Annotated in this window: 53 protein-coding genes (1 of these 53 only partly in view); 20 read left to right on the top strand and 33 right to left on the bottom strand. The window is 66.8% G+C overall.

Annotated features, from left to right (window positions below):
* Together NLI89_RS07315 and NLI89_RS07310 are read right to left on the bottom strand one after the other, a co-directional pair.
* Positions 1–798: the 5' portion of a putative DNA modification/repair radical SAM protein gene (locus NLI89_RS07315; protein ID WP_254686426.1), read on the bottom strand. 447 nt of this gene lie to the left of the window's left edge; the window shows 798 of its 1245 coding nt (coding positions 1–798); its start codon is at positions 796–798; the stop codon falls past the left edge of the window.
* Between the two features lie 67 nt (positions 799–865).
* Positions 866–1042: a hypothetical protein gene (locus NLI89_RS07310; protein ID WP_254686425.1), complete on the bottom strand. Its 177-nt coding sequence runs from the start codon at positions 1040–1042 to the stop codon at positions 866–868.
* A gap of 257 nt (positions 1043–1299) precedes the next feature.
* On the opposite strand from NLI89_RS07310, the gene NLI89_RS07305 reads away from it, so the two are divergent.
* The 5 genes from NLI89_RS07305 (at position 1300) to NLI89_RS07285 (ending at position 5878) form a co-directional block, all read left to right on the top strand.
* Complete coding sequence (locus NLI89_RS07305; RefSeq protein ID WP_254686424.1) at positions 1300–3108, top strand: DUF885 domain-containing protein; 1809 nt, start codon at positions 1300–1302, stop codon at positions 3106–3108.
* A 125-nt stretch (positions 3109–3233) separates the two neighbouring features.
* Positions 3234–3722 carry a hypothetical protein gene (locus NLI89_RS07300; protein ID WP_254686423.1) on the top strand — a complete coding sequence of 163 codons (489 nt, stop codon included), beginning with the start codon at positions 3234–3236 and terminating at the stop codon, positions 3720–3722.
* 4 nt (positions 3723–3726) lie between these two features.
* Complete coding sequence (locus NLI89_RS07295; protein WP_254686422.1) at positions 3727–4047, top strand: HPr-rel-A system PqqD family peptide chaperone; 321 nt, start codon at positions 3727–3729, stop codon at positions 4045–4047.
* Positions 4044–4904 (top strand): HprK-related kinase A, encoded by an 861-nt coding sequence (locus NLI89_RS07290; protein ID WP_254686421.1) that lies wholly within the window; start codon positions 4044–4046, stop codon positions 4902–4904. The genes NLI89_RS07295 and NLI89_RS07290 overlap by 4 nt, the downstream gene beginning before the upstream one ends.
* Positions 4889–5878 carry a nucleotidyltransferase domain-containing protein gene (locus tag NLI89_RS07285; protein WP_254686420.1) on the top strand — a complete coding sequence of 330 codons (990 nt, stop codon included), beginning with the start codon at positions 4889–4891 and terminating at the stop codon, positions 5876–5878. Before NLI89_RS07290 ends, NLI89_RS07285 begins: the two co-directional genes overlap by 16 nt.
* Positions 5879–6059: 181 nt before the next feature.
* Here NLI89_RS07285 and NLI89_RS07280 read toward each other — a convergent pair whose 3' ends face one another.
* Together NLI89_RS07280 and NLI89_RS07275 are read right to left on the bottom strand one after the other, a co-directional pair.
* On the bottom strand, positions 6060–6419 hold the full coding sequence (locus NLI89_RS07280; protein ID WP_254686419.1) for a hypothetical protein: 360 nt from the start codon (positions 6417–6419) through the stop codon (positions 6060–6062).
* On the bottom strand, positions 6416–7105 hold the full coding sequence (locus tag NLI89_RS07275; protein WP_254686418.1) for an HAD family hydrolase: 690 nt from the start codon (positions 7103–7105) through the stop codon (positions 6416–6418). Before NLI89_RS07275 ends, NLI89_RS07280 begins: the two co-directional genes overlap by 4 nt.
* A 62-nt stretch (positions 7106–7167) precedes the next feature.
* Between NLI89_RS07275 and glmU the strand changes: the two genes are divergently transcribed.
* Genes glmU through glmS form a run of 3 tightly spaced genes read left to right on the top strand, consistent with a single transcriptional unit; the run spans position 7168 to position 10858 of the window.
* Positions 7168–8586 carry a bifunctional UDP-N-acetylglucosamine diphosphorylase/glucosamine-1-phosphate N-acetyltransferase GlmU gene (gene glmU / locus NLI89_RS07270; RefSeq protein ID WP_302675656.1) on the top strand — a complete coding sequence of 473 codons (1419 nt, stop codon included), beginning with the start codon at positions 7168–7170 and terminating at the stop codon, positions 8584–8586.
* Entirely contained in the window at positions 8583–9017 is a 435-nt protein-coding gene (locus NLI89_RS07265) for a hypothetical protein (RefSeq protein WP_254686417.1), read from the top strand. Before glmU ends, NLI89_RS07265 begins: the two co-directional genes overlap by 4 nt.
* A gap of 17 nt (positions 9018–9034) precedes the next feature.
* Entirely contained in the window at positions 9035–10858 is a 1824-nt protein-coding gene (glmS, locus tag NLI89_RS07260) for a glutamine--fructose-6-phosphate transaminase (isomerizing) (protein WP_254686416.1), read from the top strand.
* A 256-nt stretch (positions 10859–11114) separates the two neighbouring features.
* On the opposite strand, the gene NLI89_RS07255 is transcribed toward glmS, so the two are convergent.
* Positions 11115–13862, bottom strand: coding sequence for a [protein-PII] uridylyltransferase (locus NLI89_RS07255; protein ID WP_254686415.1), 2748 nt, complete (start codon positions 13860–13862; stop codon positions 11115–11117).
* Positions 13863–13953: 91 nt separating this feature from the next.
* Here NLI89_RS07255 and NLI89_RS07250 point away from each other — a divergent pair, with 91 nt between their 5' ends.
* The gene (locus NLI89_RS07250; protein WP_254686414.1) at positions 13954–15243 is read left to right on the top strand and encodes a homoserine dehydrogenase; all 1290 of its coding nucleotides are present in this window, start codon (positions 13954–13956) and stop codon (positions 15241–15243) included.
* 442 nt (positions 15244–15685) lie between these two features.
* Here the strand turns inward: NLI89_RS07250 and NLI89_RS07245 are convergent, their stop codons facing one another.
* The 5 genes from NLI89_RS07245 to NLI89_RS07225 form a co-directional block, all read right to left on the bottom strand.
* Positions 15686–16147 carry a hypothetical protein gene (locus NLI89_RS07245; protein ID WP_254686413.1) on the bottom strand — a complete coding sequence of 154 codons (462 nt, stop codon included), beginning with the start codon at positions 16145–16147 and terminating at the stop codon, positions 15686–15688.
* 15 nt (positions 16148–16162) lie between these two features.
* Positions 16163–16579: a hypothetical protein gene (locus NLI89_RS07240; protein ID WP_254686412.1), complete on the bottom strand. Its 417-nt coding sequence runs from the start codon at positions 16577–16579 to the stop codon at positions 16163–16165.
* A gap of 13 nt (positions 16580–16592) precedes the next feature.
* Positions 16593–16949: a hypothetical protein gene (locus NLI89_RS07235; protein ID WP_254686411.1), complete on the bottom strand. Its 357-nt coding sequence runs from the start codon at positions 16947–16949 to the stop codon at positions 16593–16595.
* Positions 16950–16983: 34 nt separating this feature from the next.
* Positions 16984–17415, bottom strand: coding sequence for a CoA-binding protein (locus NLI89_RS07230; protein ID WP_254686410.1), 432 nt, complete (start codon positions 17413–17415; stop codon positions 16984–16986).
* Positions 17416–17513: 98 nt separating this feature from the next.
* On the bottom strand, positions 17514–18464 hold the full coding sequence (locus NLI89_RS07225; RefSeq protein ID WP_254686409.1) for an Mrp/NBP35 family ATP-binding protein: 951 nt from the start codon (positions 18462–18464) through the stop codon (positions 17514–17516).
* A gap of 70 nt (positions 18465–18534) precedes the next feature.
* On the opposite strand from NLI89_RS07225, the gene hflK reads away from it, so the two are divergent.
* From hflK to NLI89_RS07200, 5 genes are all read left to right on the top strand, one after another.
* A complete protein-coding gene (gene hflK, locus NLI89_RS07220) occupies positions 18535–19662 on the top strand; it encodes a protease modulator HflK (protein WP_254686408.1) in 1128 nt (375 codons plus the stop codon).
* Complete coding sequence (gene hflC, locus NLI89_RS07215; protein ID WP_254686407.1) at positions 19659–20525, top strand: protease modulator HflC; 867 nt, start codon at positions 19659–19661, stop codon at positions 20523–20525. The genes hflK and hflC overlap by 4 nt, the downstream gene beginning before the upstream one ends.
* Positions 20526–20627: 102 nt before the next feature.
* Positions 20628–22187 carry a Do family serine endopeptidase gene (locus tag NLI89_RS07210; RefSeq protein ID WP_254686406.1) on the top strand — a complete coding sequence of 520 codons (1560 nt, stop codon included), beginning with the start codon at positions 20628–20630 and terminating at the stop codon, positions 22185–22187.
* A gap of 112 nt (positions 22188–22299) precedes the next feature.
* Complete coding sequence (locus NLI89_RS07205) at positions 22300–23943, top strand: helicase HerA-like domain-containing protein (protein WP_254686405.1); 1644 nt, start codon at positions 22300–22302, stop codon at positions 23941–23943.
* Positions 23944–24116: 173 nt separating this feature from the next.
* Entirely contained in the window at positions 24117–25361 is a 1245-nt protein-coding gene (locus tag NLI89_RS07200) for a M20 metallopeptidase family protein (RefSeq protein ID WP_254686404.1), read from the top strand.
* A gap of 136 nt (positions 25362–25497) precedes the next feature.
* On the opposite strand, the gene NLI89_RS07195 is transcribed toward NLI89_RS07200, so the two are convergent.
* From NLI89_RS07195 to NLI89_RS07185, 3 genes are all read right to left on the bottom strand, one after another.
* Positions 25498–26610 carry a serine hydrolase gene (locus tag NLI89_RS07195; protein WP_254686403.1) on the bottom strand — a complete coding sequence of 371 codons (1113 nt, stop codon included), beginning with the start codon at positions 26608–26610 and terminating at the stop codon, positions 25498–25500.
* 118 nt (positions 26611–26728) lie between these two features.
* Positions 26729–28306, bottom strand: a complete 1578-nt coding sequence (gene nadB / locus NLI89_RS07190) for an L-aspartate oxidase (RefSeq protein WP_254686402.1) — start codon at positions 28304–28306, stop codon at positions 26729–26731.
* Entirely contained in the window at positions 28303–29226 is a 924-nt protein-coding gene (locus NLI89_RS07185; RefSeq protein ID WP_254686401.1) for an ABC transporter ATP-binding protein, read from the bottom strand. Before NLI89_RS07185 ends, nadB begins: the two co-directional genes overlap by 4 nt.
* Before the next feature lie 274 nt (positions 29227–29500).
* Here NLI89_RS07185 and NLI89_RS07180 point away from each other — a divergent pair, with 274 nt between their 5' ends.
* Together NLI89_RS07180 and tldD are read left to right on the top strand one after the other, a co-directional pair.
* Positions 29501–29734 (top strand): zinc-finger domain-containing protein, encoded by a 234-nt coding sequence (locus NLI89_RS07180; protein WP_031393477.1) that lies wholly within the window; start codon positions 29501–29503, stop codon positions 29732–29734.
* Between the two features lie 18 nt (positions 29735–29752).
* A complete protein-coding gene (tldD, locus tag NLI89_RS07175) occupies positions 29753–31180 on the top strand; it encodes a metalloprotease TldD (RefSeq protein WP_254686400.1) in 1428 nt (475 codons plus the stop codon).
* A 3-nt stretch (positions 31181–31183) separates the two neighbouring features.
* Here the strand turns inward: tldD and NLI89_RS07170 are convergent, their stop codons facing one another.
* Positions 31184–31480, bottom strand: coding sequence for a CcdB family protein (locus NLI89_RS07170; RefSeq protein ID WP_254686399.1), 297 nt, complete (start codon positions 31478–31480; stop codon positions 31184–31186).
* Positions 31480–31686, bottom strand: coding sequence for a type II toxin-antitoxin system CcdA family antitoxin (locus NLI89_RS07165; protein WP_254686398.1), 207 nt, complete (start codon positions 31684–31686; stop codon positions 31480–31482). Before NLI89_RS07165 ends, NLI89_RS07170 begins: the two co-directional genes overlap by 1 nt.
* Before the next feature lie 88 nt (positions 31687–31774).
* On the opposite strand from NLI89_RS07165, the gene NLI89_RS07160 reads away from it, so the two are divergent.
* Both NLI89_RS07160 and NLI89_RS07155 read left to right on the top strand, forming a co-directional pair.
* On the top strand, positions 31775–32335 hold the full coding sequence (locus tag NLI89_RS07160; protein ID WP_254686397.1) for a pyridoxamine 5'-phosphate oxidase family protein: 561 nt from the start codon (positions 31775–31777) through the stop codon (positions 32333–32335).
* A complete protein-coding gene (locus NLI89_RS07155) occupies positions 32332–32529 on the top strand; it encodes a putative signal transducing protein (RefSeq protein ID WP_254686396.1) in 198 nt (65 codons plus the stop codon). The genes NLI89_RS07160 and NLI89_RS07155 overlap by 4 nt, the downstream gene beginning before the upstream one ends.
* Before the next feature lie 224 nt (positions 32530–32753).
* On the opposite strand, the gene NLI89_RS07150 is transcribed toward NLI89_RS07155, so the two are convergent.
* The 15 genes from NLI89_RS07150 to NLI89_RS07080 all read right to left on the bottom strand — a co-directional run bounded on the left by NLI89_RS07150 (position 32754) and on the right by NLI89_RS07080 (position 46764).
* Entirely contained in the window at positions 32754–34082 is a 1329-nt protein-coding gene (locus NLI89_RS07150) for a PQQ-dependent sugar dehydrogenase (protein WP_254686395.1), read from the bottom strand.
* A 305-nt stretch (positions 34083–34387) separates the two neighbouring features.
* Positions 34388–36661, bottom strand: a complete 2274-nt coding sequence (gene katG, locus NLI89_RS07145; RefSeq protein WP_439144488.1) for a catalase/peroxidase HPI — start codon at positions 36659–36661, stop codon at positions 34388–34390.
* Between the two features lie 310 nt (positions 36662–36971).
* Positions 36972–37871 carry a hemolysin family protein gene (locus NLI89_RS07140; protein WP_254686394.1) on the bottom strand — a complete coding sequence of 300 codons (900 nt, stop codon included), beginning with the start codon at positions 37869–37871 and terminating at the stop codon, positions 36972–36974.
* 27 nt (positions 37872–37898) lie between these two features.
* Complete coding sequence (gene ybeY / locus NLI89_RS07135; RefSeq protein WP_254686393.1) at positions 37899–38405, bottom strand: rRNA maturation RNase YbeY; 507 nt, start codon at positions 38403–38405, stop codon at positions 37899–37901.
* A 19-nt stretch (positions 38406–38424) separates the two neighbouring features.
* The gene (locus NLI89_RS07130) at positions 38425–38820 is read right to left on the bottom strand and encodes a type II toxin-antitoxin system VapC family toxin (protein ID WP_302675654.1); all 396 of its coding nucleotides are present in this window, start codon (positions 38818–38820) and stop codon (positions 38425–38427) included.
* Entirely contained in the window at positions 38817–39071 is a 255-nt protein-coding gene (locus NLI89_RS07125) for a type II toxin-antitoxin system VapB family antitoxin (protein ID WP_254686391.1), read from the bottom strand. The genes NLI89_RS07130 and NLI89_RS07125 overlap by 4 nt, the downstream gene beginning before the upstream one ends.
* Positions 39072–39117: 46 nt before the next feature.
* Complete coding sequence (locus NLI89_RS07120; RefSeq protein ID WP_254686390.1) at positions 39118–40122, bottom strand: PhoH family protein; 1005 nt, start codon at positions 40120–40122, stop codon at positions 39118–39120.
* Between the two features lie 427 nt (positions 40123–40549).
* Complete coding sequence (gene miaB / locus NLI89_RS07115) at positions 40550–41881, bottom strand: tRNA (N6-isopentenyl adenosine(37)-C2)-methylthiotransferase MiaB (protein WP_254686389.1); 1332 nt, start codon at positions 41879–41881, stop codon at positions 40550–40552.
* 336 nt (positions 41882–42217) lie between these two features.
* Entirely contained in the window at positions 42218–42895 is a 678-nt protein-coding gene (locus NLI89_RS07110) for a lysophospholipid acyltransferase family protein (RefSeq protein ID WP_254686388.1), read from the bottom strand.
* A 40-nt stretch (positions 42896–42935) separates the two neighbouring features.
* Positions 42936–43358 (bottom strand): Fur family transcriptional regulator, encoded by a 423-nt coding sequence (locus tag NLI89_RS07105; RefSeq protein WP_056047123.1) that lies wholly within the window; start codon positions 43356–43358, stop codon positions 42936–42938.
* 74 nt (positions 43359–43432) lie between these two features.
* Positions 43433–43921, bottom strand: a complete 489-nt coding sequence (locus tag NLI89_RS07100) for a GNAT family N-acetyltransferase (protein WP_254686387.1) — start codon at positions 43919–43921, stop codon at positions 43433–43435.
* A complete protein-coding gene (gene tsaB, locus NLI89_RS07095; protein ID WP_254686386.1) occupies positions 43921–44538 on the bottom strand; it encodes a tRNA (adenosine(37)-N6)-threonylcarbamoyltransferase complex dimerization subunit type 1 TsaB in 618 nt (205 codons plus the stop codon). Before tsaB ends, NLI89_RS07100 begins: the two co-directional genes overlap by 1 nt.
* A gap of 119 nt (positions 44539–44657) precedes the next feature.
* Positions 44658–45251 (bottom strand): malonic semialdehyde reductase, encoded by a 594-nt coding sequence (locus NLI89_RS07090; RefSeq protein ID WP_254686385.1) that lies wholly within the window; start codon positions 45249–45251, stop codon positions 44658–44660.
* On the bottom strand, positions 45251–45823 hold the full coding sequence (locus NLI89_RS07085) for a NifU family protein (RefSeq protein ID WP_187504735.1): 573 nt from the start codon (positions 45821–45823) through the stop codon (positions 45251–45253). Before NLI89_RS07085 ends, NLI89_RS07090 begins: the two co-directional genes overlap by 1 nt.
* Before the next feature lie 203 nt (positions 45824–46026).
* A complete protein-coding gene (locus tag NLI89_RS07080; RefSeq protein WP_439144491.1) occupies positions 46027–46764 on the bottom strand; it encodes an aspartyl/asparaginyl beta-hydroxylase domain-containing protein in 738 nt (245 codons plus the stop codon).
* A 286-nt stretch (positions 46765–47050) separates the two neighbouring features.
* On the opposite strand from NLI89_RS07080, the gene NLI89_RS07075 reads away from it, so the two are divergent.
* Entirely contained in the window at positions 47051–49969 is a 2919-nt protein-coding gene (locus NLI89_RS07075; protein WP_254686503.1) for a M16 family metallopeptidase, read from the top strand.
* 513 nt (positions 49970–50482) lie between these two features.
* On the opposite strand, the gene NLI89_RS07070 is transcribed toward NLI89_RS07075, so the two are convergent.
* The 3 genes from NLI89_RS07070 to NLI89_RS07060 form a co-directional block, all read right to left on the bottom strand.
* Positions 50483–52270, bottom strand: coding sequence for an AMP-dependent synthetase/ligase (locus NLI89_RS07070; protein WP_254686383.1), 1788 nt, complete (start codon positions 52268–52270; stop codon positions 50483–50485).
* Positions 52271–52437: 167 nt separating this feature from the next.
* Positions 52438–54171, bottom strand: coding sequence for a gamma-glutamyltransferase (gene ggt / locus NLI89_RS07065; protein WP_254686382.1), 1734 nt, complete (start codon positions 54169–54171; stop codon positions 52438–52440).
* Positions 54172–54353: 182 nt separating this feature from the next.
* Positions 54354–55379: a quinone-dependent dihydroorotate dehydrogenase gene (locus tag NLI89_RS07060; protein ID WP_254686381.1), complete on the bottom strand. Its 1026-nt coding sequence runs from the start codon at positions 55377–55379 to the stop codon at positions 54354–54356.
* Between the two features lie 265 nt (positions 55380–55644).
* On the opposite strand from NLI89_RS07060, the gene NLI89_RS07055 reads away from it, so the two are divergent.
* A complete protein-coding gene (locus tag NLI89_RS07055; protein WP_254686380.1) occupies positions 55645–56073 on the top strand; it encodes an SUF system Fe-S cluster assembly regulator in 429 nt (142 codons plus the stop codon).
* Positions 56074–56094: the final 21 nt, after the last annotated feature.

Raw genomic sequence — 56094 nt, 5'->3', positions numbered from 1 at the left:
CGCATCCGGGATCGGGCTGAACGCCGAATAGTAGACGCGCCGCAGGCCGAACCGATCGTACAGAGTCGACGCCTTCCGGACGATATCGCAGTCCGTCGCCGCGTCCGCGCCGACGATCATCTGCGTCGACTGGCCGGCGGGGGCGAACTTGGGCGCCGACTTGTACTTGGCCTTGGCGTCCTTGCCATCGATGATCGACGCCTTCACCTCCGCCATCGCGGTTTCGATCCGGACCCCGTCCTTCTCGGGCGCAAGCCGCTTCAGCCCGTTGGCCGTCGGCAGCTCGACATTGATCGACACGCGATCCGCATACAGTCCGGCCTGATGGACCAGTTCGGGGTCCGCATCGGGAATCGTCTTGAGGTGGATATACCCCCGGAAATGATGATCCTCGCGCAGCGACCGCGCGACCTCGACCATCTGCTCCATCGTGTAGTTCGACGACGCGATGATCCCCGACGACAGGAACAGGCCCTCGATATAATTGCGCTTGTAGAAGGCGATGGTGAGGTCGACGACCTCCTTCGCCGTGAAGCGCGCGCGGCGAACGTTCGAGCTCTTGCGGTTGATGCAGTAATGGCAGTCGAAGATGCAGCTGTTCGTCAGCAGGATCTTCAGCAACGAGATGCAGCGACCGTCCGGCGCATAGGCGTGGCAGATCCCCATCCCCTCGGTCGAGCCGAGCCCCTTGCCGTCCTTCGAGTTGCGCTTGGTCGTACCCGACGACGCACACGACGCATCGTATTTGGCCGCATCGGCGAGAATCTCGAGCTTTTCACGGGTATCGAGCTGGGCCATTCGTTCGTCTTACGTTCCGCTACCGCCAGTGTCGATTGATCGACATCAACGATTCCCGCGATAGGCTTCAGTCGAAGACATACCGGAACAGATCGACGAATCCCCCAAGGCTGACGGGCAGGAGCAGCAGCACCAGCGCGTAGAACAGCAGGATCCGGCTCAGCGCCTTTTCATGTTTGAAGACGGGCCGGCGTGGTGGCAGCTCTTCCCTGCGGGGCCAGTTATGGGTCTCGTCGAGGAACATCTCGGTCTCCAGGCGATCATCGGCACCGCATGCCTCCAACCGAACGCGGTATCCGCGATACCGGTGGCAAGCGGCAGCACATGCTGCGAAACGTAACGATCATAGTGCGATACTACTACCACCCCGGCGAATAAAATCGGTCCGAGCGGCCGGCAATCACGATATCGGCAAGACATCGGGCGCCCCGCCGGGCGGAATGGATCGCCATGCGCGGCGCGAGACGATAGGCTCGGCAAAACTTGACCGGGGGAGTAAGCATGCATCGTCGTAATTTTCTTGCGAGCGCAGCGGCGGCATCGGCCGTCGGAGTGCTGCCGGCCCAAGCCATCGCGGCAGGGGGGAATCGCGATACGGCGCTCAGGACGATGCTCGATCGGTTCTTCTACGCGCGGCTCGATGCGTCGCCCGAACAGGCGACCCGGCTCGGTCTCGACACCGGTGCCCGCGTTGCGCTGAAGGGCAAGCTCGACGACGAGTCCGCCACTGGAAAGGCCGACGATCTTGCGCGGGCCAAGGCGGAGCTGGCGGACTTGCGGGCATTCGGCACCAGCGGCCTCTCGCCGGCCGCCGCGCTCGACTATGAAGTCGTGGCCTATCAGCTGACGCGCGCCATCGCCGGTGCCGAGCGGTTCACCTATGGCGACAGCCTCGGCCGGTTCGCGCCCTATGTCCTCAGCCAGTTGACCGGCCCCTATCGCGACGTACCCGACTTCCTCGAATCGCAGACGCGCGTGCGCGATGCGGCCGAGGCGGATGCGTATCTCGAACGGCTCGCGGCCTTTCCGAAGGCGATCGACGACAGCAGCGCCCGGCAACGCAGCGATGCCGCCCGCGGCGTCTTCGCCCCGGACTATATCCTCGACACGACCCTCAAACAGCTCGGCAGCGCGATGGAGCGGCCAGCGGACCAGACCGTGATGGTCGCAAGCTTCGCCGCCAAGCTGAAGGCGGCCAATCTCCCGGCGGACCGCGTGGCCAAGGCGACGGCGATCGTCCAGCGCGACGTTTTCCCAGCGCTGGAACGGCAACGCGCGCTCGTGGCGGACTTGCGGACGAAGGCGGTCCACGACGCCGGCTGCTGGCGGCTTCCCGACGGCGCGGCCTATTATGCCGCGGCCGCCGAGGCTGCGACGACGGTGGCGATGAGCGGCGACGAGATCCACCGTCTCGGCCTCGCCCAGGTTGCCGAGATCGGCGCGCGGATCGACACGATCCTGAAGGCGCAAGGGATGACCAAGGGCAGTGTCGGCGAGCGGCTGGTGGCGCTCAACCAGCGTCCCGATCAGCTCTATCCGAACACCGACGCCGGCCGGGACGCGTTGCTGGCGCAGCTCAATCGCCAGATCGTCGCGATGCAAAAGCGACTGCCCGAAGCGTTCGCGACCCTGCCCAAGGCTCCGGTCGAAGTGCGTCGCGTACCGCCGACGATCCAGGCCGGTGCGCCCGGTGGCTATTACCAGAACGCCTCGCTCGATGGCTCGCGTCCGGCGATCTACTACATCAACCTGCGCGACACGTTCGACCGTCCGAAATTCGGGCTGGCGACCCTTACGCATCACGAGGCGGTGCCCGGTCATCATCTCCAGGTCGGCCTCGCGCTGGAAAGCACCGAGATTCCGCTGATCCGCCGTCGCGGGTTCTTCAGCGGGTATTCGGAAGGGTGGGCGCTCTATGCCGAGCAACTCGCCGACGAGATGGGCATGTACGAAGGCGATCCGCTGGGACAGGTCGGCTATCTCCAGTCGCTGCTGTTCCGCGCGACGCGTCTGGTGGTCGACAGCGGCATGCATGCGAAGCGCTGGACCCGCGAGCAGGCGACCGACTATCTGATCGCCACGACGGGGATCGCGCGCGGTCGCAGCCAGGGCGAGATCGATCGCTACACCGTCTGGCCGGGGCAGGCGTGCAGCTACAAGATCGGCCACACCGTCTGGAACCGCCTCCGTGCCGAGGCCCAGAAGCGCCCCGGTTTCGACCTGAAGCAGTTCCATGCGGTGCTGCTCAAGGGGGCGATGCCGCTCGCCATCCTGGAACGCGTCGTTCGGCGCGAAAAATCGACAACGTAAAGGCGATGTAGGGGTGGCGTCGCCCGGTGGATAGAATCGCGTGCCGTCCTGCTTCGGCACGGTCTGCCGCGCGATATTGTCAGCGCTTCAGGATTGTGAAAGGGCTGGGGTGTAGCAGGGGCACCATGAGCGACGATACTCGATCCCATCACGATCTGGCCCATCACGATCCGGCCGATCACGATCCGGCCGATCACGGCTCTGCCGCTCCGTCCGCGGATGGGGCGGGGACCGGAGCCGAGGCCGTGTCGACCCGACGTCGCGTGCTGGCGCTGGGCGCGGTGACGGCCGGTGCGGTCGTGTCGATCCGGCCCGCGCTCGCCCAGACCGTCGGTTCGGTGCTGAATTGCCAGATCCCGGTACCCGATCCCGGTCGTGCGGGTAGCTATATCGATGCCGACGGCAGGGTCGTGCCGGCGCGCACCAAGGGCGCGTTCCCGCCGTCGACCCGCCCGTTCAAGGGCGAAGAGGTCAAGCGCGCGATGGCCAATGGCAGCACGTTGCCCGGCGTCGATTCCGAGCGCAGCCGCGCCTATGTCAAATACATCCGCCGGTTGCAGCGCGGACAGGGCGGCTTCACCTGTTTCGCATCGTTGCAGATGCCGCGCGGCTGAGGCCGTGCACGACGGCCCCTATCGCGCTCCGCCCGAGGGGGGGCTGCTAATCGCTCCGCTCGACGAGTTTACCGCGGTCTATCACCGCGCATCGGGAATCACGCACCTGCTGACCGAGCCGGCGCCGCAGATCCTGGCGATCCTGGGGGAGGGCGCGCTGTCGCTCGGCGCGCTGCTCGATCGGCTCGCGCGCGACTATGAACTCACGGACGGCGATCTCACGGACGGCGATCTCCCGGACGGCGATCTCACGGACGGGACGCGCGAGGCTTTGGCGGCGCGGCTTGCGGAACTGGTGGAATCCGGACTGGTCGAGCGGGCATGAGACACGCCTTCGCCGTCCGCATCGGCCCGGTCGGCTTCCGGATCGGCTCGGACTGGCGCGCGCCGATCGCGCACCTCGAGACGCTGTACCGCGACTATCCCAAGCCGCTGGACGGCGTGCCGGATTTCACGGTCCGGCTGTTCGCGCGTCGGCCCTGGCGGCGTTTCCTCCGCCCCTCGGTCGAGATCGGCGGCGATTACATGCTGCCCGACGCCGCACCGCTGCCGCTGCGCCAAGGGTTGCTCGCCGCCGAGATGGCGATGAACCTGCAGATGGCGCTCGGCGCGCGACGGTATCTGTTGCTGCATGCATCGGCGGTCGAGCGCGACGGGCGTGCACTGTTGATGACCGGCATTTCGGGGGCGGGGAAGTCGACGCTCGCGACATTGCTGGCCGCGAAAGGCTGGCGGTTCATGGGGGACGAGTTCGCGCTGCTCGATCCGGCCACCGGGCTGATCCACGCGTTCCCGCGGCTGATCAGCCTGAAGAACGAAGCGATCGCCGCGGCCGAAGCGGCGTGTCCGGATGCGCGGATGGGGCCGCTGATGCCGGCGACGCCGAAGGGCGATATCCGCCACATGGTCCCCGACGCGCGGGCGATCGCGGCGATGGACGTGCCGGCGCGCCCCGCGTTGCTGGTATTTCCGCGCCATGGTTTCGCGCCGGAGATCCGTTCGGTGCAGCCGGGCGAGGCCTTCGTGCGGATGACCCAGGCATCGACCAACTACGTCGCGCTCGGCGAAGCGGGGTTTCGCGCGCTGACCGGGTTGATCGGGGATGTGTCTTCGGTGGCGGTGGACTATCCCGATGGCGCGAGCGCGATCGAACAGGTCGAGGCGCTATGGGCGAAGCTGTGACCGACGCCCGCGTGCTGGCGCGTGCGCTCGCCGATCCGGCCAGCGTCGTCGGGCTCGATCCGGACGGCTGGACCACGCTGCTGGCGATGGCGCGGGCGGAGCAGCTGATCGGCACGCTGGCGATCCGGCTCGATGGCTTGGCGATGCCGGCCGCGGTGAAGGCGATCCTCGCCGATGCGCGCGCCGCCGCCGAACACGGGCGACGTTCCGCACTGTGGGAGGCCGAGATGGCACGCCGGGCCCTGGCTGCGGTCGACTGCCCGGTCATAGTGCTGAAGGGCACCGCGTTCGTCGCGGCAGGGCTTGCGGCGGGGCAGGGCCGCTCGATCGGCGATCTCGACATACTCGTGCCGCGCGCGTCGCTGGACGCGGTCGAGTCGGCGCTGCTCGCGGCCGGCTGGGAATGGGTAAAGCCCGACCCGTATGACGACGCCTATTATCGGCGCTGGATGCACGAGCTGCCCCCGCTGATCCACCGCGAGCGCGACCGGATGATCGATGTCCACCACACGATCCTGCCGCTCACCGCACGGATTACGCCGGATGCGGATGCGCTGATCGCCGGAAGTGTGCTGCTGGAGAACGGCCTGCGCACGCTGTCGCCGAACGGGATGCTGATCCACGCGGCGGCGCACCTGTTCGCCGATGGCGATCTTGCGGGCGGGTTGCGCAACTTGTGGGATATCCGCTGTCTGCTCGACGAGTTCGGCACCGACGGTCTTTTGGAGGAGGCGCGCCGCCATGGCCTGAACCGCGAAATCGCGCGGTCGCTACGGCTTGTCGCGACACTATTCGGCGACGACGTCGCGCGCGGCGTCGATTGCTTCTACGCTCGCCGCCTGACCGCGCGCGACGGTTGGGGCAGGCCGACACGGCCGGCCACGCGGCTTGCCTTCTACATCCGCTCGCACTGGCTGCGCATGCCGCCGACGATGCTTGCCCGGCATCTTTGGACCAAGTTCAGGAAGGGCTGAGCCGGACTGCTCTATACCCGGCACTCCGTATCCTCCCGCCGTCACCCCAGCGAAAGCTGGGGTCTCCCCCTTTGGCGAGCGACGGTGGCCTGCACGATGATACCCCAGCTTTCGCTGGGGTGACGGGAATTGGGAAGCGGCGGAGACCGGAAGGAGGACGCTGCGCACCAGCCCGCAGGCCTTAAGGCAACCGCGCGCCTCGCCCTCGTCGCGCAAACGACACCAGCACCAACACCACCGTGATCGCCAGCGTATCCGCGATCCAGTCGTGAATGTCGCAATCGCGGTGCAGCGATGGGATCGACTGCAACACCTCGATCATCGCGCCGAGGAACGACAGTCGCTCGCCGATCCGGAACAGCCGCGCGGTCGGAAACGACAGCGCCGCCAGCAGCGCCATCGTCGCAAAGGCGAGCATGTGCCCGAACTTGTCGCCGAACTGGTCGATCGGCATATGCGGCGGCTTCGGCAACAACGCCATGGTCACCGCGAACACCACCGCCAGAATCAGCGCGACGCGGGTGAGAACGGTCCGGTTCATGCGCCGAGCCTTTCCAGCGTCGGCAGCAATTCGTCGTACCCGTCGATCACGGCATCGGCGCCAAGCTCGGCGACCGGTTGCATCAAAAACCCGAAGCTGCACGCGATGGCTGGCAACCCCGCCGCCTGCGCCGCCTGGATGTCGAAGATCGAGTCGCCGACGAACGCCGCCCGGGCCGGGCCAGCGACGCCGCTGCCCTTCCGGCATATCCGGACCATCTCGTGGATGGGCATCGGCGAGGGCTTAGACTCGGCCAGCGTATCGCCGCCGAGAATGCAGGCGAACCGATCGGTCAGTCCAAGCTCGCCGAGCACGATCCGCGCGAACCGCTCGATCTTGTTGGTGACGATCCCGAGCGTCACGCCCTTCGCCGCCAGCGCATCCAGCGTATCGATGACCCCGGGATACGGCTTGGTCAGCACGCAGATATTCGCCTCGTAATATTCCAGCAGTTTCGCCTGCAACGTGTCGAGCATCGCCTCGTCATAGCCGCCGGTCGCGGTCAGTCCCTGCTTCAGCATATGCCGTGCGCCACCGCCGATCATCGGCTTGACCTCTTCGACGCTCAGTTGCGGGCGACCGGCGGAGGCCAGCGCATGATTGACCGCGGCGGCCAGATCGCCACTCGTATCGAGCAGCGTGCCGTCGAGGTCGAACCCGACGATATCGAATGAAAAATGCGTCATTGCCGTGACGCCTGCCAGCGGCGCTATGGAATTGGCAAGGCTTTCGTGGCAGCGATCCTCCCATGACGACGCATTCCAACGACCAACCGTTTCCGGCGCATGTCCCAGCACACCCGCCCGTACACCAAATCGCGGTCGTGATCCTCGCTGCCGGCAAGGGCACGCGGATGAAATCGGACCTCCACAAGGTGCTTCACCCGATCGCCGGACGGCCGATGCTGCTGCATCTCGTGGCGAGCGCGGCGGCGTTGAATCCGGCGAAAACGGTCGTCGTGACCGGGGCGGGGCGCGAACAGGTCGAGGCTGCGGTCGCGCCGCTCGGTATCGCCACCGCGTTGCAGGCGGAGCAGCTCGGCACCGGCCATGCGGTCGCGCAGGCGCGCGCGGCGCTGGCGGGGTTCGAGGGCGCCGGGTTCGAGGGCGACGTGCTGATCCTCTACGGCGACGTGCCGCTGGTCACCGCCGCGACGATGCAGCGGATGATCGACCGGCTGCACGGCGACGATACGCCCGCCGTCGTCGTGCTCGGCTTCCGCCCGGCAGATCCCGGCGCCTATGGCCGCGTCATCGCCGACGCTGCGGGCCGGATGGACCGGATCGTCGAGTATAAGGACGCGTCGGACGCCGAGCGCGCGGTGACGTTGTGCAACTCCGGGCTGATGGCGGTGCGCGCGGCCGACCTGTTCGCGCTGCTCGACCGGCTCGGCAACGACAATGCGGCGGGGGAATATTACCTCACCGATATCGTCGGGCTGGCAGGCGCGGCGGGGCGGTCGGCCGCGGTGATCGAGACCGGCGCCGACGAGGTGGCCGGCGTCAACAGCCGCGGCGAACTCGCGGGTGTCGAAGGAGCCTGGCAGGCGATGCGGCGGGCGCAGGCGATGGCCGACGGCGCCACGCTGATCGCCCCCGATACGGTCTGGTTCGCGCATGACACGGTGCTGGGTCGCGACGTGGTGATCGAACCCAACGTCGTGTTCGGCCCCGGCGCGCGCGTCGAGGACGGCGCGACGATCCACGCGTTCAGCCATGTCGAGGGCGCCAGCGTGGGGAAGGGCGCCAATGTCGGGCCTTTCGCGCGCCTCCGCCCCGGCGCGGACCTGCGCGCGGACGCCAAGGTCGGCAATTTCGTCGAGGTCAAGAAAGCCGTGATCGGCGAGGGCGCGAAGGTCAGCCACCTGACCTATATCGGCGACGCGGATATCGGTGCGGGCGCGAACATCGGCGCGGGCACGATCACCTGCAATTACGACGGCTATTTCAAATACCGCACGGTCGTCGGCGAGGGCGCGTTCATCGGCTCCAACTCGGCGCTGGTCGCCCCCGTCACGATCGGCGCCGGCGCGATCGTCGCCGCCGGGTCGGTCGTGACGCAGGATGTCGAGGCCGATGCGCTTGCGCTGGTCCGCCCGCCGCAGATCGCCAAGCCCGGCTGGGCCAAGCGCTTCCGTGAGAAAATGCTGGCAAGGAAACGAGCATGAAATCTCTGATCGTCGTCGGAGCGTTGGTACTGGCGGGATGCGCAACGTCGCAGGTGTCGCGCGATGCGGTCGCGCCGATGGTCGCGATCGAGCGTGCCGCCGGTCTCGCCCCCGGCGCCTATCCCGGCATTTTCGTTATGACGGTGCGCGCATCGGGCCGGCAGGGACCGAACCTCTATCTCAACTCGGAAAGTGACTATCGCGACCCGCGCAACCTCTCGTTCGAGGTTCGGCCGATCGCGCAGGCACAGCTCGAAAATCGGCTCGGCGGGCCCGTCGAGACCGCGTTGCAGGGACGTACCATTCGCGTCGATGGCGAGGCGCGCCGGGTGCGGGTCAACTTCACGGCGGACGGCCGCCCTACCGACAAATATTACTACCAGACCCATGTCGTCATCGAGCGGGGCGACCAGCTCCTCTCGGTCGACTGAACGAACGGACAGCAGTTATGTGTGGCATCGTTGGAATTCTGAGCGGCGAAGACGTTGCCGACCGCCTGCTCGACGGCCTGAAGCGGCTCGAATATCGCGGGTATGATTCGGCGGGGATCGCCACCGATCACGACGGCGCGATCGAGCGGCGGCGGGCGTCGGGGAAACTCGTCAACCTCGCCAACGAACTGGCCGCGCATCCGCTGCCCGGCAAGACCGGGATCGCCCATACCCGCTGGGCGACGCATGGCGGCCCGACCACCAACAATGCGCATCCGCACGCGACCGGCGAAGTCGCGGTGGTCCACAACGGGATCATCGAGAACTTCAAGCCGCTGCGCGACGAGCTGATCGCGCGTGGCCGCACGTTCACCAGCGAGACCGACACCGAAGTCGTCGCGCATCTCGTCAGCGAGAAGATCGAGGCGGGGATGGATCCGGTCTCCGCCGTCCGCGACGTGCTGCCGCGGTTGCACGGCGCGTTCGCGCTCGCGATCCTGTTCCGCCAGCATCCCGACCTGCTGATCGGCGCGCGCCTCGGCTCGCCCTTGGTCGTCGGGCACGGGGAGGGCGAGATGTACCTCGGCTCGGACGCGCTTGCGCTCGCGCCGTTGACGCAGCGGATCGCCTATCTCGACGAGGGCGACTGGGTCGTGCTGACCCGCGACGGCGCGCAGGTCTACGACCGCGACAACGCCCCCGTCGAGCGTGCGATCACGATCTCGGGCGTGACCGGCGACCTGATCTCGAAGGGCAACCACAAGCATTACATGCTCAAGGAGATCTACGAGCAGCCGATCGTCGTCGCGCAGACGCTGCGCTCGTACCTGAAGCGGATGGAGGGTGAGGTCTCGCTACCGATCCCCGAGTTCGACCTGTCAGCTATCCGCCGCGTCACGATCGTCGCCTGCGGGACGAGCTTCTACGCGGGCATGGTCGCGAAATACTGGTTCGAGCAGTTCGCGCGCGTGCCCGTCGATCTCGATGTCGCCTCCGAGTTCCGCTACCGCGCGCCGGTGATGGAAGACGGCGGCCTCGCCCTCTTCATCTCGCAGTCGGGCGAGACGGCGGACACGCTGGCGGCGCTGCGCCATGCCAAGGCGGAGGGTCAGAAGATCGCGGTCGTCGTCAACGTGCCGACCAGCTCGATGGCGCGCGAGGCGGATCTGCTGCTGCCGACGCATGCCGGGCCGGAGATCGGCGTCGCTTCGACCAAGGCGTTCACCTGCCAGCTCGCGGTGCTGGCTGCGCTCGCCGCCAATCTGGCACGTGCGAAGGGGCTGCTGACGAAGGACCAGGAGCGCGAGATCGTCCGGCATCTGTCGGAGGCTCCCGCTGCGCTCAACGGCGCGCTCGCGTATGACGAGGCGATCGAGGCGATGGCGCACAACATCGCCGGCGCGCGCGACGTGCTGTATCTCGGCCGCGGGACGGATTACCCGCTGGCGCTCGAGGGTGCGCTGAAGCTCAAGGAAATCAGCTACATCCACGCCGAGGGCTATGCCGCCGGCGAGATGAAGCACGGCCCGATCGCGCTGATCGACGAGCATGTGCCCGTCATCGTCATCGCGCCGTCGGGCCCGCTGTTCGACAAGACCGTCAGCAACATGCAGGAAGTCATGGCGCGCGGCGGCAAGGTCGTGCTGATCTCGGACTATGACGGTATCCAGGCGGCCGGCGAGGGCTGCATGGCGACGATCACGATGCCGAAGGTCCACCCGCTGATCGCGCCTTTGGTGTATGCGGTGCCGGTGCAGTTGCTGGCGTATCATGTGGCGGTGCTGAAAGGCACGGACGTCGATCAGCCGCGCAATCTCGCGAAGAGCGTGACGGTCGAATAGGTCTCGGCATATCGGGGGCGGAGCAGACCCCAATATACCACTCCGGCGGAGGTCCTCCGCAGGTACCACCGCTCCGACAAGGCCCTGGCTTTGGAATAAGTGACGCTACTGGTGAGGCTGTACCGTGTTTGCGGAAGCCTTTCCTGTTCTGCCGCGAAGGTGGGAACTCAGGATTTCAGGTGCTGCGTATCGTTGCTCTAGAACCGGCTTCCGTGCGGGAGGACCGGGCAGAAGAGTCGGTCCGCTTCATTGTCGGTCAGGCCGCCAGATCGATCTCTTCCCCCGCCGCCGCCGCCAGCAACCGCCGCTCCAACGTCCTCAACCTTGCAGGCTGGGTGATCCGATCCCCCGTCAGGTCGGTGATGTAGAACGTATCCACCGCTCGCTCGCCATAGGTTGCGACGTGTGCGGAATGGATCGTGACCTTCGACTGGAACAGCGCATTCGCGAGCTGGTTCAGCAGCGCCGGCCGGTCGCGCGCGTTGACCTCGACCACCGTGAACCGGTTCGACGCCTTGTTGTCGACCAGCGCGTTCGGAACAATGTCGAAGGCCTCCGCGCGTGTCCGGGGCAGGGGCTTTGCCACCAGTCGATCGGCCAGCTTGCCACGGTTGGCGAGCGCGTCCTCGATCGCAGTCTTGAGCCTCGAGAGCTGGCCGGACTCGTCGAACGGACGCCCGAACGGGTCCTGGACGAGGAAATTGTCGATCGCCATTCCGTCGCGCGTGGTGTGAATACGCGCGTCGATGATGTTGCCGCCCGCGACGTGGATCGCACCAGCGATGCGGTAGAACAGCCCCGGATGATCGGCCGCGTAGATCGTAACAAGCGTCGCGCCGCGCCCCGGATAGACATGCGCGTCGATCGCGAGCTGCGCGTCGCCGGTATTCGCAAGGAAGCGCGCATTGTGCGCCAGCACGTCCTCGGGCTCGGCGATCCAATAGGCTTCGGGGAGCCGGTGGACGAGCGTCGCGAACGTCTCTTCGTCCCAGCCGAGTGCATCGCGCAGATGCTCCTGCTTGGCGGCGATGCGTTCGGCACGGCCTTTCTGCTTGTGGCCGAGGCGCAGGACCTCCTCCGCCGACTCGTACAGATCGCCGAGCAACTGGCGTTTCCACCCATTCCACACGCCAGGTCCGACTGCGCGGATGTCGACGATCGTCAGCGTCAGCAGGAGCCGCAGACGCTCCGGGCTCTGCACCACATCGCAGAAATCTAGGATCGTCTTGAAGTCGCTGAGGTCGCGCTTGAACGCGGTGGCGGACATCAACAGGTGCCAGCGGACCAGCCAGGCGACGGTTTCGGTTTCTGCAGGCGTCAGCCCGAAGCGCGGGCAGAGCCGCTGTGCCACCTCCGCGCCAAGGATCGAATGATCGCCGCCACGGCCCTTGGCGATGTCGTGGAGCAGCACCGCGACATACAAAGCGCGCCGCGACACGATCTGTTCGAAGATCGCGCTGGCGAGCGGATGCTCTTCCTTCAGCACGCCACTCTCTATCCGCGCGAGCAGGCCGATCGCGCGGATGGTGTGCTCGTCGACGGTGTAGTGGTGATACATGTCGAACTGCATCTGCGCGACGACACGCGCGAAATCGGGCACGAAGCGGCCGAACACGCCCGCCTCATTCATCCAGCGCAGCACGAGTTCGGGATCGCGTGGCGAAGTTAGCACATCGAGGAAGAGGGCGTTGGCGGTGGGGCTGTTGCGAACTTCATCGACAAGTTTGGCGTCGCGGGCGGCGACTCGCATGGCCAAGGGGTGGATCTCGACGCCGTGCTTGTCCGCCAGTTGGAATATCTCGATCAGGCGTTCGGGATCGGCCTGGAAGAAGTCGTCGCTCGGCAGTGCCAGCCGACCGCGATCGAGCACGAAGCCATTGAGCTTGCGCGGCGACCGGCGGATCGTCGGCAGCCCGAAACGCCGTCCCCGCGCCGCGAATTTCTCGTCGAGATGCGCTAGGAACACGCCGCTGAGCGTGCCGACGGTCTTCGCCTGCAGGAAATAGAACTGCATGAATCGCTCGACCTTCGACTTGCCCGGTCGGTCGGAGAACCGCATCCGGTCGGCGATCTCGCGTTGCAGGTCGAACGTCAGCCGATCTTCGGCGCGGCCGGTGATGCTGTGCAAATGGCAACGCACCGCCTGGAAGAAATTGTCGGCGCGGTGGAACAGGCGGTATTCGGCCTTGGTGAACAGCCCGACCTCGACCAGTTCGGCGGCGCGCTGGACGTCGTAGATGTATTTGCCGATCCAAAACAATGCGTGAAGATCGCGCAGGCCGCCCTTGCCCTCCTTGATGTTGGGTTCGACGACATAGCGCGTGTCGCCCATCTTGCGGTGGCGCGCGTCGCGTTCGGCGAGCTTGTCGGCGATGAAGGTGCGGGCGGTGTCGGCCTGGACCTCGGTCTTGAAGCGGTGCGACGCCTGTTCGTACAGTTCGGTGTCGCCGCAGACGTAGCGCGCCTCGAGCAGCGCTGTGCGGACGGTGACGTCGCTCTTCGCCTGGCGGACCATCTCGTCGAGCGAGCGGCTGGACTGGCCGAGCTTCAGCCCGAGATCCCACAGTGCGTACAGCATCGATTCGATCACGCGCTCGGCCCAGGGGGTCTGCTTGCCGGGCGTGAGAAAGCCGATATCGACGTCCGAATGCGGCGCCATCTCCGCGCGGCCGTAACCGCCGACCGCGATCACCGTCAGCCGCTCGCCGATCGTCGGGTTGGGCAGGGGGTAGAGCCGCTGCGTCGTGAAATCGAACAGGATGCGGAGCAGTGCGTCGATCAGATAGGCCTGCGCACTCGATGCTTCCAACCCGCGCGACGGATGTTCGACGAGGCGACGTTCGACTTCGATCCGGCCCTTATCGAGCGCGGCCTTCAGCAACGCGGTCGCGTCGCGGCGGAGCACGGTCGGGTCGACGCCTTCCAACGCGGCAATGGTTTCGGCGACGGCGCGGCGATCGATGATCGTGCGACGGTTGGGGAGGTGATCGAAGCGGCCGGACATGACGCCCAGATAGGGGCGCAACGCGCATGCGTCATCAGGATTGCGCAAAACCTCTGTGAAACGTAACCGGACGCGCGAGTGGAGGACGAAAATGAGCGAACTATTGCGCGTAGCCCTGGCCGGGCTGGGGACTGTAGGCGGCGGGGTGATCCGGCTGCTCGATGCGAACCGCGAGTTGATTGCGCGGCGGGCCGGGCGCGAGATCGAGATCGTTGCGGTGTCCGCACGCGATCGCGGCAAGGATCGCGGCGTCGATCTGTCGCGGTTCGCGTGGGTCGACGACACGACCGCGCTGGCGAAGCAGCCGGGGGCGGATGTCGTGGTCGAGCTGATCGGTGGTTCCGATGGTCCGGCGCTGACGCTGGCGCGCAGCACGCTGGGAGCAGGGCGGAGCTTCGTCACCGCGAACAAGGCGATGATCGCGCATCATGGGCTCGAGCTCGCGCAGGCGGCGGAGACCGCGGGTGTCGCGCTGAAGTTCGAGGCGGCGGTGGCGGGCGGCATCCCGGTGATCAAGGGCCTGCGTGAGGGCGCGGCGGCGAACGAGATCGCCCGCGTCTATGGCATCCTCAACGGGACCTGCAACTTCATCCTGTCGAAGATGGAATCGGAAGGTCGCGACTTTGCGGAGGTGCTGGCCGAGGCGCAGGCGCTCGGGTTCGCCGAAGCCGATCCGAGCTTCGACATCGACGGCGTCGATGCCGCGCACAAGCTGTCGATCCTGGCCGCGGTCGCGTTCGGCACGCAGCCGGCGTTCGACGACGTCGCGATCAGCGGCATTCGCCATCTGCTGGGCGCGGACATCGCCGAGGCGGCGGCGCTCGGCTATCGCGTGCGGCTGCTGGGATTGGCGGAAGCAGGGGCGGACGGGCTGTTCCAGCGCGTGCATCCGCATCTCGTGCCGATCGATCATCCGCTGGCGCACGTCACCGGATCGCTTAACGCGGTCGTGGCAGAGGGCAACTTCGTCGGCCGCCTGCTGTTCCAGGGTGCAGGGGCGGGCGATGGACCGACCGCGAGCGCAGTCGTCGCGGATCTGATCGACATCGCGCGTGGCGAGTTCGGCCCGCCGTTCGCGATGCCGGTGGTGTCGCTGACGGCGGCGCCCAAGGCCGACAGTGGCGAGCGGCGCGGCCGCGCGTATTTGCGCTTTACCGTGGCGGACCGGGTCGGCGTGCTGGCCGAGATCGCAGCGGCGATGCGCGACGCCGGTGTGTCGATCGAGAGCCTGATCCAGCGCGGGGCGATCGCCGATGGCAGCGTGCTGGTGGCGATCGTCACGCATGAGAGTCCGGAGCGGTCGATCGCCCAGGCGCTGGAGAAGCTGCGCGGGTCGCAGAGCCTCGTGGGGCAGCCGATGTGGATGCATATTCTGGATTGAGGGGGGCGCCCAACCGACCAACCACCCCGGCGAAGGCCGGGGCCCAATTGGAAAGGTCGCAGTAACAGCGCACACCCTTCGTTAGCCGCGTCCCCCAATTGGGCCCCGGCCTTCGCCGGGGTGGTGATCCTTGCCAGCGTGGCGATCCTCGCCCGGGTGGCGGCGATCGTCTGGATCGAGGGTCTTCTGCTCCCCTCCCTGGAAGGGAGGGGCAGGGGGTGGGTCGGCTTCCGCGCAATCCAGACGTAAGTGGCTCAAGCGGGCCTACCCACCCCCGACCCCTCCCTTCCAGGGAGGGGAGAAAACTTTGCTAGAGGCCGTCGGTCGTACCGATTGCTGCTCGACTTCCTCTCTTGTTCTCCCGCGAAGGCGGGAGCCCAGTCTGGGTCTCCGCCTTCGCGGGGAAACATTTTGGTTGGTCCGGTGGAAGACTTGCCGGATTCTATTTTACCGGATCATCCAGTACGATCGGCACGCGGTTCGACGTATCCGGCTTCTTCCGGAACTTGCCGGCCACGTCTCGTACCAGCGCCATCGGATCCTTCCCCTCGCCATTCTCGCAGCAGCTATGCGGATCGATCAGCGCGCCGATGCCACGGATCAGGACGACCGGGACCGTCAGCAAATTCACCCCGGTGCAGCCACCCGGCGGGCAGGGCCGCCCGGCATTGTCGAGCGCGGCGCGCGGATCGCCAGTCGGCTGGCGTGGGCGGTCCTGCGGCGGGCGCTCGCCGGGCAGGGGGAGGCGCTGCTCCGACGACCCGTTGCTGCCGCAGACGACGATCTCGGTCGGGCTCGAACCGGGGCAGGCGGGGGGATTCAGGATCGACCAGCTCTGCGGCGGCGGTGCGACGATCGGCGTCGTCGGCGCGGCGGCTTGCAACAGGATCGACAGCAGGATCACAGCGCCTCCAAAGCCTTAGTTCACGGTACCGACGGGGCCGTCGAGATCGATCGGCACGCGGCCGGTCTTGTCGGGCTTCTTGGCCAGCGCACTTTTGATCAATCCGACCGCAGCCTTCGCGATCGGGGCGATCGGTGGGCCGAAGCCGACCTGGCATCCTCCCTGTCGGGCGGCACACGGTGTGTCCGACAACTCCAGGGCGCGGACGGCGGTGAGGTTGGGGTTGGAGGCAACCGCGTGGTCGGGCGGGCCACGTTCGTCAGGAAGCGGCAGGCGCGGACTGTTCGCGGCGGGGCCGCCGCAGACGATGATCTCGTTGCCATCCTTCGAGGTGGCCGCGCACGGATCGACCAGGATCGAAAATCGCTCCGGCGCCGCGTTCGGAGACGGTGTGGCGACCTGCATCAGCACGGACAGGATGGCGGCGAACATCGGATAACCCCTTTTACGGCGCGGGCTTGCGGAACGACGTGCCGCCTTCGCCACCCACCGTCATGCTCACGCCCGCCATCCCGCCACCGACCTGGAACGGACCGAGATCGGCGAGCGGCGAAGTGCGGCGGAGCAAGCGAGTGCGTTCGTTGCGGACGCTCTCATGCTTGGGATCACCGGCGTCATGGACGACGAACGGCACGCGAAATCGATCGGCGGTCCGCATGCCGCAGACCGTGATGTCGGTTTCGTCCGCGCTCTGGATACAGGGTTGCTCGGCGGCCATCCGCGCCTTTGCGGTGGCCATCAGGGGGTCCTCGATCAGTATCGACAGCAGCATCGCGAGCATCGGCGCCTCCCGGACAGACATTCAGACTGACCGCGATCGCACGCCGGGGCAAGCATCATTGCTCGATCTTGGCGACTCCGAGCCTGGGAATGTCGATCGCCGGGCAGCGATCCATAACGACTTTCAGCCCTGCGGCTTCGGCGCGTGCCGCCGCGTCCTCGTTGACGACGCCGAGTTGCATCCAAACCGCCTTCGCACCCGCTGCAATCGCTTGGTCGACCGCTTCACCGGCTGCGGCCGAGTTGCGGAAGATATCGACGATGTCGATCGGGTCGCCGAGTTGCGACAGCTCACGGAAGACGAACTCGCCGTGGATGTGCTCGCCGGTGATCTGCGGATTGACCGGGATCACGCGGTAGCCGTGTGCCTGAAGCTTGGCCATCACGCCGTAGGAGGGGCGGTCGGGGCGATCGGAGGCGCCGACCATCGCGATCGTCCGTGCGCCTTCGAGCAAGGCCTTGATGTCGGCATCGGCGGTCAATGGCATCGATGCCTCCTATCGGGGGAAACCTGGTCCGCTCGTACCGCAACTCTACGCGTCGGGTACGACCGGTAATAAGACAACGCTGATCGGGCCTGCTGGTTTCACAGTTTTCCGAGCCATGCGACGACCTGAGCCGCAATCGGCATGAACACGATATCGTCCGGGTTTGAAGCCGGCGGTGTGCCTGCATCGGACGCGGTGCGGATCGATATCGTCAGCGGCACGCGGCCGAGGAACGGGATGCCCAGTTCGCGCGCCGCCGCCTCCGCGCCGCCGTTGCCGAACGGGTCCGACGCTTCGCCGCAATGCGGGCAGATATAGCCGGCCATGTTCTCGACCAGACCGATGATGGGAATGCCGGCCTTCTCGAACAGGTCGATCGCCCGGCGCGCGTCGATCAGCGCGAGATCCTGCGGGGTCGAGACGATCACCGCGCCCGCAGGACGGTATTTCTGAACCATCGTCAGCTGTACGTCGCCGGTGCCGGGCGGGAGATCGAGCACGAGCGTGTCGGTAAGGCCCCAGTCGGCTTCGACGAGTTGCCCGAGCGCGCCCGCTGCCATCGGCCCGCGCCAGGCGATCGCCTTTCCCGGCTCGACGAGTTGCCCCATCGACAGCAACGGTACGCCGTACGGGGTCGGGACCGGATCGAGCACCTTGTCCTTGGCGGTCGGGCGCGTGCCCTCGACGTTCATCAGGCGAGGCTGAGACGGACCGTAGATATCGGCGTCGACCAGCCCCACGCGGCGACCGGCGCGCGACATGGCGATGGCGAGATTGGCGGCAAGCGTCGATTTGCCGACGCCGCCCTTGCCGCTGGCGACCGCGATCAGCCGGCGGGTCGAGCGTTCGGCGGTCACCGCGATCCGCACTTCTGTCACGCCGGGTTGCGTCGCGGCCATCCGCACGGTCGCCTCCAGCGCATCGCGTGCCTGCGGGTCGAGCCCGGTCGCATCGATGATGATGCCGGCGCGTGTCCCCTCGAGCCGGACCGTCGCCCGCTTGCCCGCCACTGCGGCAACCGCCGCCTTTACCGCTTCGATATCGATCATGCGGGCCAGATAGGGCCGCCAAGGGCGCTTGGCACTGTTTTTCCGCCCGCGCCTACCTATAAAGGTTGGTATGACGATCTTCTCGCGCTGGTTCCGGCGCCCCGATATCCTCGCCACCGAAACACCGAAAGGCCCCTGGGGCGGCTCGGGCGACGATGGTAACCCTGGCCCGCGCAACCCCTGGGCCTTGCCGCCCGGCGGTCGCAAACCCGCGGCCAAGCCTACTGCGCTCGACGAGTTCCTGCGCAAGGCGCGCGGCTCGGGCGGAGGGGGCGGCGGCAATGGCGGCTTCGGCGGCTTGCCGTCGGGCGCGAATGCCCGCGCGCTCTGGGCGATCGGTGTCGCGATCATCGCGGTCGTCTGGATCCTGTTCACCTCGGTGCATCAGATCGGCCCGCAGCAGCGCGGCGTGGTCACGTACTTCGGCAAATATGCCGGGACGCTTGATCCGGGTATCCGCCTGACGATGCCCGCGCCGATCGCCAATGTGATGGTGGTCGACGTGCAGAAGATCCGCACCGACAACTTCCCCGTAGGCGAGGGCGAGAACCTGACGCTGACCGGCGACCAGAATATCATCGACCTCGCATACTCGGTGCGCTGGGACATCGCCGATCCGCGCGATTACGTGTTCCAGCTCGCCGAGCCGAACGAGACCGTCCGTGCCGCCGCCGAGAGCGCGATGCGCGCGGTGGTCGCTACGACGACGCTCGACCAGGCGATCGGTACGGGCCGCACCGTGATCGAGCAGCGCGTCGCGGACATGACGCAGCAGATCCTCAACGACTATAAGTCCGGCGTCCGCATCCAGGGCGTGGCGATCAAGCAGGCTGCTGCGCCCGCACGGATCGTCGAGGACTTCAACGCGGTCACCGCCGCGCAGCAGGAGGCGATCGCCAACCTCAACCAATCGCGCTCGTACGCGCAGCAGGTCGTGGCGCGCGCGCAGGGCGAGGCCGCGTCGTTCGACAAGGTCTACGAGCAGTACAAGCTCGCACCCGTGGTGACGCGCCGCCGCATGTATTACGAGACGATGGAGGCGGTGCTCGCCAAGAGCGACAAGACGATCGTCGAGACGCCGGGCGGTCTCGTGCCGTACCTGCCGCTGTCGAACGCCAAGCGCTTGCCCAACCCCGAGGTCGCGCAGCCTGCCGCTGCCGCCGCGGCACCCCAAGCTCAGCCTGGAGCTGCCCAGTGAACGCCGTGAGTTTCCGCAACCCGATCGTGGCCGGGATCGTCGCGCTGCTGCTGGTGATCCTCGCCGCCGCGACCTTCGCGATCGTGCCCGAGACCAAGCAGGCGGTGATCCTGCGCTTCGGCCAGCCGATCCGCACGGTCAACGCGTGGCAGCCCAACACCGCGTTTGGCCAGACCGGCGCCGGCCTGATCGCGCGTATCCCGTTCGTCGACCGGATCGTCTGGATCGACAAGCGCGTCCAGGATCTCGAACTCGACAACACGCTGGTGCTGTCGACCGACCAGTTGCGGCTCGAAGTCGACGCCTATGCGCGCTACCGGATCGTCGATCCGCGGAAGATGCGGAATGCAGTCGGCAGCGAGGACCGGATTCCCGATCAGCTTCGCCCGATCCTCGGTTCGGCGCTGCGCAACGAACTCGGCAAGCGGCGCTTCGTCGAACTGCTGAGCCCGGAACGCTCGGAGCTGATGGACAACATCCAGAAGGGCCTCCAGCGCGTCGCCAGCCAATACGGCGTCGAGATCGTCGACGTCCGCATCAAGCAGGCGAACCTGCCCGTCGGCCTGCCACTCGAAAGCGCGCTCAAGCGCATGTCGAGCGCGCGCCAGCAGGAGGCGATCACGATCCGGGCTGAGGGCCAGAAGCAGGCACAGATCGTTCGTGCGCAGGCCGATGCGGATTCAGCGAAGATCTATGCCGAGAGCTTCGGCAAGGACGCCGATTTCTACGACTTCTACCGTGCGATGCAGTCGTATCGCCACACGTTCGGCGTGGATGGCGGTCCGGCACCCGAAGGATCGACCTCGATCATTCTTTCGCCGAACAACAGTTATCTGAGGGAATTCGAGGGCCGCGGGCGTTGAGCCTGCGGAACCTTTGAACCCCTGTTCATATTCAAGCATTGTTCAGAACGGCGTCCCTACGGGATACCTGTTTCGATTGATGAAACGAGAGGACAACATCTAGTGCGTTACGCCTACGCCATTACCAGTGCTCTTCTCCTCGGCGGCGCGACCGCGACGCTCGCGCTCCAGCCCAGCGGCGCGCAGGTCGCGCAGAACGAACCCGGTGCGATCCAGGCCGTCTCGCCGAAACCCGGCGCGCCGATGAGCTTCGCCGATATGGTCGCGCGGCTCCAGCCTGCGGTCGTCAACATCTCGACCAAGCAGACGATCGTCCAGAAGCAGCAGGCCAATCCGTTCGCGGGCACGCCGTTCGGCGACCTGTTCGGCGGCATGGGCGGTGGCGGCGCGCCGGGCGCTCCCCCGGTGAAGCGCGAGGGCGCCTCGCTCGGCTCGGGCTTCCTGATCTCGCCCGACGGCTATGTCGTCACGAACAACCACGTGATCTCGCCGGGCGCGCAGGGCGCGACGGTCGATTCGATCACGGTGACGCTCAGCGACAAGAAGGAATATGTCGCCAAGGTCATCGGCAAGGATCAGGAATCGGATCTCGCGCTGCTGAAGATCGATGCGGCGAACCTGCCGTTCGTGAAGTTCGGCGATTCGAACGGCGCGCGCGTCGGCGATTGGGTCGTCGCGATCGGCGAGCCGTTCGGCCTCGGCGGCACCGTGACCGCGGGCATCGTTTCGGCGATCAACCGCGTCACCGGCCAGGGCGGCGCGTATGACCGCTTCATCCAGACCGATGCCTCTATCAACCAGGGCAACTCGGGTGGACCGATGTTCGATCTGAACGGCAACGTGATCGGCGTGAACTCGCAGATCTTCAGCCAGTCGGGCGGCAATATCGGCATCGGCTTCGCGATCCCCGCGGCCGTCGCCAAGCCGATCATCGCCACCTTCATGAAGGGCGGCACGATCGAGCGCGGCTATATCGGCGTCCAGTTGCAGCCGGGTGGTACGATCAACGAGGATACCGCTGCGGCGCTCGGCATCCCCAAGAACCAGGGTGAGCTGATCAACGACGTGACCGCCGGTGGCCCGGCGGCTAAGGCCGGCGTGCGTGCAGGCGACGTCGTGACCAAGGTGAACGGTCAGCCGGTAACGGTCGACCAGTCGCTGTCGTACCTCGTCTCGAACGTGAAGCCCGGCCAGACCGCGCTTCTCGACATCCTGCGTAACGGCAAGCCGACGACCGCCAACGTGGTCGTCGTACCGCGTCCGAGCGCAGACAAGCTGGCGGCGACACTCGGCGGCGACGCGCAGGGCTTCGGCGGCGACGACAGCGACGACGGCGACGATTCGGGCTCGACCACCGCACCGACGGCAGGCGCGGCGCTCGGCATCGGCGTACAGCCGCTGACCCCGGCGATCGCACAGGCGGTCGGCGTCGAGGCTGGCACGCAGGGCGTCGTCATCGCCGTGGTCGCGCAGACCAGCGATGCGTATGGCAAGCTCAAGCGTGGCGATGTCATCATGTCGGTCAACGGCACGCCGGTGCGCACCGCGGCCGACGTTCAGACCGCAGTGACGACCGCCAAGTCCGCCGGGCGTCCGCAGGTTCTGTTGCAGGTCAAGCGTGGCCGCGGTCCGGCGCAGTTCCTGCCGGTCAAGATCAAGTAAGACTCGACTGACCCAACCGACTTGGAAAGGACCGTCGCTCACCCGAGCGGCGGTCCTTTTTCTTTGCATCGTGCAGGGTTAGGGTCGGCGCCGGCTACAGAGGACGAGACCCATGAGCGACGGCATCTTCATCGGCGCGAGCGTTGACGGCAAGCCGCAGACGTTGGAACTCAAGCGTGCCAACCGCCACGGCCTGATCGCGGGCGCGACCGGTACTGGCAAGACGGTGACGTTGCAGGGCATCATCGAGGGCTTCTCCGCGAACGGCGTGCCGTGCTTCGTCGCCGACGTGAAGGGCGACCTGTCGGGTCTCGCCATGGCCGGATCGCCGACCGCCAAGACGCATGCGAGCTTTGCCGAGCGCGCCAAGGCGATCGGCGACGACGGCTGGGCCTATGCCGACAACCCGGTGCAGTTCTGGGACCTGTTCGGCGAGCAGGGGCATCCGATCCGCACCACGATCAGCGAGATGGGGCCGTTGCTGTTGTCGCGGCTGATGGACCTGAACGAGGTTCAGGAGGGCGTGCTGACGATCGCCTTCCACGTCGCCGACAAGGAAGGGTTGTTGCTGATCGACCTCGACGATCTCCAGGCGATGCTCACCGAATGCGCGGGCCGAGCGGACGAGCTGACCGTGACCTATGGCAACGTCTCTAAGCAGTCGATCGGCGCGATCCAGCGCTCGTTGCTTCAGCTGCGCACCCAGGGCGCGGAGAATTTCTTCGGTGAGCCGGCACTGGAGATGGACGACTTCATCGGTACCGACGACCGGGGCAGGGGGATCGTCAACATCCTTGCTGCCGACAAGTTGATGGCCTCGCCGAAGCTGTACGCGACTTTCCTGCTGTGGCTGATGAGCGAGCTGTTCGAGCATCTCCCCGAGGTCGGCGATCCCGACAAGCCGGTGCTGTGCTTCTTCTTCGACGAGGCGCATCTGCTGTTCGACGAAGCCCCGAAGGCGCTGCTGGAGAAGATCGAACAGGTCGTCCGCCTGATCCGCTCGAAGGGGGTGGGCGTGTATTTCATCACGCAGAACCCGATCGATATCCCCGATACCGTCGCGGGGCAGCTCGGCAACCGGGTGCAGCATGCGCTGCGTGCGTTCACGCCGCGCGACCAGGCGGCGGTGCGGTCTGCGGCGGAGACGTTCCGCGCGAACCCCGGCGTTGATGTCGCGACAATCATCACCGAGTTGAAGGTCGGCGAGGCGCTCGTGTCGCTGCTCCAGCCCGACGGATCGCCGACTCCGGTCGAGCGGACGCTGATCAAGCCGCCCGCCTCGCGCGTTGGGCCGATTACCCCGGTTGAGCGGAAAGTGATGATCGAGACCGACGCGATCGGCGCGAAATACGACACGCTGGTCGACCGCGAATCGGCGGAGGAACTGCTGGCGGCCAAGACGCTGGAGGCGAGCGCTGCGGCGGCAGAGGCCAAGGCGACGACCGAGGTAGAAAAGGCTGCGGCGGCGCAGGCGAAGCTCGATGCGAAGGCGGCGAAAGAGGCCGAGCGGACCCGGGTTGCAGAACAGCGCGAGGCGGACCGCCAGCGACGCGAGGCTGACCGTGAGGCGGCAAACTCCCCCTGGACCAAGATGGCGACCTCGGCGACCCGCGCGGCGAGTTCTTCGATCGGTCGGCAGGTGGCGAACGAGATCGGCAAGCAGGTCTTCGGCACCAAGTCGCGCCGGTCGTCGACGAGCGGTGGCTTGGTCGGCACGGTCCTGCGCGGGGTTCTAGGCGGGCTGTTCCGGGGGTAGACTGCCTCCATGATCGGGGGCGGGCTGCCCTCTACACAAACACCACCCCGGCGAAGGCCGGGGCCCAATTGGGGAACGGAGGTAACGTCGGACGGCGCTCCGTTACATCTACCTTTCCAATTGGGCCCCGGCCTTCGCCGGGGTGGTGGTTACGCCACTCAAGGAGCCAGACGATGTCCCTCGATTTCGAATCCACCACCGATTGGGCCCCGACCGACTGGACCGCGATCGGCGAGGACAGCCTCGACGACGCGATCACCCTCCGACGTGCCATCCACGCCGATCCGGAAGTCGGCCTCCACTGCCCGCGCACATCCGACAAGGTAAAGGCCGCGCTCGCTGGCCTCCCGCTGGAAATCCGTGAAGGCACCTCCACCACGGGCTTCGTCGCGATCTTGCGCGGCGGGCGGGGTGGCAATGCCGGTGGCAATGGCCGCACCGTCCTGTTGCGCGGCGACATGGACGCGCTGCCGATGCAGGAGGAAACCGGGCTGCCGTTCGCCTCGAAGATCGACGGCGCGATGCATGCCTGCGGGCATGATTCGCACACCGCGATGCTCGTTGGCGCGGCCAAGGCGCTCTGCGCCCGCCGCGACGAGCTTCCCGGCACGGTCGTGTTCATGTTCCAGCCCGGCGAGGAGGGCCATCACGGCGCGCGCCACATGATCGCCGACGGCCTGCTCGACTCGCCGCTGCCCGAGGCGGGGTTCGCGCTCCACATCTCGCCCAACATGCCGATGGGCCATGTCGTCAGCCGCGCGGGTACGCTGATGGCCTCGACCGACACGCTGCGTGCGACGATCACGGGCCGCGGCGGCCATGCGGCGATGCCGCACGACTGCCTCGACCCGCTGCCGATCGCGTGTGAAATTGTCACCGCCTTGCAGACCTATGTCGCGCGCCAGGTCGCGGTCACCGACCCCGCCGTGCTTTCGATTACCAAGCTCAACGCCGGCAGCGCGCACAACGTCATTCCATCGACCGTCGAGATGCTCGGTACGATGCGGACGCTGTCGGAACGCACCCGGGAGCAGGTGCGCGGGGCGTTCATCCGCATGGTCGAAGGGATTGCCGCGGCGCATGGCGCGGTCGGTACGCCGACGATCGAGGAAGGCTATCCGGTCACCGTCAACGACGAGCGCGCGACCGACCTGATGAAGGCGTGCGCGACCGCGATCGGCGGCGAGGGTGCGTATCAGGTGATGCCGCCGATGATGGGCGCGGAGGACTTTTCGTACGTGCTCCAGAAACTGCCCGGCGCGATGGCCTTTATCGGCGCGGCGCCAGAGGGCAGCGATCCGCGCACCAATCCGCCGCTCCACAATACGAAGATGACGATCGACGAACGCGTGATGGCGCACGGGATCGCGATGCACTGTGCAGTGGCGGAGCGCTTCCTGGCGAACGGGTTCGACTGAGGGCGGCCTTCTCACCCCTCCCTGGAAGGGAGGGGCAGGGGGTGGGTCGGCTTCCGCAAATTCCAGACGTGGGTGGCGCAAACTGGCCGACCCACCCCCAACCCCTCCCTTTCAGGGAGGGGAGCAGGAACGGATTTCAGTTCAGCGGCCGCGTGGTCCCGGCGTACTTCGCCACCGCTGCCGCCGCCGCCTGGATCAGCCGCTGGCGTTCGGGCATCGGCCGGATGGTATCCCCGATCATCACCGCGATCGCATAGCGGCGCCCGTCCGGCGCGGTCAGCAGGCCGACGTCGTTGAACCCCGCATTGCGCCGCCCGAGGTCCTGGCCGGTGCCGGTCTTGTGCGCGATCTCCCAGCCACCCGGCAGCGCGGCGCGCAGGCGAGCACGGCCGGTGACCGAGCGGCCCATCGTGTCGAGCAGAATCTTGGTCGAGGTTTCCGACAAGATATCGCCCTTCGCCAGCCGGGCAATCGCATCGGCGATCGCGATCGGCGCGGCGCCGTCGGGCGGATTGCGCACATACGCGTTCATCGCAGCCTCGCGTACCGCCGGCGACAGCCGATTACGCGCCGTCATGAAGCCGCCGTTGACCGCATAGGAGGGCTGCCAGACCAGCCCCGCCGTGCCGCTTTGCAACAGTCGCTCGCCCGGCCCGAACCGGATCGCGCCAAGCTGTTTCCGCGCGATCATCGACCGCACCGCGGACGGCCCGCCGACCCGCGTGAGCAACCGGTCGTTCGCGGTATTGTCGCTATGCGTCAGCGCACGGGTCAGCAACTCACCGACGGTCGTGCGATAGCCGTCGCCCTTCACCAGCATCGCGATCGGCTGGTGGAACAGCGTCAGGTCCTGCGGGCGGACGACGATCGGCTCGTCGAGGCGGATCTTGCCCTGGTCGCGCAGATCCATCACGGTCATTGCGACCCACAGCTTGCTGACCGACTGCTGCGGCAGCAACTGGCGCCCGCCGGCCTCGACCGTCCAGCCATCGTCGACCGCGCGGACGGCGATGCCGGCCTTGCCCTGGAATCCGCTCTGCAATTCGGAGATCGCGTTGACCAGGCTGGCGGGTGCCGGTCGTGAGGCGCGCGGCAACGGCGGCGGCACCGGGATCGAGACGAAGCCTTCCGCCTGATGCATTGGCGTGACCGCCGGTGGGCTCGGCCGCGACGCCGATCCGCATCCGGCGAGCGCCACGCCGAAGAGGGTGGTTGCCAGAAGCCGCTTGAACGCACTCGCCGATGTCATGATGGATTGAACGCCCTGCACTGGAGCAGCGACCCTTATCCGTTGATCGGGCGCGGGAAACAGCGCCCGCGCCCCACTGCGACGAAGCGCGCCGAGGGTGCGCCGAGCCGCCGATATGTCAGGGAACGAGAACCGTATCGACCGCATCGGGCAGGGTTTCGGGATAATCGAGCGTGAAATGCAACCCGCGGCTTTCGTGCCGGTGCAGCGCCGATCGCACGATCAGCTCGGCGGTCTGGAGCAGGTTGCGCAACTCGATCAGGTCGGGCGTGACACGGAAATGCTGATAATATTCCGCGACCTCGTCGTTGAGCAATTCGATGCGGTGCTTGGCGCGTTCGAGCCGCTTGGTGGTGCGGACGATGCCAACGTAATTCCACATGAAACGGCGGATTTCGGTCCAGGTCTGCTTGATCACGACCTCCTCGTCCGAATCCGTCACGCGGCTTTCGTCCCAGGGGCGGATCGGCGGGGGCGGGGGCAGCGTGTCCCAGTTCGCGGCGATATTGTCCGCCGCCGCTTCGCCGAACACGAAGCATTCGAGCAGCGAATTGGACGCGAGGCGGTTGGCGCCGTGCAGGCCGGATTCGGTGCACTCGCCCGCGGCATACAGGCCGGGAAGGTCGGTCTTGCCATGTTCGTCGATGACGATCCCGCCGCAGGTATAATGTTGCGCTGGGACGACCGGGATCGGCTGCGTCGTCATGTCGATGCCGACCGTCAGCAGCTTCTCGTGGATGTTCGGGAAGTGATGCCGGATGAAGTCGGCGGGCATGTGGCTGATGTCGAGATGGACATAGTCGAGGCCGTAGCGCTTGATCTCGGCATCGATCGCGCGCGCCACGATATCGCGCGGCGCGAGTTCCATGCGCGCGGGGTCGTAATAGGTCATGAAGCGCTTGCCGGTCGACGGGTTGATCAATCGCCCGCCCTCGCCGCGCACCGCCTCGGTGATCAGGAAATTCTTGACCTCCAGATTGTAGAGGCAGGTCGGGTGGAACTGCATCATCTCCATGTTGGAGACGCGTGCGCCCGCGCGCCACGCCATCGCGATGCCGTCACCGGTCGCGCCGCGTGGGGCGGTCGAAAAGAGGTAGGTGCGTCCCGCTCCGCCGGTTGCCAGAATAGTGGCCCGCGCAGTGTAAAGCGCGACCCGCTCGGTCTTGCGATCGACGGCGTAGACGCCCCAGACGTTGCCGGCACCCGAATAGCGTTCCTCGTGACGGCCGGTGGCGAGGTCGATCGCGATCTGGTCGGGAACGAGGGTGATGTTCGGATGCGCCTCGGCGGCCTTCTGCAACGCCTCCTGTACCGCCCAGCCGGTCGCGTCGGCGACGTGGACGATGCGGCGGTGCGAATGACCCCCTTCGCGCGTCAGGTGAAGCGCATTGCCCTCGGTTTCGAACGGCACGCCAAGGTGCGTCAGGCGCTCGATCGCGGCAGGCGCGCCCTCGACGACCATCTCGACGACCGCGCGATCGTTGAGACCGGCACCGGCGACCATCGTGTCCTCGACATGGTTCTCGAACGTGTCGCCGGGCTCCAACACGGCGGCGATCCCGCCCTGCGCCCAGGCGGTCGAGCCTTCGTTCAGCGCGCCCTTGGCCAGCACCGTGACCTTGAAGCGGTCGGCGAGATTGAGCGCGGCGGTGAGACCTGCGGCGCCCGAGCCGACGATCAGGATATCGCTGTTCATGCGTTGGCGGCGCGGGTCAGGCTGAGGAAGACGTCCTCCAGATCGGGTTCCTTGGTCGAGACGTCGACGATGCCGAAGCCGCCGGACTGGATTGCCGCCAAGACTTCGCCGGCGTTCACGCGGTCCTTCTTGTAGGTGATCTCGAGCGTGCGATTGCCCATCAGCGTGATCTTCTGGAAGCAGGCGTTGGCGGGGATAGCGGTGACATCGCGGTCGACGGTGACGGCGACGATCTTTTCCTGCGCCTTGCCGACCAGTTCGCGGGTCGGTTCGTTGGCGATCAGGCGGCCGTTGTTGATGATCGCGATCCGGTCGCAGAGTTCCTCGGCTTCCTCGAGATAATGCGTGGTGAGGACGACGGTCACGCCGGCCTGGTTGAGGCTGCGGACATAGGTCCAGAGCTGCTGGCGGAGCTCGATGTCGACGCCCGCAGTCGGCTCGTCGAGGACGAGGACGGGGGGCGAGTGGACCATCGCTTTTGCCACCATCAGGCGACGCTTCATCCCGCCCGACAGCGTGCGAGCGTACGCGTGCGCCTTGTCCTCGAGGTGCACCGCGCGGAGCAGTTCCATCGTGCGGCGCTTCGCCTTGGGCACGCCGTAGAGCCCGGCCTGGATCTCGAGCGTCTCGAACGGCGAGAAGAAGGGATCGAACAGGATCTCCTGGTTGACGATGCCGATCGACGCCTTGGCGTTGCGCGGATGCTCGTCGATGTCGAACCCCCAGATCGCGGCGTTGCCATCGGTCTTGTTGACGAGGCCGGCAAGGATATTGATCAGCGTCGACTTGCCCGCACCGTTGGGGCCGAGCAGGCCGAAGATCTGGCCGCGGGGGACGTCGAACGTCACGCCGTCGAGCGCGCGTTTGCCGCCCGCATAGGTTTTGCAAAGGTTTTTGATGGCGATCGCAGCTTCGGTCATGGCTGCGGCATAGCGGTGCGGGCGGGGCTGGTCATCCCCTCGGGCGTTGCAAAGAAGATTTGTTCACGCGGAGGCGCGGAGACGCGGAGGTGTGGCATCCAGCCTTTCGGCCGGGAGACGCAAATATCTGTTCCGCCGTTAGATGATCGGAAGGTCGCTCCGCGACAAGCGCAACACCTCCGCGTCTCCGCGCCTCTGCGTGAACCCATTCTTCCTTCTTGCCCACGCCGAAGAACCAATTGCCCGGCCCGCCTGCCCTTGCTATCGCCCCCGCATGCATCCGCCGCTCGAAACCACCCGCGTCACCCACGCCCGCGTCGCCTGCGATGGCGCCACCGACATTCCCGGCGGTGCAGCGCTTGGCCATCCGCGCGTCTGGTTGCAGATCGACGAGACCGGCTATGTCGATTGCGGCTATTGCGACCGCCGGTTCATCCTCGTCGGCGGCGCGGCCGATGGCGCGGACCAGTCGACCTTGCGCGATCACGGGGATGGCGCCGGGCGCTAAGCCGCTTATATCTATCGGATGACGATAGCAGCAGACCCCCGTTCTTTCCTCTACCGCGATACGCTCGATCCCGAGCAGGCGCAGGCGCTGACCGCCAAGGCGCTCGGCAAGGCCGATGACGGCGAGCTGTATCTCCAGTATCGCAAGGCCGAGGCGTTCGGGTTCGACGACGGCCGGCTGAAGACCGCCTCCTACGACACGAGCTCGGGTTTCGGCCTGCGTGCGGTGTCGGGCGAGATGACCGCGTTCGCGCATTCGAACGAGATGACCCCCGCCGCGATCCGTCGCGCCGCCGAGACGATGGCGTTGATCGAGCCGGGCGTGGCCGCGAAGGCCGGCCCGCCGCAGGGCACCAACCGCCACCGCTACACCGCCGCCGATCCGCTCGACCTTGTGCCGTTCGCTGACAAGGTGAATTTGTGCCAGACGATCGACGCGGCCGCCCGCGCGCGCGATCCGCGCGTCGCGCAGGTGTCGGTGAGCCTGTCGGGGACGTGGTCGGTGGTCGAGATTGTCCGCGCGGACGGCTTCGTCGCGACCGATGTTCGGCCGTTGGTCCGCCTCAACGTGTCGATCGTCGCCGAGCAGAACGGTCGGCGCGAGACGGGCAGCTACGGGATCGGCGGGCGCTATCTCTATAACGACCTGTTCGAGCCCGCGACGTACAACCGCGCGATCGACGAGGCGCTGTCGCAGGCGTTGGTCAACCTTGAGTCGATCGCTGCCCCCGCCGGCGAGATGACCGTGCTGCTCGGCAATGGCTGGCCCGGCATCCTGCTGCACGAGGCGATCGGCCATGGGCTCGAGGGCGATTTCAATCGCAAGGGCACGTCGGCGTTCTCGGGTCGCATCGGCGAGCGTGTTGCGGCCGAGGGCGTGACGGTGGTCGACGATGGCTCGCTGCAGGATCGTCGCGGGTCGCTGACGATCGATGACGAGGGCACGCCGACACGCGAGACCGTGCTGATCGAGGACGGCATTCTCAAGGGCTATATGCAGGACCGGCTGAACGCGCGGCTGATGGGGGTCGAGGCGACCGGCAACGGCCGTCGCGAAAGCTACGCGCATGCGCCGATGCCGCGGATGACCAACACCTTCATGAAGGCGGGCAACGACGATCCCGCCGAGCTCCTGTCGCGCGTCAAGAAGGGTATCTTCGCCAAGGCGTTCGGCGGCGGTCAGGTCGACATCGTGTCGGGCAAGTTCGTGTTCAGCTGCACCGAGGCGTATCTGATCGAAAACGGCAAGCTCGGCGCGCCGATCAAGGGCGCGACGCTGATCGGCGACGGGCCGAGCTCGCTGACCCGGGTGCGCGGGATCGGTAACGACTTCGCGCTCGACGAGGGTATCGGGATGTGCGGCAAGGGCGGACAGTCGGTGCCGGCCGGGGTCGGGCAACCGACGTTGCTGGTCGACGGGCTGACGGTCGGCGGGACCGCGGCCTAGGCGTCAGTAACTGCCCGTAAGCATGTCGATCGCGCTGCCGATGCGGTATTCATGCTCGACCAGGGACGTGGTCGGCTCCGACAGCAGTTTCGCCGAGATCGCGGCCGCCAAGTGCGTCTGCATGACATACTCCGTGCCGTGAATGGAGAAGACGGGGTTTAACCGTCGATCGCCACCGGGCACATCGGCGTACAACCGGAGAGGCACGATGAAGCGACTGTTCAGGTCCGACAGCAGGTTGGACTGGCAGTCGAGCCAATACCCTCCTTCGGGTGCGGGGTAGACGTCGAAACGCGCCATCAAGCCAATCGATATCGATCGAGCGGCAGGCCATTCTCTTCGATCCAGGCGTTGTTTGCCGTGATCCAATCGCGATGCTCCTCGCGCCATTTTTCTTCCTGCACGCGCCTTGCCGCCGCGCGGATTGCAGCCTCGCTGACCTGCGACAGATTAATCCCCGCTTCTCGCGCTGCTGCAACGATACCGGTATCGAGCGACAGGTTCACGGATTTGCGCTTGCCGGTTGCGATAGGATCATGTCTCATGCGCACAGGGTATGCGCGTACCTGCCGCGCGTCAATTCGGAGCCGATCGATGGACTTCTTTCCCGCGCTCACCGAGGATCACCGCGCGTTTGTCGCGCGGCAGCCGGTGTTCTTCGTCGCGACCGCGGCGGAAGGCGCACGGATCAATCTCAGTCCCAAGGGCATGGACAGTTTCCGCGTGCTCGATGCGAAGACGGTCGCGTATCTCGACGTCGGCGGTTCCGGCAACGAGACGAACGCGCATCTCGGCGCGGACGGGCGCATCACGATCATGTTCTGCGCGTTCGACCAGCCCGCGCTGATCTTCCGAATCTATGGCAAGGGCCGCGCGGTGTTGCCGCAGGACGACGGCTGGGCCGAACTGTATGCGCGGTTCACGCCGTTGCCGGGCACGCGGCAGATCTTCGTGATCGCGGTCGACGAAGTGCAGACGAGTTGTGGCTGGGGCGTGCCGTTCATGACGCTGGACCGCGAGCGGCAGACGCTGTCAAAATATCACGCGAAACAGACCGAGGCCGAACGGATCGAGGAACTGGCGGGACCGACCGCGAGCATCGACGGGTTGCCGGTGCGGCTTGCGACCGTCCTGCCGGACCGGCGCGGCGCATGAGCCTGGTAGAACTGGGGCGGTACGGCCGGAACGAGGCGCATATCATCGTCGGGCGGCTGGAGAGCGAAGGCATCCCGGCGATCGCGTTCGATGGCGGGATGTCGATCATGGAGGGAAGCTGGCTGCTGATCCCGGTGCGCGTCATGGTCGACGAGGATGATCTGGCGGCTGCGCGAGACATTCTTCCGGACTGACTTCGTCATCGTGCCGGCCCTTTGCCGAACCGTAGACCCCGGGGAACACGTCGGTCGCTATCCCTCTCGAGCAAGTAAGACGTGTTTCCCCGCGAAGGCGGGGATCCAGACTGGGCTCCCGCCTTCGCGGGAGAACAGGGAAGGGCGTGGTGCCGTACGACAGCCTTTTACTTGCACGAAGGGGAAGTCCGGGGTGACGAAGTGTGCGTTGCGTCGTCCGTCTATTACCGTACCGCGCTGACCCGCCAGATCGCGTTGCCGACGTCGTCCGCCACCAGCAGGCCGCCGGTCCTGTCGGTGATGACGCCGACCGGGCGACCCTGCGCGTCGCCGTCCTTGTTGAGGAACCCGCCGAGCACGTCGACCGGCTTGGCGTTCGCCGCGGGGAAGCCCGTGTCGCCGAACGGGATATAGACGACCTTGTAACCCGACACCGGCTTGCGGTTCCACGAACCGTGCTCGCCGACGAATGCGCCGTTGGCGAAGTTTGCGCCCAGCTTGGCGTCCGCGGAGAAGGTCAGGCCCAGTGCCGCGACGTGCGGTCCGAGCGCATAGTCGGGGCGCTTCGAATATTGCTGGAGCGCGGGGTTCTTCGGCTCGACGCGGGTGTCGGGATAGCCGCCCCAATAATACCAGGGCCAGCCGAAGTGATCGCCGAACTCGACCTGCGTCAGGTAATCGGGGGCGAGATCCGAGCCGAGCATGTCGCGCTCGTTGACGACGGTCCACAGTTCGCCCGACTTGGGATTGATCGCCATGCCGTTGGGGTTGCGCAGGCCCGCGGCGTAGATCCGCCAGTTCTTGTCCTTCGGCCATACCTGGAGGATGTTCGCGCGGTATTTCTCGGCGTCCATGCCGTTCTCGGCGATGTTCGACGCCGAGCCGACCCCGACGTACAGCGTCTTGCCGTCAGCCGCCGCGATGACGTTGCGCGCCCAGTGATTGCCGCCTGGGTTGAGCTTGATGACGAGCTCGGGCTTTGCGGTGATCTTCGTGGCGCCGTCGGTGTAGGGGACGCGGACGAGCGCGTCGGTGTTGCCGATGTAGAGCTGGCCGTCGAGCAGGGTCATGCCGAAGGGCGAGTTTAGGCCGGTCATGAACACCGACTTCGTCTCCGCCACGCCGTCGCCGTTCGCGTCGCGCAGCAGCGTAATGCGGTTCGCCGAGGGGACGCCGGCGCCGGCGCGGCCCATCAGGACCTTCATCACCCAGCCGGTGATCCCGCCACCCTCGCGCGGCGGCGAGTTCGTCTCGGCGACCAACACGTCGCCATTGGGCAGGCGGTACATCCAGCGCGGGTGATCGAGACCGGTTGCGAACGGCTGGACCTTGAGGCCGGCGGCTGGCGTCGGCATCGCGCCGTTCTGCCAGCCGACGACCTTCGCGACCTTGACGGTCGGGATCGTCTGGATTCGCGGGTCGGTGATCTTGGGCAGCTTGCCGGTGACCTGATCGACCGGCAATTTGGCAGTGTCGGGCCAGGCGAGATAGGTGACGCCCGCGGCGATCACGAGCAGGATCAGGCCGAGGACGATGAGGATGTGTTTGCGCATGGAGGGAAGTTAGAGCGGCTGCGGGGCGGGGGCAATCTCTAGCGTGACTGTCGCCGTATTCGGCAACTACCGTCGTCCCAAGCTACCGCTGTCGTGCCAAGCTATCACCGTCATTCGAAACCACCGTCGGTTTCCCAAACTATCGTCATCCCAGCGAAAGCTGGGATCTCCCGGTTCGGGTCGCAGCATTCGCCCCACTGAGATCCCAGCTTTCGCTGGGATGACGGGGAGGTGGGGCGGGGGGCTTAACGAAATAAGGGCCGCCAACATTTCTGCTGGCGGCCCCTTTTTCACTGGGACGTCGCTTACGAGATCGCAGCGTCCTGCTCGGCGCGGACCTTGGCAAGGTCGAAACGGTCGGCGTTCATCACCTTGTTCCAGGCCTTCACGAAGGCGTTCGCGAACTTCTCGCTCGCGTCGTCGGCAGCGTAGACCTCCGCCAGTGCCCGCAGCTGCGAATTCGAGCCGAACACCAGGTCGACGCGGCTGCCCGTCCACAGGACCTCGCCGGCCTTGCGGTCGCGTGCCTCGAACGTCCCGTCACCGACTGCGGTCCACTTCGCGGTGAAGCTCGTCCGCAGCAGGTTGCGGAAGAAGTCGTTGGTCAGCGTCTCGGTGCGATCGGTGAACACGCCGAGCGTCGAGTCGCCGTGATTGGCGCCCAGTACCCGAAGGCCGCCCAGCAACACCGTCATCTCGGGCGCGGTGAGGCCCATCAGATGCGCGCGGTCGACCATCAGCTCCTCGGCCGAATACACCGACTTCTCGCCGACATAGTTGCGGAACGCATCGGTGCGCGGCTCGAGCGGGGCGAACGACGGCGCGTCGGTCTGCTCCTGCGACGCGTCGGTACGGCCCGGCGTGAACGGCACGGTCAGATCGTGACCCGCCTTCTTCGCCGCCGCTTCGATCCCGGCATTGCCGCCGAGCACGATCAGATCGGCAAGCGACACGGTCTTGCCGCTGCCTGCGAAGTCGCGCTGGATGCCCTCGTAGATCGAGAGCGCCTTGGCAAGTTCGGCCGGCTCGTTGACCGCCCAGTCCTTCTGCGGGGCGAGACGGATACGCGCACCATTCGCACCGCCGCGCTTGTCGGTACCGCGATAGGTTGAGGCCGATGCGAACGCTGTCTTCACCAGACGCGAGATCGACAGGCCCGAGTCGAGGATCTTCACCTTCAATGCCGCGATATCGGCGTCTGACAGCGGCTCACCTTCGTGGGCGGGCACGGGGTCCTGCCAGATGCGCGGCTCTGCCGGAACTTCCGGGCCGAGCAGCAGCGGGTAGGGGCCCATGTCGCGGTGGGTCAGCTTGTACCACGCCTCGGCAAATGCCTTGGCGAACTCGTCCGGATTCTCGTGGAACCGGCGCGAGATCTTCTCGTATGCCGGGTCGACGCGGAGCGCGATGTCGCTGGTCAGCATCGTCGGACGATGCTTCTTGGTGGCGTCATGCGCGTCGGGCACGTCCTCGGCCGCGTCCTTAGCGATCCACTGGTGCGCGCCCGCCGGGCTCTTGGTCAGCTCCCACTCGTGGCCGAACAGATTTTCGAAATACAGGTTGGTCCACTTGGTGGGCTCCTGAGTCCAGGTGACTTCGAGACCGCTGGTGATCGTGTCGCCGGCGTTGCCCTTGCCGTAGCTGTTCGCCCAGCCGAGGCCCTGCATCTCGATGCTCGCGCCCTCGGGCTCGGGACCGACATAGGGATCGGGCTCGGCGGCGCCGTGCGTCTTGCCGAAGGTGTGACCGCCGGCGATCAGCGCCACGGTCTCCTCGTCGTTCATCGCCATGCGGCCGAACGTCTCGCGGATATCGCGCGCCGAGCCCATCGGGTCGGGATTGCCGTTGGGGCCCTCGGGATTGACGTAGATGAGACCCATCTGGACCGCGGCAAGCGGGTGCGCGAGATCGCGGTCGCCCGAATAGCGCTCGTCGGCGAGCCACTCGCGCTCGGCGCCCCAGTTCACGTCGGTCGCTGGCTCCCACACGTCGATACGGCCACCGGCGAACCCTGCGGTCTGGAAGCCCATCGATTCGAGCGCGCAATTGCCGGTGAGCACGAGCAGATCCGCCCAGGACAGGCTGCGGCCGTACTTCTCCTTGATCGGCCACAGCAGCATGCGAGCCTTGTCGAGGTTGGCGTTGTCCGGCCACGAATTGAGCGGCGCGAACCGCTGCTGACCCGCGCCAGCGCCACCGCGACCGTCACCGATGCGGTAGGTGCCCGCGGCGTGCCACGCCATGCGGATGAAAAGCGGGCCGTAATGACCGAAATCGGCTGGCCACCATTCCTGCGAGTCGGTCATCAGCGCGACGATGTCGGCCTTCACCGCGGCGAGATCGAGCGCCTTGAACGCTTCGGCATAGTCGAAATCGTCGCCCATCGGATCGCCGGCGGGCGGGTTCTGGTGGAGTACCGAGACGTTGAGCTGGTTCGGCCACCAGGTGCGGTTGGTCATCTCGAACAGGACGGCGGGGCCATCCATCTTGCCGGGCTCGTTGGTCGCTTGGTGGGTCGAGCCGCCATGCATCGGGCATTGTCCGGCAACAGGAGCTGCGGTGGGTGCTTCGGTGGTCATACCATCTCCAATTCAGCGTCTTCTGAAGTTGGGAGAAGTTATGGCACCGCGCGAGTGATCGGTAAAATAGATTGCGTCGTCGGCAGTGATCGGCTGGGTGATATCTGCGATGGGGTGGCTGATCTCGCCGAGACCCCCGCCGCCCAGCCAAAATCCGTCACCGCAGCCAAATCCGTCACCTCAGCCAACTGCGTCACCCCAGCGAAAGCTGGGGTCTCCCTGTTTTGCAGGCGACGGGGCCAACACGGTGATATCCCAGCTTTCGCTGGGATGACGGGACGGGCTTGGAGACGTCACACTTCAGTCAGGCTCAGTCGTCATCCTCGATCGCCACCACCGGCGGATGCAGGCGGAGGCGGTTGATGCGACGTTCGTCGGCGTCGATGACTTCGAGCTTCCACCCGCTGGGGTGATCGACGCATTCGCCGACCTGCGGCACATGGCCTGCGAGCAGCGCCGCCAGGCCGCCGAGCGTGTCGATATCCCCATCGACCTCCGCCAGTCGCGCGTCGATCAGTTCGGCCGCATCCTCGAGTTCGGCGCGCGCGTCGACATCCCAGGCGCCGCCTTCGATCGGCGTCATCAACACCTGCGGCGCCTCGTCATGCTCGTCCTCGATATCGCCGACGATCTCCTCGATCAGGTCCTCGAACGTGACGAGGCCCTCCGTGCCCGAATATTCGTCGAGCACGATCGTCAGGTGGACATGCTTCTGCCGCATGTCGGCGAGCAGATCGAGCGCGCCGCGCGACATCGGCGCATAGAGCGGCTCGCGGATCAGGCCGGCGATCGACGCGGGATGCTCGGCGCCGGTCGCGAGGATGTTGAAGACGTCCTTGATGTGGACCATGCCGATGATCGTATCGAGGTTGTCGCGGTACACCGGCAGGCGGCTGTGCCCCGCCTCGGCGAACAGCTTCACGAGATCGGCGAACGGCGTGTCCTCCTCGACCGCGATGATGTCCGCGCGCGGCACGCCGACGTCGCCGGCATCGCGCTCGCTGAAATGCAGCAGGTTGCGGACCATCTGGCGCTCGAGCGGCGTGAGATCACCCTTCGCATCGGGCGCGGGATCGCCCTCGTGGCGGTCGATCGCATCCTCAAGCTGATCGCGGAGGGATTCGTCCTGGCTACCGAAGATCAGGCCCTTGAGCCCGCGCCAGATACTGTCGCTACTATCGCCGTTACCGGCATTGGGGCCATCGGCCATCGTGGTCGTCAGTCCTTTGTGGTGGAATCAGGGTGTTATAAGATACGGGTCGTGGAGTCCGAGCGCGGCGAGCGCGTCGCGTTCGATCTGCTCCATGCCCTCCGCCTCGTCGTCGTCGATATGGTCATAGCCTAGCAGATGCAGCGTGCCGTGCACCATCAGATGCATGGCATGATCCTCGACCGAAATGCCGCGCTCGGTGGCCTCGGCCACGCAGACGCCGTGCGCGAGGATGATGTCGCCGAGCAGGACCTCGCCGTCGTCCGAATTCTGGCTGATCGTGGCGAGTAGATCGGGTTGGACCATCGGGAAGGACAGGACATTGGTCGGCTTGTCCTTCTGGCGGTATTGCTTGTTCAGCGTGTGGACCTCGTCGTCGGACGCAAGCCGGATCGAGATCTCGACGCTTGCCGCACCGGTCAGCAGTTCGCCATGCGGAGTCCGCTCGATGGCCGCCGTCGCTGCGCGCAGGGCAAGCGCGTCCCAGTCCTGCTCAGGCCAGGGAGCGTCGGAAGAGAGCGCGATTTCGAGCATGCAGGTCCTTCAGGCGAGATCAGGCGAGATCGGTCAGGGCGAAATCATTACCCTTGTAGAGAAGTTCCGCACCATTGGTTTTCGCGCAGGCATAGGCGAAACAATCGCCCATGTTGAGCTTTGCAGGGTGGTTCCCTTTGCCGTAGCGTTCATGGGTGGCAATGGCAGAGCGAGCTTCGGCCGCACCGATCGGCACGAGCCGAACTGCGAAGTCAGCGACGAATTTTTCGATCTCCGCCTGTGCAGTTGCAGTTGGGACCAAACGTTTCCGTGCGATGGCACGCGTTGCTTCCCAGAGGGATATCGCTGAACACAAGACCTCCTCGGCGCTACCGAACCGCTTCTCCAATGCGAATGCCTCGGGTTCGTTGGTCATGATCGCGACCATCGCGGACGCGTCGAGGAAGGCAATCAATCGTCGTCTTCGTCGTTGAGCGAGTCGTAGAATGCCTTGTCGGCCTCAAGTCCCGTTGGTTCGCCGAGCGGATGAGCCGCCCGCCACGCTCTCATACGATCGTGGATGCTTCCATACTTCTCAGCTTCAAGCGCACGCTTTCGATGGAGCAACGCATCGTGGACCGCAGCAGTCTTGCTGGTACCAAGCAATGAAGCGACCTCCCGTGCAAGGTCCGCGGTATCTGTGTTTTTAATGTAGAGCGATGCCATATCTGCCTCCAGGATATCCCGATCGTAGACCGGGATATCCCGACCATCAAGCATCGGTTCCTTCGTAGGCCGCGACGACGCGGCCTACGATCGGGTGGCGGACGACGTCGCCGACGGTGAAGCGGCACATCGAGATGCTTTCCACGCCCTCCAGCCTGGTGACCGCATCCGCGAGGCCCGAGGCTGCGACACCGCCGGGGATGTCGACCTGCTTCGGATCGCCGCAGATCACCATGCGGCTGTTCTGGCCGAAGCGGGTGAGGAACATCTTCATCTGCGCGGGCGTGGTGTTCTGTGCCTCGTCGAGGATCACGAACGCGTCGGCCAATGTGCGGCCGCGCATGAAGGCGATCGGCGCGACCTCGATCTCGCCGCTCGCGATGCGGCGTTCGACCTGTTCCGCGGGGAGGCAGTCGTAGAGCGCGTCGTAGAGCGGCCGGAGGTACGGATCGACCTTCTCCTTCATGTCGCCGGGGAGGAAGCCGAGGCGTTCGCCTGCCTCGACCGCGGGGCGTGACAGGATCAGGCGCTGGACGCTGCCGGTGATGAGCTGCTGCACCGCCTGCGCGACGGCGACATAGGTCTTGCCCGTACCTGCCGGCCCGAGTGCGAAGATCATGTCGTTGTTGGCGAGCTCGCGCATGTAGTGCGCCTGCGCCGGGGTGCGTGGGACGATCGTCTTTTTCCGCGTCCGGATCATGATCGGGGGTGCGCCACCGCCACCGGCATCGGCCCGGATGATCCCTTCCAGTACGGGCTCGTCCGCCATCGCGATCGACGCATCGACGAGGCCGGTGTCGATGTCCTCGCCGCGCTGGATGCGGGCGTAGAGATCGTGGAGCACGTCGCGGGCCTTGGCGACCTGTTCGGCGGTGCCCTCCAGGCCGATCTTGTTCCCTCGCGCGGTGATGTAGACGCCGAGGCGATTCTCGAGCGCTACCAGGTTCTGGTCGTACTGGCCGAAGAGCCGGACGAGCAATTGGGGCTTGTCGAACAGCAGCTCGACACGGGCGCGGTCACCGGACTGGGCGGGAACGGGTTTACGGCTCATACGGTCCTTTCAGGGACAGGCTTTTGGAAAAGAAGGGCTTTTGCAAAAGAAGGTTAGGCCGGGTTAGGCCAACGCACAGTGCGATCGCGGTGTCGTCGGACCGGAGATGAGCACGCCAAGCGACGCGTTCAAGCCGCGCTGGAGCGCTGGCCGAGAGATGATTCGAGTCGCGTGGGCGAAGCTGCATCGGCGGCCAGTGTGACAGGGGATCGGGGTGTAGGACAGCGAAATCGCGGGGGCTCGCGCGACGGCTCGTGCGTGGTGCTGCCAAGCCTTCAAGGCGCTCGTCACGATCCTCCCCCGCCAGGGGGAGGTGGCGCCGAAGGCGACGGTGGGGGAGGACACGGAACGGCGGTTTTCCCTTACCTCCCCCTCCGTCTGGCAAGTGCCAGCCACCTCCCCCTTGCGGGGGAGGATCGGAAGTATGTCAGGCGGCTTCGGCGACCTGTTCGATGCCGGTGAGGGAGTTGGGGCCGGCGGCGGCCAGCGTTACCTCGACGAGGTCGCCGATCGCGTGGTTGCCGATCAGGTGGACCGATTGCAGCCAGGGGGACTTGCCGATCAGCTGTCCGGGAAGTTTTCCCGCGCGTTCGAGCAGAACCGTGCACGTCCGGCCGACGGTGGCGGCGTTGAAGGCGTGCTGGTCGCGGTTGAGCGCGGCCTGGAGGCGCTGGAGGCGTTCGTCCATCACCGATTCCGGGACCTGCTCGACGATCGACGCGGCGGGCGTGCCGGGGCGGGGGCTGTATTTGAAGCTGTACGCCTGCGCATAGCCGACCGCGTCGACGAGGCTCAGCGTGTCCTCGAACTCGGCGTCGGTCTCGCCGGGGAAGCCGACGATGAAGTCGCCCGACAGCGCGATGTCTGGGCGGACTTCGCGGACGCGGTCGAGGAGGCGGAGGTAGGAGTCGCGGGTGTGGCTGCGGTTCATCGCCTTGAGGACGCGGTCGCTGCCGCTTTGGACCGGCAAATGGAGGAACGGCATCAGGCTCTCGATGTCGCGGTGTGCGTCGATCAGGCCCTGCGTCATGTCGTTGGGGTGGCTGGTCGTGTAGCGGATCCGCGCGAGGCCGGGGATGCGGTCGAGGTCGCGGATCAGGTCGTGGAGACCGCGCCCTTCTGGAGCATTGGCGTTCTCCGACCACGCGTTGACGTTCTGGCCGAGCAGCGTGATTTCGCGCGCGCCGGCGTCGACCAGGGCTTTTGCTTCATCGACGATCGCTGCGAATGGCCGGCTGATCTCCGCACCTCTCGTGTAGGGGACGACGCAATAGGTGCAGAACTTGTCGCAGCCTTCCTGCACGGTGAGGAACGCCGACGGTGCGACCTTCCGGCGGGCGGGGAGTGCGCCGAACTTCGACAGCAGCGGCATGTCGGTGTCGAGCGAGGGCGTGCCGGCGGCGGCCTTCGCGACGAGGTCGGGGAGGTTGTGATAGGCTTGCGGGCCGACGACGATGTCGACCTTGGCGCGGGTGAAGATCTCCTCGCCCTCGGCTTGCGCGACGCAGCCGGCGACGGCGATCATCGGCGTCTTGCCGGACTTGCGGCGCTGGTCCTTCCGGAGGCGACCGATGTCCGAATAGACCTTTTCGGTGGCGCGTTCGCGGATGTGGCAGGTGTTGAGGACGACGACGTCGGCGTCGACCGCGTCGGCCTGGGTGAGGCCCTGGGCGGTCATCAGTTCGGCCATGCGCTCGCCGTCGTAGACGTTCATCTGGCAGCCGAAGGATTTTACGTGGAAGGTTTTGGGAGGGGACATGGCGGGGGCCGTACCAAATTTGTGGGGGCGGGGGGAGGGGGCGTTGTTGTGGTGCCCTCACCAGTATCAGGCACCTCCCTAGCATCAGGCACTATCGCGGGATCATGCACCACCCCGGCGAAGGCCGGGGCCCAATTGGAAAGGTCGCAGTAACGGAGCACGGACCTTCACCAGCATCGTCCCCCAATTGGGCCCCGGCCTTCGCCGGGGCGGGGTTTTCGCCGGGGTGGGGGTTCTGTGTTGGGGATTGGTGGGAGCTTCCCTACCTTGTTCTCCCGCGAAGGCGGGAGTCCAGGCTGGGCCCCCGCCTTCGCGGGGGAACACTCTTTGGTCGGGCTACAGCGCTTCCATGCGGCGCCTTGCTTCGGCGGCTATGGCTTTTCGGTCGCCGTATTCCGCGGGATCGAAGGGGTCGGCAAAGTGCAGCGTTGCTACGAAACTGCCCTTGCGTTGCAATACGCGGGCGGCGTGGTGCTGGCCGGGCTCGTCGCCGACCCAGGCGAGTTCGCTCGTCGCCGAACCGTAGTCGATCAGGACGGGCTGAACCTTCACGCCAGCCGGTGGCGGATCGAGCGCGGCGAGCAGCGCGGCCTTGAAAGGGAGAAGGGTGGTGCCGTCGCCGGTCGTGCCTTCGGGGAAGAGGGTGACGGGCCAGTCTGCCGCCAGAGCGTCGCGGATCTGGGCGATCTGCGCGGTTACCGCCATGCGGTCCGCGCGGCTGACGAAGATGGTGTGATTGAGCGTGCAGAGCCAGCCGACCAGCGGCGCGCTGCGCAACTCGGCTTTCGCGACGAAGGCAGTGCCGGTCGCGCCGGACAGGAGCAGGATGTCGATCCAGCTCAAATGGTTCGAGACGAAGACGACGTCGTGGCGAAGCGGCGTGCCGACGACGCGCGCCCGAGCGCCGACGATCCGCGCGACCAGCCCCAGGAACCGCGGTGGCCAAGGTGATTTCCGCCCAAACAGCCGCCATACGCCATGCAACGGCAGCGCGACGATCAGCGCAAGCAGCAACGCCGCCAGTCGCGCGCCAAAGCGGATCCGGCCAATCGCGTCAGTCCTTGCGGGTCAGCGCGACGCCGTAGAGTTCCATGCGGTGGTCGACCAGGCGGAAGCCCAGTTTCTCCGCGATCGCCTTCTGCAACTGCTCGAGTTCGGGATCGACGAATTCGATCACCTTGCCGCTCTCGACGTCGATCAGGTGATCGTGATGCGCTTCGGGCGCGGGCTCGTAACGCGCACGGCCATCGCCGAAATCGTGGCGATCGAGGATACCGGCTTCCTCGAACAGGCGGACGGTGCGGTAGACGGTCGCGATCGAGATGCCGGGATCGATCTGCGATGCGCGCTCATAGACCTTCTCCACGTCGGGATGGTCGTCCGCTTCGGACAGCACGCGTGCGATGACGCGGCGCTGCTCGGTGATGCGCAGGCCCTTCTCGTTGCAGAGTGCTTCCAGATCGATCTTGCGCGGCATGTGTCATTCCCTCGTTGAGTGCCATGTAGGGCGTTCGCGCTGTTGCGAAAAGGGATAGTGACTCGCAATAAGCCTTAACCGTTGATAACTCGCGAATATGTATGTGCGTCGTACGCGACGCCGGTCTTGCCGCGGTAATAGGCGCGACGTTCGCCGACCTTGGTGAAGCCGTGTGCGCCGTACATCTTGACCGCGTCGTTGCCGGCGCGGACTTCGAGGTGGAGTTTCGCGATGGCGCCGACCGAGCATTCGGCGATCGCGGCGCGGATAAGGGCCGTGCCGACGCCGCGGCGGCGACAGTGGGGGGCGACTGCGATCAGCAGCAGTTCGGCCTCGTCGGCGACCGTGCGGGTCATGGTGAAACCGGCGGGGACGTCGTCGACGAACGCAAGGGTGAGGTGGACGCCGGTGAGCGCGAGCACGCCGAGGCACTGGCTGCGCGTCCAGGCCTCGCCGTAGCGCGGGTCGAATGCCTCGGTCATCAACGCGTCGACGACCGCGAGATCGCGCGCGTCGCCGGTGCGGAGCGAGACCGCGCGGGTCGCGACTTGGCGGGTGGCCATTATTTCGGGACCGAGGGCTTGGCGTCGGGGGCGCGGCCGTAGATCGGGCTTGGCGGGAGCGCGGTCAGGTCTGTTGGGAGCAGGATCGCGGAGGCTGCGTCGGGGAGCGCTTCGGTGAGGTCGATCGTGTCGTCGAGCGCGGCGAGCCAGCGGACGCCGTTGCCGACCGCACGCCGTCCCGCCAGCGCGGCGAGCGCAGCGGCAGGCTTCAGCGATACCATGTCGGATCGCGGCGACAGATCGGCGGAGAAGGCCTGCATGAAGACCTCGCCATGGCCCCCTTCCATCACGACCGCAATATCGTCGGTTAAGCGGTCGGCGAAACCGGCGGCGGCGACGAGGGGGAGGGAGGAGAAACCGGCGATCTCTGCGCCCCAGCCGAGCGCGAGCCCGCGCGCGGCGGCGATGCCGACGCGGACGCCGGTGAAGCTGCCGGGGCCGCAGTCGACGATGATGCGGTCGGCTCGGCCGCCATTGGGGAGCTCGGCGATCATCGGGATCAGGCGCTCGGCATGGCCGCGGCCGACGACTTCGTGCGCGCGGGCTATGACGGCGCCGGATTCGATGAGGGCGACCGAGCAGGCGGTGGTGGATGTTTCGATGACTAAAGTGCGCATAACTTCTTACCCTCTCCCCTCAGGGGAGAGGGCAGGGTGAGGGGCGCCGCGAGCGCTGCCCTCTCCAACGGCCCCTCACCCCGGCCCTCTCCCCGCAGGGGAGAGGGAGCAGGTCTTGCTCACGCGATACTGTTGAACTTCGCGAAATCGGGGCGCGGCGAGCGACCGTAGATCGTCGCGGGATCGCCGTGGCCGAGCGTCGAGATGAAATTCGTCCGCACCGCGGGCGTGTCGGCGAAGAACGCCGCGTCGACCTTGCCCGCGTCGAAGCCCGACATCGGTCCGGTATCGAGCCCGAGCATCCGCGCCGCGATGATGAAATACGCCCCCTGCAACGACGAGTTGCGGAACGCGGACGCCTCGCGCAGTTCGGCGTTGCCGTCGAACCACGACTTCGCATCGGCGTGCGGGAACAACTCGGGCAGGTGTTCGTGGAAATTGGTGTCCATGCCGATGATCACCGACACGGGGGCGTTCAGGATCTTGGGCTTGTTCTGTGCGCTGCAGGCGTCCGCGAGCTTCTGCTTCGACTCGTCGCTGACGCACCAGATCAGCCGCGCGGGGAGCTGGTTGGCGGATGTCGGGCCCCATTTCATCAGGTCCCAGATCGCGTGCAGTTCGCTCTCGGCCACGGGCTCGTCGGTATAGCCGTTATAGGTTCGGGCTTCGCGGAAGACGGTGTCGAGGACGGTATCGTCGAGTTTCGCGCGCATCAGACGGCTCTCACTTCGGTGACTTCGGGGACGTAGTATTTCAGCAATTGCTCGATGCCGTTCTTCAGCGTCGCGCTCGACGACGGGCAGCCGGCGCAGGCGCCCTGGAGCTGGAGGAACACCTTGCCCTTGTCGAAGCCGCGATAGACGATGTCGCCGCCGTCGTTCGCGACCGCCGGGCGGACGCGGGTGTCGATCAGTTCGCGGATCTGCGCGACGATGTCAGCATCGGCGGGGTCGTCCGACAGCGCGGGTTCGTCCGACGGCACCGAGAAACCGGCGCGTGCGGGCTTGAACAACGGCATCGCGGCGGAGAAATGATCGAGCAGGATCGCGAGCACGTCGGGCTTCAGGTCCGACCAGGCGACGCCCGGCGCGGCGGTCACCGACACGAAATCGCGGCCGAAGAACACGCCGGTCACGTCGCCGAGATTGAAGATCGCCTCGGCCAGCGGACTGGTCTCGGCCTCCTCGGGCGTGGCGAAGTCGCGCGTGCCGGCGTCCATGACGGCGCGTCCCGGCAGGAACTTCAACGTCGAGGGGTTCGGGGTGGATTCCGTTTCGATCAGCATGAAGGGCATGTGGCCCGGCGGGGGCGAGGGATCAAGCGGGGAACGGGAAACGGTTTCTTTCTGAGGGTGTGTTGGGAGAGCCCTCTCTTGCTCCCCTCCCTCGTGAAGGGAGGGGTTGGGGGTGGGTGGGTTCGTGATGGTCGTCACGCCAGCCAAGCGGCCGACCCAGCCTTCCCCCCTCCCTTCCAGGGAGGGGGGAAGGCTCAGACGTCCATCGCCTTCACCGCGGCGTTCCAGCTGCCGATGTTGCGGACCGCGTCCTGGACGAAGGCGGAGCGGCGGACGATGCCGAGGAACAGGTCGGCGATCCACTTGCCGGGATTGCGCAGCGGGCGCTCGAACTGGATCAGCAGGACGACGCGGGTGCCGCTCGTGTCGTTCCAGACCTCATGGTTGTAGGTGTCGTCGAACACCAAGGTCTCGCCTTCCGCCCAGCGCACGACGCGGTCGTGGACGCGCATCCGGACGTCGCCGTCGCGGGGGACGATCAGGCCGAGGTGGCATGTGATGAGGCCCTTGGTCACGCCGCGATGCTCGGGGATTTGCGTGCCGGGTGCGAGGATCGAGAAGAACGCGCTGTTGAGGCCGGGAATGCGCGCGACCGCGGCGGCGGTATTGGGGCAGCGCGCGAGGCTCTCCTCGATCGGATAGCCATAGCCGTAGAGGAAGAACGAGCGCCATTTGTCGATCTCCGCGATCGAACGGTGATCGGGCGAGATCGTCGCGAGGCTGGGCGACGCCTCGCCTTGCAGCGCGACGTGGACCGCCTCGTCGCGGATCGCGGCCCAGTTCTCGCGCAGCCCAGCGGTCCAGGCGAAATCGCGGACGTCGAGCACCGGATCGTTGGCGACCAGCGAGGACGAGGCGATCATGCGGTCGAACACGCCGCGCAGGTGCTTGCCGACGCGGATGATCAGCGGGCGGTTGGCTTCGGCGACCATGGGGGCGCCGGGTTTCGGGGCGCCGGAGATCACGTTCAGATCGGGCACGCGGGCGCTGCGGCGTACTGCCGGCCCGCCCGATTCCCGCCACAATGAAGACTGCCTCAGTTCGTGGCCCAGTTCGGCTTCGACCGTCATTTCTATCCTGCATCCTGGCGCGTCGATCGCGCCGATCCCCTTGTTCGGACACGATATACCGCTGGTGTTGGACGAAATGATGGCAGGCGCGACCACCCTCGATTGTGCGGCGCTGGCGATGCGCGCGCGGGGACGCTACAGATGCGTCATGGTATCCTTTTCGCGCTTGTATCGCGCTCCCGTCCTGCTCCCCGTCCTGCTCGGCCTCGCGATCCCGGCGAGCGGCCAGATGGCGACTCAGCAGGCCGCCTCCACCCCCACCAACGCGGGGACGAAGGAAGCACCGACGCTACCCGAGCTGACGGGAATCGATACGACCGCGTGGCTCTACAAGGGCAGCGACCTTACGCGGGACCCCGAGTGGAAGTTCGGCACGCTCCCTAACGGCATGCGGTTCGCGGTGCGCAAGAACGGCGTGCCGCCGGGCCAGGTCTCGGTGCGCGTGCGGATCGATGCGGGCTCGCTGAACGAAACCGACAGCGAACGCGGCTTTGCGCATTTCATCGAGCATCTCTCGTTCCGCGGGTCCGAATACGTGCCGGACGGCGAGGCCAAGCGCGTGTGGCAGCGGTTCGGCGCGACCTTCGGCTCGGACACCAACGCGCAGACCACGCCGACCTCGACCACGTTCAAGCTGGATCTGCCCTCGGCCACGCAGGCCGGGCTCGACGAGAGCCTGAAGATCATGGCCGGGATGATGGAGAAGCCGACGATAACCGACGCGTCGGTCGCCGCCGAGCGCCCGATCGTGCTGGCGGAACAGCGCGAGCAGCCGGGCCCGCAGGTGCGGTTCGGCGATGCGATCCGCGCGACATTCTTTGCCGGGCAGCCGCTCGCGGATCGCTCGCCGATCGGCAACATCAAGACGCTGGAGGCCGCGACCGGCGCCACCGTGAAGGCGTTCCACGACCGCTGGTATCGGCCGGAGAACACCGTCGTCATCATCTCGGGCGATATGGACCCAGCGCTGTTCGGGCGGTTGATCGTCAAGAATTTCGCGGACTGGAAGGGCATCGGCCCGGTCGTGCCCGCGCCCGATTTCGGCAAGCCCGATCCGAAGGCGCCGGTCTCCGCGACGATCGCCGAGCCGGCGATCCCGGCGGTGGTGACGCTTGGCGTGGTGCGGCCCTGGGAGTATAAGGATGACACCGCGATCATGAACCAGAAGCGGTTGGTCGACGTGCTGGCGACGCGGTTGATCAGTCGGCGGCTCGAGACGCGGGCGCGGGCGGGCGGGAGCTTCCTGCAGGCGGGCGTGTCGATCGACGACGTGTCGCGCTCGGCGAACCTGACCAGCGTCAACATCGTGCCGATCGGGACCGACTGGGAAGCGGCGTTGAAGGACGTCCGCGCGGTGATCGCCGATGCGCAGACCAACGCGCCGAGCCAGGCCGAGGTCGACCGCGAATATGCCGATTTCGACACGATCATGCGGACCAGCGTCGAGACGGCGAAGGTCGAGGCGGGGTCGAAGCAGGCGGACGACATGGTCGGCGCGCTCGACATCCGCGAGACCGTGGCCGGGCCCGAGACGTCGTACAAGATTTTGCAGGACGCCAAGGCGAAGGGCATGTTCACGCCCGCCACGCTGCTCGCGTCGAGCAAGGCGATCTTCGAGGGGACCGCTACCCGGGCGCTCGTGAATACGCAGACGCCCGATGCGGGGGCTGCGAACAAGCTGGCGACCGCTTTGAAGGCGGACGTTTCAGGCCTTGCCGGCAAGCGGCGTGCGCAGGCTGCGGTCGATTTCTCGAAGCTGCCGTCGCTCGGCAAGCCGGGCGTCGTGACCAGCCGCGAAAAGATCGCCGCGTTCGACATGGAGCAGGTGAACTTCGCGAACGGGACGCGCGTGCTGCTGTTCCCGAACGCCGGTGAGACCGGGCGCGTGTATGTGCGCGTGCGGTTCGGCGGCGGCTATACCGCGATCCCGTCGAACCGGCCGACGCCGGCCTGGGCAGGCGATCTCGCGCTGGTCGCAGGGGGGATCGGCAAGCTCGACCAGGGCGATCTCGACCAGCTTACCGCGGGCCGCCGGATCGGTCTCGACTTCGGGATTGACGACGACGCGTTCACGCTGGGCGCGATCACCTCGCCGGCGGATTATTCGGATCAGTTGCGGCTGATGGCAGCCAAGCTCGCGTTCCCGGCCTGGGATCCGGCGCCGGTGGCGCGTGCGCGTGTTGCTGCGCTGGCCGGGTTTGCCGGGTATGATTCGTCGCCCGACGGCGTGTTGTCGCGCGACCTCGAGGGTTTGCTCCGCGCGGGCGATCCGCGTTGGGGGACGCCGTCGAAGGCGACCGTCGAGGCGCTCAACGCGAAGGACTTCCGCGCGTTCTGGGAGCCGATCCTGAAGACCGGACCGATCGAGGTTTCGATCTTCGGCGACGTGAAGACCGAGGATGCGATCGCCGCGGTGGCGAAGTCGTTCGGGGCGATGAAGCCGCGGACGGCGGTGTCGAAGGTCGGCGCGCCGGTTGGTTTCCCCGCGCACAACGCGACGCCGGTGATGCGCGCGCATACCGGGCCGGAGAACCAGGCGGCGGCGGTGATCGCCTGGCCGACCGGCGGCGGGATCGACAATATCGTCGAGGCGCGTCGTCTCGACGTGCTGGCGCAGGTGTTCAGCGATCGGTTGTTCGAGCGGCTGCGGCAGGCGGCGGGCGCGAGCTACAGCCCGAACGTGTCGAGCCAGTGGCCGGTGGGGATGAACACCGGCGGGCGGATGGTGGCGATCGGGCAGGTCGCGCCGGACAAGGTGTCGTTCTTCTTCCAGATCGCGCGGCAGATCGCGGCCGAACTGGTGTCGACGCCGATCGCGCCGGACGAGCTGGACCGGATCAAGAAGCCGATGGGGCAGTATATCCTGCGCGCCTCGACCGGGAACCAGTTCTGGTTGCAGCAACTCGGCGGGGCGACGTTCGACCCGCGGCGGATCGCGGCGACGCAGCGGATTGCGAGCGATTTGGTGGCGACGACGCCGGTGGAGTTGCAGGCGACGGCGGCGAAGTATCTGCGGCCGGAGAAGGACTGGACGATGGCCGTAGTGCCGGCTGCGGCGAAGAAGTGACGTTTACCCCCTCTCCCTGAAGGGGAGAGGGAAGGAGGAGCCGCTTGGCGACGGGAGGGTGAGGGCGTGCGGGCCCCTCCCTCTCCCCTGACGGGAGAGGGGCTTGTTGCGCGGTTTGTCGTGCCGTTGTTGAAAATTGAGCCGAGGAGTTGCCCAGCCAGTCCCTCTCCCCGCTGGGGAGAGGGAGGGAGGAGCCGCTTGGCGACGGGAGGGTGAGGGCATGCGTTTTGGCGGGCGTGCCCTCACCCTCCCACCCGGCTTCGCCGTGCGGGCCCCTCCCTCTCCCCTGAAGGGAGAGGGGTCTTGTTGCTCGGTTTGTCGTGCCGTTGTTGAAAATTGAGCCGAGGACTTGCCCAGCCAGTCCCTCTCCCCGTGGGGGAGAGGGAGGGAGGAGCCGTTTGGCGACGGGAGGGTGAGGGGCTTTGGCGGACGCGTTCCGAGCCTCATGCCCCTCACCCTCCCACCCGCAAGCGCGTGCGGGCCCCTCCCTCTCCCCGGAGGGGAGAGGGGTTTTTAAGGCTTATACAAGCCGTCCAGCCTTTCGCCGTAGACCTGCTTCAACACATGCCGCCGGATTTTCAAACTCGGCGTCAGCTGTTCGTTCTCGATGGTGAATGGCCCATCCGCGAGCACGAACCTTCGGATGCGCTCGGTCACCGTCAGGTCCTTGTTCACCCGCTCGATCGCCTGCCCGATCGCGGTGCGGAACTCGCTGTTCTCCGCCAGCCGGGCGAAGCTGCAGGCGTCGCCGTTGCCCGCGCACCATTCCTGCGTCCACTCCGGATCGGGCACCACCAGCGCGACCATGTACGGGCGCTTGTCGCCGGCGATCATCGCCTGCGCGATCTCGGGCTGGAGCGTCAGCATGCCCTCGACCTTTTGCGGGGCGACGTTCTCGCCCTTGTCGTTGATGATCAGGTCCTTCTTGCGGTCGGTGATGCGGATCCGGCCGCGGTCGTCGATCTCGCCGATGTCGCCGGTGTGGAGCCAGCCGTCCTTCAGCACCTTCGCGGTCTCGGCGTCGTTGCGCCAATAGCCGTGCATGACCAGTTCGCCGCGCACCAGGATCTCGCCGTCCTCGGCGATGCGGACCTCGGTATCCTTGAGCGCCGGGCCGACCGAGTCCATCCGCACGCCGACCTTGGGGCGGTTGCAGGAGATGACGGGGGCGGCTTCGGTCTGGCCATAGCCTTGCAGGAAGGTGAGGCCGAGCGACTCGAAGAACAGGCCGACCTCCGGATTGAGCGGGGCGCCGCCCGAGATCATCGCCTTCAACCGGCCACCGAACTTCTTCGAGATCTTGGGTTTGAAGAGCGTGGCGACGGCAGCCTGCATCGGACGGTCGATCAGGCGGAGGCGACCGGCGTAGCGCTTGCCGCCGATGTCGAGGGCCTGGCGCAGGAGGTAGGCCGAGGCGCCGCCCTGTTTCTCGATCGTCTTCGAGATGCGCGTGCGGAGGACTTCGAACAGGCGGGGGACGACGAACATGATCGTCGGGCGGGTTTCCTCGATGTTGGCGGCGAGCTTTTCGAGGCCTTCCGCATAGTAGATCTGGCCGCCGAGCGAGATCGGGAAATGCTGGCCACCGGTGTGTTCGTAGGCGTGGCTCAAGGGCAGGAACGACAGGAAGACCTCGTCGTCCCAGCCGAAATCCTCCGAGATCACGCTCGCGCAGCCCGCGCAATTGTGGAGGATCGCGCCGTGGTGCTGCATCACGCCGCGCGGCGCGCCGCCGGTTCCGCTCGTGTAGATGATGCAGGCGAGGTCTTCGCGGGTGAAGTCGGCGCGGGCGGCGGCGGTTTCGGGGGCGGTCTGGTGCGCGGCGATCAGTGCGTGCCAGTTGTGGAAGTCGATGGAGGCAGGGACCTTCATGTCCTCCAGGCCGATGACGATCTGCGCCTGGTTCGAGCGGATGACCGCGGGGAGCAGTGTCTTTGCCAGTTTCGCGGTCGAGACGATGATCGCGCAGGCGCCCGCATTCTCGATGATGTGCAGGTGATCGCGCTCGGTATTGGTGACGTAGGTCGGCACCGTGACGCAGCCCGCCGCCATGATCGCGAGGTCGCTGAGGCACCATTCCGGGCGGTTCTCGGCGACCAGCATGACGCGGTCGCCGCGTTTCAGGCCGATCGCGGTGAGCGCGGTGGCGAGGCTTGCGACTTGCCGCGCGGCCTCGGCCCAGCTGGTCGCGACCCACGTGCCGCTTGCCTTGGTCCACAGGAACGGCGCATCGCCTCTCTCCGCGGCGCGCGTGAAGAACATCGTGACGAGGTTCGGGAATCGTTCGAGCTGGCGGGCCATTGTCTCTCCTGAACTGCTCTGCGAGCTTGTTTGCCCTGTTGGGGGTGCTCGATCTTTGTTTTGGTATAGCCCCTTGGCGTGCCACGCTCCAAGCTTGTTTCCCCGCGAAGGCGGGGACCCAGACTGGGCTCCCGCCTTCGCGGGAGAACAAGGAAGCGGAGAGCGGCTTATTCCGGTGCGCGCTGTAGGGCGCCGACGCGTACGATCTGGGTCATGGTGCCGTCCTGGGCGATCGCGACGCCTTCGCTGCGGGGGTCTGCCGCGCCGACCCATTTGCCGCCGATGCGCTCGATCGCGTTTGCCTTCAGGCCGAGCGCTGTAACCTGCACGGTCTCGCCGAGCGCCTGCAACGCGGGGACCATCGCCTCGCGTTCGGTGCCCTTCTCCGCAGCAGCGACGTGGCCGGGAGCGTAGAGCAGACCGAGCGCGATCGAGTCCTGCGCGGACAGTTTCCAGTCGACCACGCCGATGATCGCCTTGGCCACCTGCGCGATGATCGTCGAGCCGCCTGCCGCGCCGACTGCGAGGCGGACCTTGCCGTCGGGGCCATAGACGATCGTCGGCGCCATCGAACTGCGCGGCCGCTTGCCGCCCTCGACGCGGTTGGCGACCAGAGCGCCGTCCTTCTCGGGGACGATGTCGAAATCCGTCAGCTGGTTGTTGAGGACGGTGCCGTCGACGGTCAGGCCGGAGCCGAAATAGCCTTCGACGGTGGTGGTCACCGAGACGACGTTGCCGCTGGCGTCGGCCACCGCGAGATCGGTCGTTCCGGGGACTTCGCTGACCGGCGCGCGGGTGCGGGCGGGCGCGCCGGGGGGCGTGCCGGGCGTGACGCTCGCCATCGTGGTGGTGGGCGAGATCAGGGCGGATCGCCTGGCGATATAGGCGGGGTCGAGCATGCCCTTGACCGGCACGCGGACGAAATCGGGATCGCCGACGTACATGTCGCGGTCGGCATAGGCGAGGCGTGAGCTCTCGGCGAAGAGGTGCCAGGCCTGCGCGCTGTCCTTGCCTAGCCCGGCCATGTCGAAGCGTTCGAGCTGCTTCAGGATCATCAGCACGGTGACGCCGCCGGACGAGGGCGGGCCCATCCCGCAGACGCGGTAGATGCGGTATTTGATGCAGACCGGCGGGCGGTTCTTGGCGTCGTAGCTGGCGAGGTCGCCGGTCGTCATCTTCGACGGGTTGCGCGCGGCGGTGTTGACCGCGGTCACGATCTTCTGCGCCTGGGGGCCGACGTAGAAGCTGTCGGGGCCCTGGGTCGCGATCCGCTGGAGGAGCGCGGCCTGGGCGGGGTTCTTGATCGTTGCGCCGACTGCGACCGGCGAGCCGTCCGGCGCGGAGAAGAGCTTGCGGGTCTCGGGCGTGATGTGGCCGCCATACGCCTTCATGCCGTTGACGAGGCGGGGGGATGCCTGGAAGCCGTTGGTGGCGATGCGGATGGCGGGCTCGAACAGCCGTGCCCAGGGAAGCTTGCCCGAGGCGCGGTGGGCGAGCGCCATGCCGCGGAGTGCGCCGGGGATGCCGACGCTGCGGCCGCCGGGGACGGCGTCCCTGTGGCTCAGCGGCGTGCCGTCGGGCGCGTAGAACCAGCGCGCATCGGCGGCGGCGGGTGCCTCTTCGCGCGCGTCGATCGTGCTGAGTGCGCCGTTTGCCGCGTGGCTCATCCAGAAGCTGCCGCCGCCGATGCCGGAGCTTTGCGGCTCGACGACGTTGAGCGCGAGCATCGTCGCGATCGCGGCGTCGGTGGCGCTGCCGCCGGCCCGGAGGATCTCGACGCCGGCCGCCGCCGCGCGGGGGTCGGCGGCGCTGACCATGCCCTGGTTTTTGGCCGGGGTGGATTGGCGCGCCTCGACGGTCGCGGGGACGAGGAGGGCGAGCGCTAGGAGAGAGGTCTTCATCGCGGGGGAGCGTAGCGCGGTTGGGGGGCGAGGCAAGCCGTCTCGCGCCGTTGCGATCCTCCCCCGCCAGGGGGAGGTGGCGCCGAAGGCGTCGGACGGGGAGGAACTCGCAACCGCGGTAACCCTAACCGCCCCCTCCGTCAGGCAAGCGCCTGCCACCTCCCCCTGGCGGGGGAGGATCGTTAAGCGTCGACCCCCACCGCGTCAGTGACCTTCGCAAACCCCTCGCGCTTCAGTAGCGTGCCCAACTCGCGGAGGATGCGCGCTGGCAGGCCGGGGCCTTCGTACACCAAAGCGGTGTAGAGCTGGACGAGGCTCGCGCCGGCGCGGAGGCGGGCATAGGCTTCGGCGCCGCTGTCGATCCCGCCGACCGAGATCAGGGGGAGCGCTGCGCCGGTGGCCTTGCGGAAATCCGCGAGGCGTTGGCGGGCTAGCGGGGCGAGAGGCGCGCCGGACAGGCCGCCGGTCTCCTTCGCGTTGGCCGAGCGCAGGCCGGGGCGCGAGATCGTCGTGTTGTTGACGATCAGCGCGTCGATGCGGTTGTCGAGTGCGGCCCGGGCGATGTCGTCGATGTCGGCGGGGTCGAGATCGGGGGCGACCTTGAGGAAGATCGGCGTGCTGCCCTTGGCCGCGGTGCAGGCGGCGAGCAGGTCGCGGAGTGCTGCGCCGTGCTGGAGGTCGCGCAGGCCGGGGGTGTTGGGGGAGCTGATGTTGATCGTGATGTAGTCGGCGTGCGGCGCGGCGCGGGTGACGCCGTGGACATAGTCGGCAGTGCGATCGGTGGCGTCCTTGTTCGCGCCGACGTTGATGCCGAGGATGCCGTTCCGCTTTGCGCTCTGCGCACGGGGAAGCGCGCCATCGAGGCCGCCATTGTTGAAGCCCAGGCGGTTGATGACCGCGCGGTCTTCGGTGAGGCGGAAGATGCGGGGCTTCGGGTTGCCCGACTGCGCGAGCGGCGTGAGCGTGCCGATCTCGACGCTGCCGAGGCCGAGGCCGAAGAAGCCGTCGATCGCGCGGCCGTCCTTGTCGACGCCTGCTGCCAGGCCGACCGGGTTGGGGAAGGCGATCCCGGCCACGCTTGTCGCGAGACGCGGGACGTTGGGGGCGAGCGGTGTGCCGGCTTTCCCCCATGCGGCGAGCGCAGCGATGGTCAGGCTATGCGCGCGCTCTGCGTCGAGGCGGAACAGGATCGGGTGGTAGAAGGCCATTGCTCATCCTTGCTCCCCTCCCTGGAAGGGAGGGGCTGGGGGTGGGTCGGTGTGGGGTGCGTGCTGCGATCGCCAACCGGCCGACCCACCCCCGGCCCCTCCCTTCCAGGGAGGGGGGAAGTCAAGCTTGCGGCTCCATGCACGAGGCAGAAAACCGCCGCCCAGTTGCGAGTCGTTAGCACCCCTCGGCGGGTTGACGATGCACTGCACAAAGCCCATTTGATCAATCGGATCATATCGGTCCGATTGGACTTACGAAGCCACCATGCGTCTTTCCAGCCTAGCCGACTACGCAGTCGTGATGATGAGCGCGGCGGCGCGTCATTGCGGCGGGATCGCGCGGCTGAACGCGACGCTGCTCGCCGAGGAGACCGGGGTGCCGTTGCCGACCGTGCAGAAGCTGGTGAGCCGGCTGTCCGCCGCGGGGCTGATCGAGAGTACGCGTGGCACCGGTGGCGGCTTTCGCCTGTCGCGGCCGCCCGCGATGATCTCGCTCGCGGACATCATCGAGGCAGTCGAGGGGCCGATCGCGCTGACCGCGTGCGTCGACGGCGCATCGCAGGATTGCTGCATCGACCAGAGTTGCCGCGTGAAGCCGCACTGGAACGCCGTCAACGGCGCGGTCCGCGGTGCGCTTGCCGGCGTGTCGCTCGCGAGCCTCTCGCAAGCCCCCCTTTCACAGGTGCCCGCATGACGCGCGCAGCGCACTATCCCT

The organism is Sphingomonas faeni (genome assembly GCF_024273235.1).
Classification (GTDB): domain Bacteria; phylum Pseudomonadota; class Alphaproteobacteria; order Sphingomonadales; family Sphingomonadaceae; genus Sphingomonas; species Sphingomonas faeni_A.
Note: the sequence above shows the minus strand (reverse complement) of the source record. Positions and strands in the feature narration are given on the sequence as shown.

Coding starts and splice junctions, on each gene's coding strand:
- nadB (WP_254686402.1), bottom strand. CDS start 28,306: ATGAACAGCGATATCCTGATCGTCGGCTCGGGCGCCGCAGGTCTCACC.
- NLI89_RS07120 (WP_254686390.1), bottom strand. CDS start 40,122: ATGAGCCGTAAACCCGTTCCCGCCCAGTCCGGTGACCGCGCCCGTGTC.
- NLI89_RS07310 (WP_254686425.1), bottom strand. CDS start 1,042: ATGTTCCTCGACGAGACCCATAACTGGCCCCGCAGGGAAGAGCTGCCA.
- NLI89_RS07185 (WP_254686401.1), bottom strand. CDS start 29,226: ATGACCGAAGCTGCGATCGCCATCAAAAACCTTTGCAAAACCTATGCG.
- glmU (WP_302675656.1), top strand. CDS start 7,168: ATGACGACGCATTCCAACGACCAACCGTTTCCGGCGCATGTCCCAGCA.
- NLI89_RS07155 (WP_254686396.1), top strand. CDS start 32,332: ATGAGCCTGGTAGAACTGGGGCGGTACGGCCGGAACGAGGCGCATATC.
- NLI89_RS07205 (WP_254686405.1), top strand. CDS start 22,300: ATGAGCGACGGCATCTTCATCGGCGCGAGCGTTGACGGCAAGCCGCAG.
- NLI89_RS07105 (WP_056047123.1), bottom strand. CDS start 43,358: ATGCCGCGCAAGATCGATCTGGAAGCACTCTGCAACGAGAAGGGCCTG.
- NLI89_RS07285 (WP_254686420.1), top strand. CDS start 4,889: ATGGGCGAAGCTGTGACCGACGCCCGCGTGCTGGCGCGTGCGCTCGCC.
- tldD (WP_254686400.1), top strand. CDS start 29,753: ATGACGATAGCAGCAGACCCCCGTTCTTTCCTCTACCGCGATACGCTC.
- NLI89_RS07140 (WP_254686394.1), bottom strand. CDS start 37,871: ATGGCCGATGGCCCCAATGCCGGTAACGGCGATAGTAGCGACAGTATC.
- NLI89_RS07235 (WP_254686411.1), bottom strand. CDS start 16,949: ATGTCTGTCCGGGAGGCGCCGATGCTCGCGATGCTGCTGTCGATACTG.
- ggt (WP_254686382.1), bottom strand. CDS start 54,171: ATGAAGACCTCTCTCCTAGCGCTCGCCCTCCTCGTCCCCGCGACCGTC.
- NLI89_RS07180 (WP_031393477.1), top strand. CDS start 29,501: ATGCATCCGCCGCTCGAAACCACCCGCGTCACCCACGCCCGCGTCGCC.
- NLI89_RS07280 (WP_254686419.1), bottom strand. CDS start 6,419: ATGAACCGGACCGTTCTCACCCGCGTCGCGCTGATTCTGGCGGTGGTG.
- NLI89_RS07290 (WP_254686421.1), top strand. CDS start 4,044: ATGAGACACGCCTTCGCCGTCCGCATCGGCCCGGTCGGCTTCCGGATC.
- NLI89_RS07200 (WP_254686404.1), top strand. CDS start 24,117: ATGTCCCTCGATTTCGAATCCACCACCGATTGGGCCCCGACCGACTGG.
- NLI89_RS07255 (WP_254686415.1), bottom strand. CDS start 13,862: ATGTCCGGCCGCTTCGATCACCTCCCCAACCGTCGCACGATCATCGAT.
- NLI89_RS07250 (WP_254686414.1), top strand. CDS start 13,954: ATGAGCGAACTATTGCGCGTAGCCCTGGCCGGGCTGGGGACTGTAGGC.
- NLI89_RS07160 (WP_254686397.1), top strand. CDS start 31,775: ATGGACTTCTTTCCCGCGCTCACCGAGGATCACCGCGCGTTTGTCGCG.
- NLI89_RS07125 (WP_254686391.1), bottom strand. CDS start 39,071: ATGGCATCGCTCTACATTAAAAACACAGATACCGCGGACCTTGCACGG.
- NLI89_RS07085 (WP_187504735.1), bottom strand. CDS start 45,823: ATGCTGATCGAAACGGAATCCACCCCGAACCCCTCGACGTTGAAGTTC.
- NLI89_RS07195 (WP_254686403.1), bottom strand. CDS start 26,610: ATGACATCGGCGAGTGCGTTCAAGCGGCTTCTGGCAACCACCCTCTTC.
- hflK (WP_254686408.1), top strand. CDS start 18,535: ATGACGATCTTCTCGCGCTGGTTCCGGCGCCCCGATATCCTCGCCACC.
- NLI89_RS07090 (WP_254686385.1), bottom strand. CDS start 45,251: ATGCGCGCGAAACTCGACGATACCGTCCTCGACACCGTCTTCCGCGAA.
- NLI89_RS07225 (WP_254686409.1), bottom strand. CDS start 18,464: ATGATCGATATCGAAGCGGTAAAGGCGGCGGTTGCCGCAGTGGCGGGC.
- NLI89_RS07230 (WP_254686410.1), bottom strand. CDS start 17,415: ATGCCATTGACCGCCGATGCCGACATCAAGGCCTTGCTCGAAGGCGCA.
- NLI89_RS07275 (WP_254686418.1), bottom strand. CDS start 7,105: ATGACGCATTTTTCATTCGATATCGTCGGGTTCGACCTCGACGGCACG.
- NLI89_RS07080 (WP_439144491.1), bottom strand. CDS start 46,764: ATGGTCGCCGAAGCCAACCGCCCGCTGATCATCCGCGTCGGCAAGCAC.
- NLI89_RS07055 (WP_254686380.1), top strand. CDS start 55,645: ATGCGTCTTTCCAGCCTAGCCGACTACGCAGTCGTGATGATGAGCGCG.
- NLI89_RS07150 (WP_254686395.1), bottom strand. CDS start 34,082: ATGCGCAAACACATCCTCATCGTCCTCGGCCTGATCCTGCTCGTGATC.
- glmS (WP_254686416.1), top strand. CDS start 9,035: ATGTGTGGCATCGTTGGAATTCTGAGCGGCGAAGACGTTGCCGACCGC.
- katG (WP_439144488.1), bottom strand. CDS start 36,661: ATGACCACCGAAGCACCCACCGCAGCTCCTGTTGCCGGACAATGCCCG.
- miaB (WP_254686389.1), bottom strand. CDS start 41,881: ATGTCCCCTCCCAAAACCTTCCACGTAAAATCCTTCGGCTGCCAGATG.
- tsaB (WP_254686386.1), bottom strand. CDS start 44,538: ATGCGCACTTTAGTCATCGAAACATCCACCACCGCCTGCTCGGTCGCC.
- NLI89_RS07170 (WP_254686399.1), bottom strand. CDS start 31,480: ATGGCGCGTTTCGACGTCTACCCCGCACCCGAAGGAGGGTATTGGCTC.
- NLI89_RS07100 (WP_254686387.1), bottom strand. CDS start 43,921: ATGGCCACCCGCCAAGTCGCGACCCGCGCGGTCTCGCTCCGCACCGGC.
- NLI89_RS07060 (WP_254686381.1), bottom strand. CDS start 55,379: ATGGCCTTCTACCACCCGATCCTGTTCCGCCTCGACGCAGAGCGCGCG.
- NLI89_RS07300 (WP_254686423.1), top strand. CDS start 3,234: ATGAGCGACGATACTCGATCCCATCACGATCTGGCCCATCACGATCCG.
- NLI89_RS07265 (WP_254686417.1), top strand. CDS start 8,583: ATGAAATCTCTGATCGTCGTCGGAGCGTTGGTACTGGCGGGATGCGCA.
- ybeY (WP_254686393.1), bottom strand. CDS start 38,405: ATGCTCGAAATCGCGCTCTCTTCCGACGCTCCCTGGCCTGAGCAGGAC.
- NLI89_RS07305 (WP_254686424.1), top strand. CDS start 1,300: ATGCATCGTCGTAATTTTCTTGCGAGCGCAGCGGCGGCATCGGCCGTC.
- NLI89_RS07070 (WP_254686383.1), bottom strand. CDS start 52,270: ATGGCCCGCCAGCTCGAACGATTCCCGAACCTCGTCACGATGTTCTTC.
- NLI89_RS07075 (WP_254686503.1), top strand. CDS start 47,051: ATGGTATCCTTTTCGCGCTTGTATCGCGCTCCCGTCCTGCTCCCCGTC.
- NLI89_RS07240 (WP_254686412.1), bottom strand. CDS start 16,579: ATGTTCGCCGCCATCCTGTCCGTGCTGATGCAGGTCGCCACACCGTCT.